Below are 56,488 nucleotides of genomic sequence, written 5' to 3' on the forward strand. Positions count from 1 at the left end.
CACCGCGGCGTTCTTGTTGGGGCGGCTGCGCCACCCAGCGCGGGGCAAGCCCGCTCACTACAAGAGTTCGGTTGTGGTTACCGGGGGGCTTAGCGGCGCACCTCTGCGGCAATCGGGCGGTTCTTCAGGTTTTTGTCGGCCTTGTAGCGCAACGCGACGTCCGGCACCGACGTGCTCTTGCCGGTCTCGACCCAGTTGCGAATACGACCGGCATCGGCGAAGTGGGTGAATTTGCCGAAGGCGTCCAGGATCACCAATGAAACCGGGCGGTTGCCCATGCTCGTCACCAGCACCAGGCAGTGGCCGGCCTGGTTGGTAAAGCCAGTCTTGGTCAGCTTGATATCCCAGTTGGCGCGGTTGATCAGGTGGTCGGTGTTGGAGAAGCCCAAGGTGTAGTTGGGTTTGCGGAACGACACGGTCTTTTCTTTGGTGGTGCTGAGCTGGCTGAGCATTGGAAACTTGCGCGCATAGGCCAGCAGCTTGCTCAGGTCACGGGCGGTGGACACGTTGTGAATCGACAGGCCGGTGGGTTCCACATAGTGGGTGCTGGTCATGCCCAGCGCTTTGGCCTTGGCGTTCATTGCCGCGATAAACGCGGGGTAGCCGCCCGGGTAGTGGTGAGCCAGGCTAGCAGCTGCGCGGTTTTCCGAGGACATCAGGGCAATCAGCAGCATTTCTTTACGCGGCATTTCGCTGCCGATTTTCACACGGGAGAACACGCCTTTCATTTCCGGCGTGTCCTTGATGTTGATGTCGATGTATTCGTCCATGTTCTGCTTGGCTTCCAGCACCACCAGGCCGGTCATCAATTTACTCACGGAGGCGATGGGTACCACCACGTCGGGGTTGCTGAAATAGATGACTTTGTTGGTCTGTAAGTCGACCAGCATGGCGCTGCCGGAGGCGATTTGCAGTTTGGAAGTATCACGCGGGGCCTGGGTGGTTTCGGCTGCGTGCGCGAAGGTGCCTGTAAATGCAAAAAATAGGCTGACAATAGAGAGACGAATTTTCACGCGGGTGAACTCGCTAAAAAGTAAGGAAATACCGTTCGGAAACGGGTTTTATGATAAATGCCGTTACATTTTAGGAGTATGGCTCAATAACTGTCGAATGTTCTTCTAAACCCGGACGAAAGTACTTAAAAGTAAAGAAAAAAGTGTTTTAGCGGCGGCAATAAAAAACCCCGCGATAAGGCGGGGTTTTTTCAGTACGGCTGGTTATCAGTCGTGCAGGGTTTCTGCTGCATACAGCGTATTTTCCAGCAAGCAGGCACGAGTCATCGGGCCAACGCCCCCTGGCACTGGAGTGATCCAGCCGGCGCGGGGCAGGGCGGTCTCGTAGACCACATCACCGACCAGCTTGCCATCTTCCTGACGATTGATGCCGACGTCGATCACGATGGCGCCTTCCTTGATCCACTCACCCTTGACCAGGCCCGGCTTACCGGCGGCGACCACCACCAGGTCGGCACGGCCGACGTGGCCGGCGAGATCCTTGGTGAAGCGGTGGGTGACGGTCACGGTGCAACCGGCCAGCAGCAGTTCCATGGCCATCGGGCGGCCGACGATGTTGGACGCGCCGACGACCACGGCATCGAGGCCGTACAGGTCGACACCGGTGCTTTCCAGCAGGGTCATGATGCCTTTGGGGGTGCAGGGGCGCAGCAGCGGGATGCGTTGTGCGAGGCGGCCGACGTTATAAGGATGGAAGCCGTCGACGTCTTTGTCCGGGCGGATGCGTTCGAGCAGCTTGGAGGCATCCAGGTGCTCAGGCAGTGGCAGTTGAAGCAGGACGCCGTCGATGGCCGGGTCGTCGTTGAGCGTGTCGATCAGGTCGGTCAGTGCCTGCTGGGTGGTCTCGGAAGGCAGGTCGTAGGCCTTGGAAATAAAGCCGACCTCTTCACAGTCTTTACGCTTGTGCGAGACATAAACCTGAGAGGCAGGATCGCTGCCGACCAGGATCACCGCGAGGCCGGGCGTGCGCAGACCTTGCTGGCTGCGCTCGGTGACGCGTTTGGCGATCTGCTGGCGCAGGCTGGCGGCGATTGATTTGCCGTCGATAAGTTGTGCAGTCATTACGCGTGATTAACCATCGAGAGGGGGAAGAAAAGTGCGCGCATTCTCGCACGCCGTGACGTGAGGGCAAAGGCGCTTGGTCTGCAAATTGCCCTAACCCCTTAAATAAAATCAGTTTTTTTCAAAAAAGATTTGACGGGTATCAACGCTCTCTATACTATTCGTCGCACTTGTCGGGCACAGCCTAGCACTGGTTAAGAAGGTCGAGCAGAATAGTTGTTCTGCAAGGCTGGAAGCACTTAGTTTGTAATCCTCCAAGAGTACAGATTAATAAGGCGCCCGTAGCTCAGCTGGATAGAGCATCCGCCTTCTAAGCGGATGGTCGCAGGTTCGAGTCCTGCCGGGTGCGCCATTAGGCAGCTTTGGCACAAGTAGCGCTATATGGTGGGCGTAGCTCAGTTGGTAGAGCACGGGATTGTGACTCCCGTTGTCGAGGGTTCGATCCCCTTCGTCCACCCCATATTCGAAAGGCGCCAGATTTAACAGTCTGGCGCCTTTTTTGGTTTCAGCGGTTCGAATATTCCGCGACTGCAGGTAGTGGGTCGCAAGGGCAGGGCGTTTCGTCGTATTTGTGTATCTCGATGATGCCGCACTGCCTGCCGCCCCGTCTGAGGGGTGGGCCGTCAGGGAGATGGATGACGACTTCCTCTATATATAGAAGGAGCGGCGCAGAGCCCTGGCGTGATGGGCTGTATTTGTCAGCGGGGCGGGGGGCATCAGTGCCTTCGTACCGATAAATTGCCGGCTGTTTTCGGGCGTATTTGCAGTAGGGTGACTTCTTGAGTTTGACCCACTAGAATGCATGCCCTTGATTGGGGTCGGAAATGGCCGGCTAACGTCTGTGCAACGAGGAATATCCATGCAAGTTTCTGTTGAAAATACTACTGCTATCGAGCGTCGCCTGAGCATCACCGTGCCGGCTGAGCGTATCGAGACTGCGGTCAACAAGCGTCTGCAGCAGACTGCCCAGAAGGCCAAGATCGCTGGTTTCCGTCCAGGCAAAGTGCCAATGAGCGAAATCAAGCGTCGTTTTGGTGCCGATGCGCGTCAGGAAGCTGTAGGTGACGTGATCCAGGCTTCTTTCTACGAAGCCGTTGTCGAGCACAAGCTGAACCCGGCTGGCTCGCCATCGATCGAGCCTAAGTCCTTGGAAGCCGGCAAGGACCTGGAATACGTTGCCGTATTCGAAGTGTTCCCGGAATTCACCGTTGCCGGTTTTGAAGATATCGCCGTTGAGCGCCTGAGCGCTGACGTAGCTGATGCCGACCTGGACAACATGCTGGAAATCCTGCGCAAGCAGAACACCCGTTTCGAAGTGGCCGACCGTGCTGCCCAGAACGAAGACCAGCTGAACATCGATTTCGTGGGCAAGGTTGACGGCGAAGCGTTCGCCGGCGGCTCCGCCAAGGGGACTCAGCTGGTGCTGGGCTCCAACCGCATGATCCCGGGTTTCGAAGACGGCCTGGTTGGCGCAAAAGCCGGCGAAGAGCGCGTGCTGAACCTGACTTTCCCTGCTGACTACCAGAACCTGGACCTGGCCGGCAAAGCCGCTGAGTTCACCGTGACCGTCAACAGCGTTTCCGAGCCTAAGCTGCCAGAGCTGAACGAAGAGTTCTTCGCTCAATTCGGCATCAAGGAAACCGGTATCGAAGGCTTCCGCACCGAAGTTCGCAAGAACATGGAGCGCGAGCTGCGTCAGGCCATCAAGTCCAAGGTCAAGAACCAGGTCATGGACGGTCTGCTGGCCGCCAACCCGATCGAAGTGCCTAAGGCTCTGCTGTCCAACGAAGTGGATCGCCTGCGCGTTCAAGCGGTTCAGCAGTTCGGTGGCAACATCAAGCCTGATCAACTGCCGGCCGAGCTGTTCGAAGAACAAGCCAAGCGCCGTGTCGTGCTGGGTCTGGTCGTGGCTGAAGTGGTCAAGCAACACGACCTCAAGCCTGACGAAGATCGCGTTCGCGAAATGATCCAGGAAATGGCTTCGGCCTACCAGGAGCCTGAGCAGGTCGTGGCTTGGTACTACAAGAACGACCAGCAACTGAACGAAGTACGTTCGGTTGTGCTGGAAGAACAAGTTGTGGATACTGTTCTGCAGAAGGCTAAGGTGACCGACAAAGCGGTCTCTTACGAAGAAGCAGTCAAGCCGGCGGAAGCAGCACAAGCCGACTGATTGTCCAACTCGTTGGAAATACAACCATAAGCCAGCCTCGCGCTGGCTTATGCGTTTTCAAGACATGACTATTTGGGAGTAACTGCAGAGCATGTTCCGTAATTCCTATATTCAGCAGAACTCTGATATCCAGGCCGCCGGCGGCCTGGTCCCGATGGTTGTCGAGCAATCTGCTCGTGGCGAGCGCGCCTACGACATCTACTCGCGCCTGCTCAAGGAGCGAGTGATCTTTCTGGTTGGTCCGGTAGAGGACTACATGGCCAACCTGATCTGTGCGCAACTGCTGTTCCTTGAAGCGGAAAACCCGGACAAGGACATCCATCTCTACATCAACTCTCCAGGCGGTTCGGTGACGGCGGGCATGTCGATCTACGACACCATGCAGTTCATCAAGCCGAACGTATCGACCACTTGCATCGGCCAGGCGTGCAGCATGGGCGCGTTCCTGCTGACTGCCGGTGCCGAGGGCAAGCGTTTCTGCCTGCCTAACTCGCGTGTGATGATTCACCAGCCACTGGGCGGCTTCCAGGGCCAGGCGTCGGATATCGAAATCCACGCCAAGGAAATCCTGTTTATTCGTGAGCGTCTCAACACGCTGATGGCCAAGCACAGCGGGCGCACCCTCGAAGAAATCGAGCGCGACACCAACCGCGACAATTTCATGAGTGCCGAAGCCGCGCGTGAATACGGGCTGATCGACGCAGTGATCGACAAGCGCCCCGCTTAATATAAGCCGCTCAAAATAGGGCTGGTCGGCATGTCCGACCACCGGCGGGCTTGAAAAAGCCCGCATAAGCCTTCATCTTGTGTTGCAAGCCTATCGGATTTGGATCGAACGAATGACTGACACCCGCAACGGCGAGGACAACGGCAAGCTGCTCTATTGCTCCTTCTGCGGCAAAAGCCAGCATGAAGTACGCAAGTTGATTGCCGGCCCCTCGGTGTTTATCTGCGACGAGTGCGTCGACCTGTGCAATGACATCATCCGCGAGGAGGTGCAGGAAGCCCAGGCCGAGAACAGCGCGCATAAATTGCCTTCGCCTAAAGAAATCAGCGGCATCCTTGACCAGTATGTAATCGGTCAAGAGCGTGCAAAGAAGGTTCTGGCCGTAGCGGTGTACAACCACTACAAGCGCTTGAACCAGCGTGACAAGAAGGGCGACGAAGTCGAACTCGGCAAGAGCAACATCTTGCTGATCGGCCCGACAGGCTCGGGTAAAACCCTGCTTGCCGAAACCCTCGCTCGCCTGTTGAACGTTCCGTTCACCATCGCCGACGCCACCACCCTCACCGAGGCTGGGTACGTGGGCGAAGACGTCGAGAACATCATTCAAAAGCTGCTGCAGAAGTGCGACTACGACGTAGAGAAAGCCCAGATGGGTATTGTCTACATCGACGAAATCGACAAGATTTCGCGAAAGTCGGACAACCCGTCCATCACCCGGGATGTTTCCGGTGAAGGCGTGCAGCAGGCCCTGTTGAAACTGATTGAAGGCACGGTGGCTTCCGTTCCGCCTCAAGGTGGTCGCAAGCACCCGCAGCAGGAATTCCTTCAGGTCGATACGCGCAACATCCTGTTCATCTGTGGTGGTGCGTTCTCCGGTCTCGAAAAGGTCATCCAGCAGCGCTCCACCCGTGGTGGCATCGGTTTCAGTGCGGAAGTGCGCAGCAAGGAAGAAGGCAAGAAGGTGGGCGAGTCCCTGCGTGAAGTCGAGCCTGACGATCTGGTCAAGTTCGGTCTGATCCCGGAATTCGTCGGCCGTCTGCCGGTCCTGGCCACGTTGGACGAGTTGGATGAGGCGGCTCTGATTCAGATCCTCACCGAGCCGAAAAACGCCCTGACCAAGCAATACGCCAAGCTGTTCGAGATGGAAGGTGTGGACCTCGAGTTCCGTACCGACGCGCTCAAATCAGTGGCCAAGCGGGCATTGGAGCGCAAGACCGGTGCACGTGGTCTGCGTTCGATCCTCGAAGGCGTGTTGCTCGACACCATGTACGAGATCCCCTCGCAGTCCGAGGTGAGTAAAGTGGTGATCGACGAAAGCGTTATCGAAGGCAAGTCCAAGCCACTGTATATCTACGAAAACAGTGAGCCGACTGCAAAGGCTGCGCCGGACGCGTAAGCGTTTTGCAGCTGCAGTACCAGCAAGGGGCCTTTCGGGGCCCCTTTGTTTTTGGTGTGCCTTTTGGGGTGGTTTTTCAGGACGGCTTTTAAATTCATAGGTATTCATGCGTTTAACTGCTGGCATTGAGCTTGTTTTTTTTGCATGCAGCCCCCATCTTGGCTCCAAGCTTATTTTTCAACTGTCATAGAGGCGAAATCATGAAGACAACCAGCGAATTGCCTCTCCTGCCGTTGCGTGATGTCGTCGTCTATCCGCACATGGTTATCCCGCTGTTCGTGGGGCGCGAGAAGTCTATCGAAGCCCTCGAGGCTGCGATGACGGGCGACAAGCAGATCCTGCTGTTGGCCCAAAAGAATCCTGCTGATGATGATCCGGGCGAAGAAGCCCTGTATCGCGTCGGCACCATTGCCACCGTGCTGCAACTGCTCAAGCTGCCTGATGGCACCGTCAAGGTGCTGGTCGAAGGCGAGCAGCGTGGCGCGGTCGAGCGTTTCATGGAGGTGGATGGTCACCTGCGTGCCGAAGTCGCGTTGATCGACGAAGTCGAAGCCCCTGAGCGCGAATCCGAAGTGTTTGTACGCAGCCTGCTCTCGCAGTTCGAGCAGTATGTGCAGTTGGGCAAGAAAGTCCCGGCTGAAGTCCTGTCGTCCCTCAACAGCATTGATGAGCCAAGCCGCCTGGTCGATACCATGGCTGCGCACATGGCGCTGAAGATCGAGCAGAAGCAGGACATTCTCGAAATCATCGACCTGGCCGCCCGCGTTGAACATGTGCTGGCATTGCTGGATGGCGAAATCGACCTGTTGCAGGTTGAGAAGCGCATCCGTGGTCGCGTGAAGAAGCAAATGGAGCGCAGCCAGCGCGAGTACTACCTGAATGAGCAGATGAAGGCCATTCAGAAGGAGCTTGGCGACAGCGAGGAAGGCCACAACGAAATCGAGGAGCTGAAAAAGCGTATCGATGCCGCCGGCCTGCCGAAAGACGCCCTGGCCAAAGCCACCGCCGAGCTGAACAAGCTCAAGCAAATGTCTCCGATGTCGGCCGAAGCCACCGTGGTTCGCTCCTACATCGACTGGCTGGTGCAGGTGCCGTGGAAGGCCCAGACCAAGGTGCGCCTGGACCTGGCTCGTGCAGAAGATATCCTCGACGCCGATCACTATGGCCTCGAAGAAGTCAAAGAACGCATTCTCGAATACCTCGCCGTGCAAAAGCGCGTGAAGAAGATTCGTGGTCCGGTGTTGTGCCTGGTCGGCCCTCCAGGTGTGGGTAAAACCTCGCTGGCCGAATCCATCGCCAACGCCACCAACCGCAAATTCGTGCGCATGGCCCTGGGTGGTGTGCGTGATGAGGCGGAAATTCGTGGTCATCGCCGGACTTATATCGGTTCGATGCCAGGAAGATTGATTCAAAAGATGACAAAGGTCGGTGTGCGCAACCCACTGTTCCTGCTCGATGAAATCGACAAGATGGGCAGCGACATGCGTGGCGATCCTGCATCGGCTTTGCTCGAAGTGCTCGACCCGGAGCAGAACCATAATTTCAATGACCATTACCTGGAGGTCGATTACGACCTGTCCGACGTGATGTTCCTGTGCACCTCCAACTCCATGAACATTCCGCCAGCCTTGCTGGACCGGATGGAGGTGATTCGTCTGCCGGGTTACACCGAAGACGAGAAGATCAACATCGCCGTCAAGTACCTCGCGCCCAAGCAGATTTCGGCCAATGGCCTGAAAAAGGGCGAGATCGAATTTGAGGTCGAGACGATCCGCGACATCGTGCGCTATTACACCCGCGAGGCCGGTGTGCGGGGGCTTGAGCGCCAGATCGCGAAGATCTGCCGCAAGGCCGTGAAGGAGCATGCGCTGGAAAAACGCTTCTGCGTCAAGGTCACTGCTGACTCCCTGGAGCACTTCCTGGGCGTGCGCAAATTCCGTTATGGCCTGGCTGAGCAGCAGGACCAGGTAGGGCAGGTGACTGGCCTGGCCTGGACCCAGGTGGGCGGCGAATTGCTGACCATTGAAGCGGCGGTGATCCCTGGCAAGGGCCAGTTGATCAAGACCGGCTCGCTGGGTGATGTGATGGTTGAATCCATCACTGCCGCGCAAACCGTGGTGCGCAGCCGCGCCAAGAGCCTGGGCATCCCCCTGGACTTCCACGAGAAGCACGACACGCACATCCACATGCCGGAAGGGGCGACTCCGAAGGATGGCCCTAGCGCCGGCGTAGGCATGTGCACGGCCCTGGTGTCGGCATTGACCGGCATTCCGGTGCGAGCGGATGTGGCCATGACCGGGGAAATTACCCTGCGTGGTCAGGTACTGGCTATCGGTGGTCTGAAAGAGAAATTGCTGGCCGCGCACCGGGGTGGAATCAAGACGGTGATCATTCCTGAAGAGAATGTCCGCGACTTGAAGGAAATTCCTGACAATATCAAGCAAGATCTTCAGATTAAACCCGTTAAATGGATTGACGAGGTCCTGCAAATTGCGCTGCAATACGCGCCGGAGCCCTTGCCGGATGTGGCTCCGGAGATTGTCGCGAAGGATGAAAAACGCGAGTCTGATTCCAAGGAAAGAATTAGCACGCATTAATGCGTTTAAGCCTGGGGGCTTCCTTGACAGATTTTTAGAGCCCTTGTTATAAAGCGGCTCTTAAGTGTCTGTAGGCCATTCAGCACTGGTTTTTGCTTTCACCAAAAAACTTAGAATCATACTCAATAGATATATAAGGGGACTTAGAGTGAACAAGTCGGAACTGATTGATGCTGTTGCCGCATCCGCTGATATCCCGAAAGCTGCTGCTGGCCGTGCGCTGGACGCAGTTATCGAATCCGTCACTGGCGCTCTGAAGGCCGGCGACTCCGTGGTGCTGGTAGGCTTTGGTACTTTCTCTGTGACTGACCGCCCAGCTCGCGTTGGCCGCAACCCACAGACTGGCAAAGCACTGCAAATCGCTGCTGCCAAGAAACCAGGTTTCAAAGCCGGTAAAGCCCTGAAAGAAGCCGTTAACTAAGCCTCGTTCAAGCCTTACCTATCCGGGTCAGACGCAGGTCTGGCCTGGCAGCGGAGCGGCACAGCCGACCCAGGTATCCATCGGGTCGCAACGCCGGGGGTGTGGGTTCAAACCCCCGTCCGCTCCGCCAGTTACGAGAAGGCGCATCCTCGGATGCGCCTTTCTTCTATCCGGACTCTACCCACGCTCCACGGTTGCCTAATTTTGAAGTTCAACCGTTTCTGGGGGACGCATGCTGCAGAATATCAGGGACAATTCACAAGGCTGGATTGCCAAGACCATTATCGGGATCATCGTCGCATTGATGGCGTTCACCGGTATCGAAGCCATTTTCCAGGCTTCGACCAACAACAAGCAGGACGTGGCCAAGGTCAACGGTGAAGAAATCACCCAGACCGAACTGAGCCAGGCCGTCGATATGCAACGTCGCCAGCTGATGCAACAGCTGGGCAAGGATTTCGATGCTTCCCTGCTGGACGAGAAATTGCTGCGCGATGCGGCCCTCAAAGGGCTGATCGACCGCAAGCTGTTGCTGCAAGGCGCTGCGAATTCCAAGTTCGGCTTCTCCGAAGCAGCCTTGGACCAAGTCATCCTGCAGACGCCGGAATTCCAGGTGGACGGCAAGTTCAATCCCGAACGCTTTGACCAGGTGATCCGTCAGCTGGGCTACAGCCGTATGCAGTTCCGTCAGATGCTGACCCAGGAAATGCTCATCGGCCAGGTTCGCGCAGGTATTGCCGGCAGCGGTTTCGTGACCGACGCCGAAGTGCTCGCATTCGCCCGCCTGGAAAAACAGACCCGCGATTTCGCCACCGTGAATGTCAAGGCCGACCCTGCGGCGGTGAAGCTCACCGACGACGAGGTCAAGGCTTACTACGACCAGCACGCCAAAGAGTTCATGACCCCGGACCAGGTGGTCATCGACTACCTGGAACTGAAGAAGTCATCCTTCTTCGACCAGGTCACCGTCAAGGACGATGAACTGCAGGCTGCCTATCAGAAAGAAACCGCCAACCTCGCTGAACAGCGTCGCGCCGCGCACATTCTGATTGAAGTCAACGACAAGACCACCGACGCGCAAGCCAAGGCCAAGCTCGAGGAAATCCAGGCGCGCCTGGCCAAGGGCGAGAAGTTCGAAGCCCTGGCCAAGGAGTTCTCCCAGGACCCGGGTTCGGCCAACAATGGCGGTGACCTCGGTTTCGCCGGCCCTGGCGTCTATGACCCGGCTTTTGAAACTGCCCTGTATGCCTTGAACAAGGACCAGGTGTCGGCCCCGGTGCGTACCACCTTCGGTTGGCACCTGATCAAGTTGTTGGGCGTTGAAGCACCGCAGGTGCCATCGTTTGCCAGCCTGAAAGACAAGCTGACCCGCGAGCTCAAGACCCAACAGGTTGAACAGCGTTTTGTCGAAGCCACCAAGCAATTGGAAGACGCGGCTTTCGAAGCCTCCGACCTGGCTCAGCCGGCGTCCGACCTGAAGCTGACCGTGCACACCTCCGCGCCATTTGGCCGTGAGGGTGGTGAAGGTATCGCGGCCAACCGTGCCGTGGTCACCGCTGCGTTCAGCCCGGAAGTGCTGGATGAGGGTGCCAACAGCACCGCCATCGAGCTGGACCCGGAAACCGTCATCGTGCTGCGTGCCAAAGAGCACCTCAAGCCGGCGCAATTGCCGCTGGAGCGTGTTGCTGCGGCGATTCGCACCCAGATGACCAAGGAGCGCGCCAGCGCGGCGGCCAAGGCTCACGCTGACGAAGTGATCGCCAGCCTGCGCGACGGCAAGACCCCGTTGGACCAACCGGTCGACGGCCAGGCCTGGAAAGTCACCGAAGCGGCGACCCGTAACGCCGAGGCTGTTGATCCAGCAGTGCTGCAAGCCCTGTTCCGTATGCCCAAGCCTGCGAGCAAGGACAAGCCGACGTTCACTACCGTGACCCTGGCTGATGGCAGCCTGGTGATCGTGCGCCTGAACGGCGTCAACGAAGCGGCAGCCCCGTCGGACGAAGAAAAGGCGCAATACCGTCGATTCCTCGCTTCGCGCATCGGCCAGCAAGACTTTGCGGCGTACCGTAAGCAGTTGGAAACCCAGGCTGACATCAAGAAGTTCTGATGACGGTTTGAATGAAAAGCCCCCGGCCTGAAAAGACCGGGGGTTTTTTTATGGTGCTTGATCTGTAGATCTGTGACGTTTTACCGACAGGAATATGCGCGCCAAGGTCTCGTTCTGTTGCACAATACCGCCCTGACTGTTTTTCTCAGGATTTTCGATGTCGACATCATTTCACGTGCGTAGCCTCGGGTTGGCGCTTGTGTTGGCGGGCGCCGCGGGCTGCTCGTCGCCCAAGACCGCTATTTATGAACATGAGAACTTCGACGATTCCGGTACGTTTTCCCGTGATTATCCGGTCAGTGCCACGGCGTCCTGCGAGGCGGCGCGGCGGGCGCTGCTGAGCCAGGGCTACATCATCACCAGCAGCGATCCCAAACTGGTAGTGGGCAACAAGAGCTTCCAGCAAACCGGCGAAACCCACATGCAGATCAGCTTCAATGTGGTGTGTGCCAATGATGGCAAGGGCAACAATCACTCGACGATGTTTGCCAACGCCTTGCAGGACCGGTATGCGCTGAAGAAGGTCAACAACTCCGCGAGCCTGGGTGTGGGTGTGCTGGGCTCGGTGTCGATGCCGATCGGCTCCACCGATGACTCGATGGTGAAGGTGGCGAGTGAGACCGTATCGGCACCGAAGTTCTATGAGCGTTACTTTGCGCTGGTGGACGTGTTCCTGCCGCAGGAAGCGAAGCCGGCCGAGAGTAGCCCTGAGAAGCCGAAAGCCGAGCTGGGGGTGCCGGAGCCCAAGGCTGCACCGGCTACCGAGAAGGTCGAGCCACCGAAGGAGGCGCCGACCACCTCATCGCCGGTCGCTGCACCGGCAGCCGTTTCGCAGCCCGCTGTTTCGCAACCAGCCGGTTCTCAGCCTGCCAGCTCGCAGCCTGCTAGCTCTCAGCCTGTCACGCCGCCTGTCGAGGCCGCTCCGATTGTGCCGCAAGCAGAGCCTGCACCGGCGCCTACTCGCCCGGACCTGCCGCCGCCGACAGAGGTGATTGCACCCCTGCCGACGCCTGGGCAGTAACTCAGACGGCTGCGGGGTTGGCCTTGTCGACGTTGATCCCGTAGCGGCTGATGGCTTCACTGACTTTTTCACGGCCGATGACGCCGTCATCGGCCAGTGCCTTCAAGGCCGCCAGCGCGATGAAGTGCCGATCCACTTCAAAGAATGCCCGCAGGGTTTCACGGGTATCCGATTGCCCGAAGCCGTCCGTTCCCAGTGCTACAAAGCGTCGGCCGGAGACGAAAGGGCGGATCTGATCGGCGAGGAGCTTCATATAGTCCGTTGCTACTACCAGCGGCCCCGTCTGCCGTTCCAGGCATTGCTCGACGTAACTCACCCGCGGCTCGCTCTGCGGATGCAGCAGGTTCCAGCGCTCCACCTCATGGCCGTTACGGCGCAATTCAGTCAGGCTGGTTGCGCTCCACACGTTGCTTCTCACGCCGAAGTCCTTTTCAAGCAGCTCAGCCGCTGCAATCACTTCGCGCAGGATTGAGCCACTGCCCATCAGTTGCACTTGGGCCTGGTCGCTGGCACTGAGTCGGTACATGCCCTTGAGAATGCCGTCTTCCACGCCTTCGGGCATGGCCGGGTGTGGGTAGTTTTCGTTGAGCAGGGTGATGTAGTAGTAAATATCCTCCTGTTGCACGTACATACGCCGCATGCCCTCGCGGATGATTACCGCCAACTCGTAGGCAAACGTCGGGTCGTAGGATACGCAGCACGGAATCACCGACGACAGGATGTGACTGTGCCCATCGTCATGCTGCAAGCCTTCGCCCATCAAGGTGGTGCGGCCGGCCGTGGCCCCCAGCAGGAAGCCACGCGCCCGCGCGTCGCCTGCCGCCCAGGCGAGGTCGCCGACGCGCTGGAAGCCGAACATCGAGTAGAAGATATAGAAGGGCACTGTCATCAGGCCATGGTTGCTGTAGGACGTGCTGGCTGCAATCCAGGAAGAAATGGCGCCGGATTCATTCAGGCCTTCCTGCATGATCTGTCCGTCCTTGCTTTCCTTGTAGTAGCTCAGTTGCCCTGCGTCCTGTGGGGTATAGAGCTGGCCTACGGCAGAATGGATGCCGATCTGACGAAACAGGCTTTCCATGCCGAAGGTACGCGACTCGTCCGGCACGATCGGCACGATTAGTTTGCTCAGGTGTGGGTCCTTGAGCAGCGTGCCCAGGATGCGTACAAAGGCCATGGTGGTGGAGATCGCACGCTCGCCCGTGTCCTTGAGCTGGGTGGCGAAGGCCGACAGTTCGGGAATCTGCAACGGCTCGACCGCGCTGTTGCGCGCCGGTACGTAGCCGCCCAATGCTTGGCGGCGTGCGGCGAAGTAGCGGGCTTCTACGCTGTCGGCGGCGGGCTTCAGGTAGGGAATATCGGCGAGTTGATCGTCAGTGACGTCCAGGCCAAAGCGATCGCGGAAAGCTCTTACCGCATCAGCGCCCATCTTCTTCAATTGATGGTTAATGTTCTGGCCTTCACCCGCTTCACCCATGCCAAAGCCCTTGACGGTTTTCGCCAGGATCACCGTGGGCTGGCCCTTGTGACGCATGGCGGCGGCGTAGGCGTTATAGACCTTTTCCGGGTCATGCCCGCCCCGTGACAGCTTCCAGATTTCGTCGTCGGACATGTCCGCAACCAACGACAGCAACTCCGGGTATTTGCCAAAGAAATGTTCGCGCACATACGCGCCGTTCTGGGATTTATAGTTCTGATAGTCGCCGTCCACACATTCCATCATGCGCTGGCGCAGCAGGCCGCTCTGGTCTTTTTCCAGCAGTGCGTCCCAACCACTGCCCCAGATCACTTTGATAACGTTCCAACCGGCGGCACGGTACAGGCTTTCGAACTCTTGGATGACCTTGGCATTGCCGCGCACAGGGCCGTCCAGGCGTTGCAGGTTGCAATTGACCACGAAGATCAGGTTGTCGAGCTTCTCGCGCCCGGCCATGGAAAGGGCGGCCAAGGATTCCGGTTGGTCCATTTCGCCATCACCGAGGAAGGCCCATACCTTGCGTCCCTGGTGTTGCTTGAGGCCACGCAGTTCCAGGTAGCGCATAAAGCGCGCCTGGTAAGCCGCGGTGATCGGGCCGAGGCCCATGGACACGGTGGGGAACTGCCAGAAGTCGGGCATCAGCCGTGGGTGCGGGTAGGACGAGATACCCTCGCCACCGGCCTCGCGGCGGAAGTTGTCGAGTTGTGCTTCGCTGATGCGGCCTTCCAGGTAAGCCCGGCCATAGATGCCTGGGGCGGAGTGGCCCTGGATATACACCAGGTCGCCATCAACTCTGTCGGTACGGCCACGGAAAAAATGGTCAAACCCTACGTCGTACAGTACGGCAGCTGACGCATAGGTCGCGATATGCCCACCGACACCTGAGTGTTTGCCCGCACGTAATACCATCGCCATCGCATTCCAGCGGATAAAAGCGTTGGTACGGCGTTCGATGTCCAGGTTGCCGGGGTAGGGCAACTGGCGGTCTACCGGGATGGTATTGACGTACGGCGTGGTGACCCGCCCGTGGAAGTCGCCATGGCGCGCTACGTCGAAATCCAGCAACTGATCGATCAGGTAGTGCGCGCGCGGGCGGCCTTCGGCGGACAATACCGATTCGATGGACTCCAGCCACTCGCGTGTCTCCAGGGGATCATCGTCGTGTCTGAGTGCGTGGTTCTGGGTCATGTGAGGCTCCAGGGTAGGCGGATTTCGTATGACGGGCTCTTTGTGGGAGTGCCGATAAGTAATTGCAATTGCAACTACATGGCGGAATCTAGCGCGGGATGGGCTACTATTGCAACCTTCTTGAAATTCCCGCGGATGGTGTTGCATGGCGTCGAAAGAGCCTGATGTATGGTTTCGTTTTGTCAGGGCCCACAGGACGGTCATCCGTGAAATCGAGCGTCGACTGGCAGAGGCGGGCCTGCCGCCATATGCCTGGTATGACGCGTTGTGGGGCTTGGAAAGTGGCCCCGACGGTACGCGCCGCATGCATGAGTTGGCCGATGTGCTGGCCATCGAGCGCTATAACCTCACGCGCCTGGTTGACCGCCTGGAAAAGGACGGCTTGGTAGTGCGTTCCCGCTCGGACGGTGACGGTCGCGCGGCGTTTGCCTCGATCACCGATGCCGGCCGGGTGCTCCGTAAAAAGATGTGGAAGATCTACGAAAGCACAGTGGAAGAGCTGTTTCTTTCACAGATTGAACCTGCTCAGCGTCAGGCGTTTGCGGACGCGCTAGAGCGCACGGCAGGGCTAGCGATGGAGGCAGGAGTGCAGGTTCGTGGTCGACGTAAACCCTGAGATCAAATAAGGGGGGAGCCAGGCGCCAGCACATTTTGTTCGCACTGCGGTTCATTGCAGTCGGTACCGATTCAACGCTTTTTCCACCTGGCGGACATCGACATGGCCTTCATCCGCCAGTGCTTTCAAGGCCGCCAGCACAATCCAGCACCGGGTCGGCGCCGCCGCTTGCACTGACCCCGCGCCCAACGCGATGAACCGCGCGTCCACGTGCGCTGCCAATTGGTCGACAATCGCCTGCGGGTAGCCGGTGACGGCAATCACCGGCGCAGTACTCCCAGCCAGGCAATCACGCAAATGGCAGCTGCGCCTGGAGGCAGTGGGATGCAGGCGATTCCAGCGAGCCGCCGCCGCTGCCTCCCGAGCCAGGCGTGTATAGCTGGGGCAGCTCCATACTTGCGCGCTGATATTCCAATCTTGTTCCAGCAGGCGCTTGGCCTGCACGACCTCCGCCAACGCCCGGCCTGCGCCGAGCAGCCGCACATCCGCAGACAGGTCGTGCTGGAGCGGGTACATGCCCTTGGATGCGGCGTCACGATTGTGCTCACTCAAGGGCGCTGCCAGTTCATGATCATGGAGGGCGAGGTAGTAAAACCCTGGCTTGCCGTCGACATACAGTGCACGCAACGCCGCCAGTACAATCGCTTGGGTTTCCGCGCCTGAGGCGGGGTCATACGGCGTACAGCGCGGGTGAGTGGCCAGCCACAGGGGTAAGGAAGGCTGAGCGCCCTTGGGCCAGGGCGAGGGCAGGTTTTCAATGTCGTTGCACAGGATGCCGCGCTGTTGAGTGATGTTCGACAGTGCACTCAACTGCGCCGACGAATGCGCGCTGTGCAGATACAACAAGGGCCTCTCAGCGGTATTGCGTGCGAACCAGGTGGGCCAGTGACCCACGCGCCGGGAGCGTGACTGACCTCGAATCACCCAGGCCTGGCGGCTGGCTTCAAGGGTATTGGCTATGTTGATCAGAGTGCCCAGCGGTGAGTTGCCGGCAAGGGTGGCAGAGCTCAAGGCGTCGATACAGAACTGAGCGGCATGTGCGGTGGCGACGGTCATGGAGAGGGACACCTGGCAAGGAAGGCCATTACCGTAATAGAAAACCGCTTTTGATTGCAATTGCAATGATTGCAATAGTTGTTCGATTCGGGCGAGCTAAATCCCCGTAATGCTGCTACGTTTAATCCTTGAGTGCAGGAACGTCATGGCGCAGACTTTTTTTCGTCATGACGGCACTTTAGGCTGGCTGTGCAGGTCATTAATCTGCAGCCACATTAAACCTAGCGAGGAGTGACCCATGGACGATTATCAGGAAGAACTGCTGGAGTACCAGGCGTTTGAATTGGACCCGCTGGATCCGGTGGATGACGCCACTGAGCTGTAACCCCGACTTCAGGCGGAATGCCGCTGACTGCGGCGAAATTCCCCTGGGGTCTGGTTGTTCCACCGCCTGAACGCCCGTTGAAACGCCTGGGCCGAGGCAAAACCGAGCAGATAGGCGATTTCGCCGAATGCCAGTTCGGTGTCGCGAATGTAGGTCATCGCCAAGTCGCGGCGAGTGTCGTTAAGAATTGCGCGAAACTGAGTGCCTTCTTCGGCCAGCTTGCGCCGCAGGGTCCAGGTGGGCAGCTTCAAGCGTGCCGCCACTTCTTCAAGGTCCGGTTCCCGGCCGCCATTGAGCATCGGCCCGAGCAAACGGGTGATGCGCTCGCGCAGGCTGCGGGTGCGGGTCAGTTGTTCCAACTCCCTTTCACACAACTGCAGCAACAGATGCCAGGTGCTGGGGCAGTGCTGTGGGTTACGCAGGGCCAGGGTTTGCTGGCCTAGGCGCAGTTGGTTGGCATCCGCGCCGAAGTGAACATCGCCTAGCGCCTGGTAGTGTTCGCTGTATTGCGGCGCTTCGAACTCGATGTCGATACGCTGAGCACGCACAGGCTGCTGGGCCAGGCCCGACAATTGGTGCAGCCAGCCGGCGATGATCGAGTCCACCACAAAACGGTTGTAAGCGTTGTAGGGGCTGATGGAATAAAACCGCAGCCAGGCGCCTTCAGCATCCTCATGAAAGCTCGACTGCCCGCGATAGTTGGAGCCGTACAAGGCTTCGAAGCGCGTCAATGTACGTGCCGCTTCGCGTACGTTGGGCGCCTGGGCGGCTGTGACACCCGCCAGCCCGGCCTGGCTCAAGCGGCTGAGCTGGCCCATGCGCAGGCCCAGGCTGGGGTCGCCGGTCAGTTGGATGGCCGCATGGCCCAGGCGCATATAACGCGGGATCGACAGGCGTGCTCCAGCCTCGGCAAGGCGTGCCGGGTCCAGGCCGTATTGCAGCAGCAAGGGTTGCGGGTCCATACCGTGGCTGTGGATGGCATCGGCCAGGGTGTGCACGAAGCCCACCGACAGATCCCCAAGGCGCACCGGCTTCACGGGTTACAGCCAGATATTCAACAGGCGTGCGCCACGGGCGTCGCTGTCGGCACTGACCTGCCCGTTGCTGTTCAGGAAGCTGTGCCCGGCGGTGCCCAGGTCCCAGAACTGCCCGCGCAGAAATACACTCATGCCTGCCGTGGCCTGGCTGATCGGCTGCTGGCTGATCAGGGTGAGCCGGCGCCAGGCTTCGCCTTCGCTGAGTTCTTCGGGCTTGAGGCTGATTTCAGGCGGCGTGGACACACTTTTGAAGCCGCGCCATGGCCGGTCCCAGGTGTCGCGACCGGTCACGAATGCCGGCACCGCAATCAGCTGTGCGCCTTGCTCATTGAGCTTGCGGTAGTTGTCCGGGTACCAGCTGTCGCTGCCGACCAGAACGCCGAGGCGCCCGGCCGGCGTGTCGACCACGCTGACAAGGTCTTCAGCGCCCGGTTGGATAAAGCCACGTTCGTCATAGATAGGATAGAGCTGGCGCTGCGGCTGGCCCAAGGGCAAACCGTCGGCGCCGAACACCAGGCTGGCGTTGTACAGCGCGCCATGGCCGATCTGCAGTTGCCCCTGGCTCACGTTCGGGTTGGGCAGGGTGATGGAGCCGGCCACCAGGGTGACGCCGAACTCTTTGGCCAGGCCGCCGAACAGCGCCTGATAGTCGCGGGCCATCGATGCGGCTTTCATGCGCAGGTAGGCATCGTCCATCCGATTGTCGCCGGTGGCGCTGAGCCAGGCACGGGCAAACAGGAATGGGTTGCTGGCCGACAGCCAGTTCATCGCGTCCTTGAGGTGGATAGCCTGGTACAGCTCGTTTTTCTCGCCGCCCAGCATTAGCCAGGTGCCGATATGCTCCGGCAGCACCACGACGGTCTTGCTGTTGATCAGGCCCTGGTCCCGGGCCTTTTGCAGGTAGGCGGCGAGTTTCAGGTGCAGGCGTTCCAGGCTCTGGTAGTCGGCGGGAAACAGCTCCGGCTGGATGCCCAGCAAATTGCCACGGTCGGCCGGAATGCCTTCGTTGACGGCCAGGGTAATGCGCAGGTCCGACAGGTAATGCGCCACGGGGCGCTCCTGGGTCCAGACCAGATACGCGGCGGCGGCGGCAACCAGGGCCAGGGTGAAGCTCAAAGCTAGAAGTTTACGCATGGGGCAACAGACAACAGACCGGGTGCAGGGTTCGCGACTAGGGTAGGGCCCATGGCGCGGCTTGCCAAGGGGCGCTGTACATTTGGATCAATAACTTGTCAGTTTCAGTCATTGAGCGCGGGTCCAGCGCCTCTTAGTCTGTGGGACATAAACCGATGGGGTGTCATACGAACGCCCCACGTCCCGTGATGAACTGTTGTGGAGCTTGACCATGACCGCTGCTGCCTACCCGCATCTGCTGGCCCCGTTGGACCTGGGTTTTACCACCTTGCGCAACCGTACCCTGATGGGCTCGATGCACACTGGCCTGGAAGAAAAGCCTGGCGGTTTCGAACGCATGGCGGCCTATTTCGCCGAGCGTGCCCGTGGCGGCGTGGGCCTGATGGTGACCGGTGGCATTGGCCCGAATGATGAGGGTGGGGTCTACGCCGGTGCGGCCAAGCTGACCACCGATGCCGAAGCACAGAAGCACAAGATCGTGACCCAGGCGGTGCACGAAGCGGGCGGCAAGATCTGCATGCAGATCCTCCACGCCGGCCGTTATGCCTACAGCCCCAAGCAGGTGGCGCCGAGCGCGATTCAAGCGCCGATCAACCCGTTCAAGCCCAAGGAACTGGACGAAGAGGGCATCGAAAAACAGATTCAGGATTTCGTCAGCTGTTCGTTGCTGGCCCAGGTCGCCGAATACGACGGCGTTGAAATCATGGGCTCCGAGGGCTACTTCATCAACCAGTTCCTCGCCGTCCATACCAACCACCGTACCGACCGTTGGGGCGGCAGCTACGAAAACCGCATGCGCCTGGCGGTGGAAATCGTGCGCCGTGTGCGTGAGGCCGTCGGGCCGAACTTCATCATTATCTTCCGCCTGTCGATGCTCGACCTGGTGGAAGGCGGCAGCACCTGGGAAGAGATCGTGCAGTTGGCCAAGGCCATCGAGCAGGCCGGTGCGACGCTGATCAACACCGGTATCGGCTGGCACGAAGCGCGTATCCCGACCATCGCCACCAAGGTGCCGCGTGGCGCGTTCAGCAAGGTCACCGCCAAGCTGCGCGGTGCGGTGCAGATCCCGCTGATCACCACTAACCGTATCAACACCCCGGAAATCGCCGAACAGATCCTCGCCGAAGGCGATGCCGACATGGTTTCGATGGCGCGGCCGTTTCTCGCCGACCCTGAGTTCGTCAACAAGGCTGCGGGCGGGCGTGCCGATGAAATCAACACATGCATCGGCTGCAACCAGGCCTGCCTGGACCACACCTTCGGCGGCAAACTGACCACCTGCCTGGTCAACCCACGAGCGTGCTACGAGACCGAACTCAACTACCTGCCGGTCAAACAGATCAAGAAAATTGCCGTGGTCGGCGCCGGCCCGGCCGGCCTGGCAGCGGCGACGGTGGCTGCCGAGCGTGGCCACCAAGTGACGCTGTTCGATTCGGCCAGCGAAATCGGCGGCCAGTTCAACATCGCCAAGCGAGTGCCGGGCAAGGAGGAGTTTTTTGAAACCCTGCGCTACTTCAAGCGCAAGCTGCAGACCACCCACGTCGAACTGTGCCTGAACACTCGCGTGGAGGTGGCGCAACTGGCGGCGGGCGGTTACGACGAGATCATCCTGGCCACCGGTATTGCACCGCGCACCCCTGCGATCCCGGGCATCGACAATGCCAAGGTGCTCAGTTACCTGGACGTGATTCTGCAGCGCAAGCCGGTGGGCAAGCGCGTGGCGGTGATCGGCGCCGGCGGCATTGGTTTTGACGTCTCGGAATTCCTCGTGCACCAAGGCGTGTCCACCAGCCTTGACCGCGAAGCCTTCTGGAAGGAGTGGGGCATCGACACGCAACTGCAGGCCCGTGGCGGCGTGGCCGGGATCAAGCCTCAGCCCCATGCGCCGGCACGTGAAGTGTTCCTGCTGCAACGCAAGACCTCCAAGGTCGGTGACGGTTTGGGCAAGACCACCGGCTGGATTCACCGCACCGGTCTGAAGAACAAGCAGGTGCAGATGCTCAACAGTGTCGAGTATTTGAAGATCGACGATGAGGGCCTGCATATCCGTATTGGTGCCGAAGGCGAGCCTCAGGTGCTGGCGGTGGACAATATTGTGATCTGCGCCGGCCAGGACCCGCTGCGTGAGTTGCAGGAAGGCCTGGTCGCGGCGGGCCAGAACGTGCACCTGATCGGCGGTGCCGACGTGGCGGCCGAGCTGGATGCCAAGCGTGCGATCAACCAGGGTTCACGCCTGGCGGCCGAGCTGTAAGGCCACAAGCGTGGCGGTGTTAGACTACCGCCCCGTTTTTCATGCAGATCCCCCGATGGGCCCCTTCGACTGGCTTCCCCGCGCTCCCCTTGAACCCTTGCACCTGGACTGGTTGAAGGGCGTCGAGTTGGCGGTACTGCGCCTGGACCGCATCGACCCGCTGATCAGCGGCAACAAGTGGTTCAAGCTCACCGGGCATCTGGCGCAGGCGCAAACCGCCAGCGGCATCATCAGCCTGGGCGGCGCTTACTCCAACCATTTGCACGCCTTGGCGGCGGCCGGGCAACGCTTGGGTTTCCCCACCGTTGGCCTGTTGCGCGGCCACCCTCAAGACACGCCCACCGCGCTCGACCTGAAAGCGTTCGGCATGCAGCTGCATTGGCTGGGCTACGGCGGCTATCGCGCGCGGCATGCGCCGGACTTCTGGTTGCCTTGGCGCGAGCAATACCCGCACCTGCATCCTGTGCCCGAAGGCGGAGGCGGAATGGCCGGTGCATTGGGCTGCGCGGTGCTGCTGGAACAGGCGCGCGCGCAATTGCACACCTTGGGTTGGGCGGACTATGACGGCTGGTGGCTGGCGGCGGGTACCGGCACGACGCTCGCGGGCCTGGTCCTGGCTGAGGCGGGGGCGCATCCGGTGTACGGCGCCATGGCCGTGCCGGATGATCACGGTGTTGCGCAGAACATCGAGGCGCTAGTGCCGGGCGGTTACGAACTGCTGGACGCCTGCCGGGGCGGCTTCGCCAAAATCGACGCGGTGTTGCGCGACTTTATCGAGGCTACTGAACAGGCCTGTGGCTTGCCGCTGGAGCCGCTCTATACCGGCAAAGCGCTGCTGGCGTTAAAGCAGCAGATCGAGGCCGGACGTTTCAGGGCCGGCACCCGGTTGATCTTCATTCATACCGGCGGCTTGCAAGGCCGCCGAGGGTTCACGGGGTAGCGCGCTTGCCCGGCATCATGCGCAGCGCGGTGTTATCGCGCACGATGTAGTGGTGGTAGATCCCCGCCAAGGCATGCAGCCCGATCAGCCAGTAACCGACGGTGCCGCTCAGTTCATGCCACTCCTTGATCTGCTTGGCCAAGTCTTTGTTTTCGCCGATCAGGGGCGGCAACTCTATTCCGTAGAACATCACGGAATGCCCTTGGGCGCTGACGATCAACCAGCCCAGGATCGGCGTGCCGATCATGAACACATAGAGTGCCACGTGCATCAGTGTCGCCAGTGCAGCCTGCCAGGGCGGCGGTGCCGGCACGATTTTCGGTGCCACGCCCAGTGCGCGTGCGAACAGCCGCAACCAGACCAGTACAAAAATGGTCAGGCCGAACATGAAGTGCATTTCCACAATCAATGCCCGACCGCCACTGCCTTTGGGGAAGACCCCACGAAACTCAATGCAGGCGTAAACCACCGCCAGCAGCACCACCATCACCCAGTGCAACGCTATCGACATGGTGCTGTAACGCGTATCGGAATTTTTCCACGGCATCGCTGGGTTCCTCACTCATCAGGGCAAACCTCCGTTCTTTGGCGACGGAGTGCTTTAACTGTATGCCGATTTTGAGTGGTTTGCCTGGCGTAAATACCGTTGTTTTGACCTCTGTCAGCCGCTTTGCGGCATTTCGCCGCGAGCCAGGCGCTGGTTGATCTGCGTGATGACTGCCGGCAGCTCCAGGAGGGTGTCGATCAGGTAGTGCGGGCGCGAGCCTTCGAACAGGTGCCCGATGCGTTTGCGTTCGCAGGCCAACGTGGCGCTGTCCAATGCGCGGAACTGCTCGTAGGTCAGGCCAAGGGCATTGCCGGAACAGGTCAGGGCCACGGTCCACATCCCGGCGCGACGACCTTCAAGAATGCCTGGCACGGTGTCGTCGACCTTCACGCACGCCGCCACATCATCGACCCCCAGCGCGATCACGTTGGCCAGGGCCTGGGCCGGCCATGGTCGGCCGTTGGGCACTTCGTCGGTGGCAACCACATGGTCCGCGATGTAGCCGTGGGTGGCGGCAAGGGCAACCACCTTGTCCATCACTTGCTTGGGGTAGCCTGAGCAGGAACCGATCTTGATGCCTTGCACGCGCAGCCGGGCGATGGTGTCGAGGGCGCCCGGGATCAGCGCTGAGTGCTCGGCGATCTTTTCGATCTGCAGCGGCATGAAACGCTGGTAGATCGCGGTGACGTCATCGTCGGTCGGGCTGCGGCCGAACGCCTTGCGGTAGCGTTCAGCTACCTGCGGCTGATCGCACAAGGTGCGGATGTGGTCCCATTTGCCCATGCCCATCGGGCCGCGGGCTTCGTCGATGGACACCTGCACACCGAACTCGGCGAAGGCTTCGACAAAGATCTGCGTGGGGGCAAAGGAGCCGAAGTCGACCACGGTGCCGGCCCAGTCGAGGATCACGGCCTGGAGGGTGTTGGGGGGTTGATAGTTCATGCCGGCGATCCCTGAGAAGAAAGGTTGATATGCATGGATTGCAGTGCCTCGGCGATGGCGGCGACGGCGGCGTGCATGTCGCTGGCGTCGACCTGGCCGATACAGCCCACGCGGAAGGTTTCCACCTGAGTCAATTTGCCGGGGTACAGGATGAACCCCTTGGCCTTGACCCGTTCGTAAAACGCCTTGAACTGGTAACGCGGGTCTTGCGGGGCGTGGAAGGTCACGATAATCGGCGCCTGGATCGCTGCCGGCAAAAAGCTGTGCAGGCCCAGTTCAGCCATGCCGTCCAGCAGCGCCTGGCAATTACTGGCGTAGCGTTGATAGCGCGCAGGCAGGCCACCTTCCTCGGCGTATTGCACCAGCGCTTCGTGCAGGGCTGCGACCACATGGGTCGGCGGAGTGAAGCGCCATTGACCGGTACTGGCCATGTAGCGGTGTTGGTCGAACAGGTCCATCGCCAAGGAATGACAATTACCCTCGGCGGAGGCCAGGGCGTGCTTTTGCGCAAAAACGAAACCCATGCCCGGCACACCCTCCAGGCATTTGCCCGAAGCGGCAATGAGGGCGTCGAACGGCACCTCGCGGGCATCGATCGGCAAGGCGCCGAACGAGCTCATGGCGTCGATGATCAAGCGCTTGCCGTGGTACTTCACCACCCGGGCGATCGCCGCCAGCGGGTTGAGAATGCCGGTACTGGTTTCGCAGTGAATCAACGCGACGTGGGTGAGGGTGGGGTCCGCCTGCAACAGGCGGTCCACGTCGGCGGCGGTGGTCGGCTCGTCCTCGGCGGTTTCAAAGGCCGTGAATGCGCGGCCGAGCACTGCGCAGATCTTCGCCAGGCGCTTGCCGTAGGCGCCGTTGATCAGCACCAGCACCTTGCCGTTGCGGGGCACCAGGGTGCCGATGGCGGCTTCCACGGCAAAGGTGCCGCTGCCTTGCAAGGGCACGCAATAATGGCTGGCGGCACCGTTGATAATCGCCAGCAACTGCTCGCAGACACCGGCAGTGAGTTGGTTGAAACGGTCATCCCATGAGCCCCAGTCCATCAGCATTGCCTGGCGGGTGCGGGCGGACGTGGTCAGGGGGCCGGGCGTGAGCAGAATCGGCGGGGTCATTGCAGCTCCTCGTGAAGCGGTGGAGTCAATCTACGGCGCCTAAATTGCAGTTTGGCTTGTTATCAATCAAATTGTTTGTTGTTATGCGAGCTATCAGTGAGGCCGATAGCTATGAACCTGTTCCAACTGCGCGCATTCGATGCCGTGGCCCGCGAGGGCAGCTTTACCCGGGCGGCGGCACGGTTGTTTATCAGCCAGCCGGCGGTGACAGGGCATATCAAGGCCCTGGAAGAGCACTACCAGATCCCGCTGCTGCGCCGCACGGCCCGGAGGGTGGAGTTGACCGAGGAGGGCACGCGCCTGGCCGCGATCACGCGGGCGATCTTCGGCCTGGTGGATGAGGCGCAGATGCTGCTGGAGGCCAACCGGCAACTGCTGACCGGGCGCCTGGAAGTGGCGGCGGATGGCCCGCACCTGGTGATGCCGATGATTGCCAGCCTGCGCGCGCGTTATCCGGGCATCACCGTCAACCTGCGGTTGGGCAATGCTCAGGAAACCCTGGCGGCGCTGCTGTCCGAGCATGCGGACGTGGCGGTGCTGACCGAGGTGGAGCCGCGCCACGGCCTGCATTTGCAGCCCTTGAGTGAGTCGCGGATCTGCGCGCTGGTGCCGGCGGGCCATGCCTGGGCCAAGCAGCCTGGCGGCATTGACCTGGAGCAGCTCAACGAGGTGATCATGGTGCTGCGTGAACCCGGTTCCATCACCCGGCGTACCTTTGATGACGCCTGCCAGGCGGGCGGTGTACAGCCCAGGGTGTTGTTGGAGCTGGACAGCCGTGAAGCGGTCACCGAAGCCGTCGCCGCGCAATTGGGTGTGGGCGTGGTGTCGTCAATGGAGGTCAGCCCCGACCCTCGGGTACAGGCGATTGCCTTGCGGAGTGATGGGCTGGTCAACCGGCACCTGCTCGGTTGCCTGGAGCGACGTCGCTCATTGCGCTTGATCCAGGCGTTTTTCGAGTTGGCCTCTTGACGGTTTTTTGGTGGATTGGAGCGTTTTTGCCCTATAAACTCTGCCCCCAAAGCGCCGGCCAGTAGACGTTTCGGCGCGATGGATAAAAGAGAGTGAGTCATGGGCGCACAGTGGAAAGTCAAACATAAAGAAGCGGCAGCCAATGCCAAGGGCAAGATCTTCGGCAAGCTGGTGAAAGAGATCACCATCGCCGCCCGTAACGGTGCCGACACCGCGACCAACGCCCACCTGCGTCTGGTGGTGGAGCAGGCCAAAAAGGCCTCGATGCCCAAGGAGACCCTGGACCGCGCCATCAAGAAAGGTGCCGGCCTGCTGGGCGAAACCGTGCAGTACCACCGTGTCACCTATGAAGGTTTTGCCCCGCATCAGGTGCCGTTGATCGTCGAATGCGTGACCGACAACATCAACCGTACCGTGGCGGAAATCCGCGTGGCATTCCGCAAGGGCCAACTGGGCGCCTCCGGCTCCGTGGCCTGGGACTTCAACCATGTCGGCCTGATCGAAGCCTCGCCGGACACCCCGGACGCGGACCCGGAAATGGCCGCTATTGAAGCCGGCGCCCAGGATTTCGAAGACGGCGAGGAAGAGGGCACCACCCTGTTCATCACCGAGACCACCGACCTGGACGCTGTGCAGAAAGCACTGCCGGAGCAGGGGTTCACCGTGCTGTCGGCCAAGTTGGGCTATCTCTCGAAGAACCCGGTCAGCGGCTTGACCGATGAGCAGATGGCCGAAGTCGAGGCCTTCCTGGAAGGCCTGGACAACCATGATGACGTGCAGGATATGTTCGTCGGTTTGGCCGGCTGATCTGCAACTCGAGAGATAAGGTCAAAATGTGGGAGGTGGCTTGCTCCCTTCCACAGGGTTTCAGTGCTGTTGTGCAGATTGCAGCAGCGCTTCAATTTCTTCAAAGCTTGGTCGGGCCATTACCTGCGGCTGACAGCAACGCTTTTGCAGCGCTACGAGTTCGCCGCTCCCGCCCGTTTCAACTCGCTCCAACAACTCCCCCAGCAACACCCCAAACGCTCTCACTTCGATACGTTGCAACGCCCTGGTTTCCAACGTGTCCGCCATAGCATGGAACGAGGCCGCGCCAAAATCGCCCAGCAGGCAATCGCCCGCTGCATTCCACAAGATATTGTGCGCGTACAAGTCGCCATGGGTGATGCCCTGCCGATGCAGGTGCGCCGCCACCGACGCCACGCCCCGCAGCATGCGCAACGCCACCTCAAGGCTGAAGCGGGTATCGGCTTCGTAGATATCCCGGGTGCAAGAGTCCCAGCTGGGCAGGGCGGCCAGGTTGCGGTAACTCGCATCGATCAGGTCCATGACCAGCGCGGCCTGGTCGTCGGGGTGGCCGACGACGCGGCCCTGTACCTTGATCAGGTTCGGGTGCAGGCCCGCGGCGATACAGGCTTGCATTTCGTGCAAGGGCGAGCCGTCGCTGGTGATGGTGCCTTTGTACAGCTTGACCGCGACAGGTTTGGCCAAAGGCTTCCACAGGGCTTTGCGGATGATCCCGGACGCGCCCTCGCCGAGTACCTCGGCCAGTTCCAGCTCAGGCCAGGGAATACTCGCCGTCGTGTGCTCATCGGCCGTTACCGCCGCCATTTCCACCGGGTTACCGGCATAGGCCAGCCAGGTCAGGCTCGGTAGGTTCAGCAGCCATTCGGGCAAATGGGTGAAACGGTTGGAGGCGATGCGGATCAGCTCGAGGTTGTGGCAGTGGGCCAGGCTTTGCGGCAAGTGCTCCAGTTGATTGCCGGCCAGCATCAGCTTTTGCAGCAGTGGCCGCTCGCCCAGTTCGTGGGGCAATTGGCGGATGCAATTGTCGGTGAGGATCAGCCAGCGCAGCCGCGGTGGCAGGGCGGCGGCGGGCACATGGCTGATCTGGTTGGCCTTGAAGCCGATCATGCTCAGCTGGGCGCATTGGCCCAGGCATTCCGGCAACTCGGTAAAGGCGTTGTTCGAGCAGAACAGGATGCGCAAGTGGGTCAGGCGGTGAAGATCGTCGGGCAGACTGCTCAGGGCATTGCCGGTGAGGTTGAGGATCTCCAGGGAATCGGCCAGTTCAAAGATTTCCGGCGGGAATTCGGTCAGCCCACAGGACAGGTCCAGGCGTCGGGTGCCGGCCAATTGGCCGGCCTTGAGTTGGGCGAGGGTATTCATGAACGGCGCGATCACTCGGCAAGGTAGGTGTAAATGCCGCTCATGATACCGGGTCGGATGCCCATTGCGGGCAGACCGTTTGTAATTGACTCAGGCGGCTCGCCGTGCGGGCCAGATCGATGGCCTGGCCTTCCATGGCGAGCGGCAGGGGCTGGTGGCCGATCAGGGTCAGGCGCTTATCGCGGTCGTAAAGCACGTCCACCAGGTTGATAAAACGCTGTTGCACGGCGATGGGGCATTCTGCCAGTTGGGGCAGGCCGTCGATGATCCAATGGTCGTAGTCCTGGCACAGCAGCAGGTAATCCATCACCGCCGTGAGTTGCTCGCACAGGTCGTTGAAGGTGAAAGCGATGGTGCGTGCCTGCCGATGGCGGTAAGTCAATTGCCGGGTGCCGACGCTCAAACGGTGCGGTGGCGAGTCGGTGGCGGGCAGCCCAAGGTCTTCGCGCTGCTGCGCAGTGCCCGGCCACACATATTGCCCTTCGGTAAACCGTTGTTCGGCATGGGCCTGGGGCAGACTGCGGAAGTCCTGCGGCGAACTGACCTCCAACACGTCCATGCGTGCGGCGATGAGGTCGATCACCGGCTTGAAGCGTTCGTGGTAAAGGGGGTTGGGCAATAACCCTTCGGGGGGGTAATTGGACGTCACCAACACCCAGATGCCCCGCTGGAACAGCGCCTTGAACAAGCGGCTGATCAGCATCGCATCGCCGATGTCGTGGACATGGAACTCGTCGAAACACAGCACGCGACAACCTGCCAGCAGTTCATCCAGGGTGACGGCCAGGGCATCGGTGTGTTCGCGGTGCTGGAACATGCCCCGGTGCAGGCGGGCGAAAAAATCGTGGAAGTGCACGCGCTGCTTCTCGTCGATCGGCAGCGCCTGGAAAAAACCATCGAGCAGCCAGCTTTTACCCCGCCCCACCGGGCCATGCAGGTACAGGCTGCGTGTGCGCTGACCGCCGAGCAGCTGCCGGGTTTCTCGGGCCAGGGCGGCAATTGCCTGGGTCTGGCCGGTACTGAGGGTGTAGCCCTGTTGCGCGGCTTTTTGTGCAAAGAAAGCGGCGATGGGCGAGGTGTCCGAGGCGTCGGTTTTTTTACCCAGCAGGCGTTGGATCAGGGAAAGCACGGCCAATACGAGTCGCTCTGTGTGTCGGGGGTCGCTTACTTTAGGGGCCTGGGTGCGATTTGACCAATAGAGAAGCAGGCAAGTCGTTATCTCAAAAAGGCATGACGTATGGGCTGTTCCGCGCAAACTGGCGGATTCTTGCTAAATGACTAACCTCATACAAAGTTTGTACCCCTGTATAAGGAATTGGGGCTGTGAAGGGACACACAGTATTGGCCGTCATGGGCGCCATGCTTGGCAGTACGGTCTACGGCGCGCAACTGCAAGTGGTGGTGCGCATCGACGTACAGCGCGGCTGCCAATTGGTGGGCACCACCCGCAGTGCCGGTATCGAACAGCTGGGTGTGCTGGACTTCGGCAGTGGCCCGCGCCTGGACGACCCGGCCGGTCCCTTGAGCGCGGCCCTGATCAGCCAGCGTCAACCGCGCCTTGAATGTAACCCCGATACGCCCTACCAAGTGCGCGTGGACGGTGGCCTGCATGGTGGCGTCGGTGAAGTGCGTTACCTCGCCACGGCTGCGCCTTCGGCCCGGCCCATTCCCTATCGCCTGTACGCTGACGCCGCGCGTCGCATCCCCTTGCCTGTGAATGAACCGTTGAGCGGGCGCGTGCCTGACTCCGGCAGCGTCGACCTGCCCCTGTATGGCCGTATCGAACCGTTGAGGGATATTCCCGCCGTCGGCCGCTATTCCGACCTGCTCAAGGTCACCGTCACATGGTAAGCCGGGGTTGGGCCCTGGTAGCCGTGGGCGGCTTGTTGCTGCTGGCGGGTGACGCTGAGGCGGCGGTCAGTGGGCAGATTCAGGCGCGCCTGGTGATTACGGCCAGTTGCGAGGTGAGCAAAGGTGGGGTGACCACGCCGCTCAATGCTACCGGCGGCACCGCCATGCTCGACTTCGGCAGCCAGGGCCCGACCTGGACCAACCCTCTGGGCGCGGTCGTTACCGATGTGACCAAGGCGCCGTTGTCGGTGTCCTGCAATCCGTCGGTGGTGAGCAGTTTTAAAGTGACCATCGACGGTGGCACCAATGGTGACGGCACTGTCCGGCGCCTGAGCAATGGTCGTCAGAGCATTCCGTATCAGTTGTCGGCCGATCCGCTGGGGAGAATCTCCTACAGCATCGGTCAGCAACACCATTTCGTCATGACCAAGGGCACACACATCCCGATCCTGTTATTCGGCTTGGTGGTGGCGAATACCAAGGCCTTACCGGCCGGCATCTACACAGACACCCTGACGGTGACTCTGGATTGGTAAACCATGAGGATGAATATCATGCATGCACTTGTCTCCAAAGCAGTTTTCCCCTTGATGGCGCTGGCGTGGGTGTCGGCTGCGCAGGCGGCCACGGTGGCTGGCACGGTGACCTCCACCCTGGTGTTGACCAGCAGTTGCCTGGTCAACGGTGCGGCGGCGACCGGCGGGATGAGTTTCGGTGCGTTGAACTTCGGTACCGCCAATAGCCTGTTCACCCAAGCCACCGGCCAGGTGCTGGGCGGCGGCGGCGGAGCGTTGTCGATCTTGTGTTCGGCCGGTACTTCACCCTCGTTGACGGTGTCTGCAGGGGCCAACGATGGCAAGTCCGCCGGTGGAGGACGTGCGCTGTACGACGGCGTGGCCAATTACGTGCCCTACGACCTTTACACCGACAGCGGCCACTCGAACCTGTTGGCCATCGGAGGGGTGATCAACCTGGCGCCGAGCACCGGGGTTGCCCAGGCCGTGAATATCTACGGCAAGGCTACCGGCAAGGCGGGGCTGCCGGCCGGCACGTACACAGACACCGTTGCCGTGACCCTGACCTTCTAAGCGCATGAATCGCGTTGGGTGGGCGGCGTTGCTGGTGTGCGTGGGCTGGGGCATGCCGGTGTCGCTGTTGGCGGTGACCAGCCAGTCGTTCCAGGTCAGTGCGACGATCACCCCGGGGTGCCTGGTGGTCGGCGGCGGCACGAATTACGGCAGCCTGGCGTTTGGCACGTACTCAGCGCTGGCGACCAGCACGGCGTCCGTCGCGCTCACCGGGGGGGTGACCTTGCAATGCACGCCAGGGGTCGCGCTGAACATGAGTGTCGATGGCGGTTTGTATAACGCCAGCGGCCGGCGGATGCAGCTCAATAGCGGCACTGCCCAAGTGGCTTACCAGTTGTTTCGCGACGCGGCCTTCAGCCAGAGCCTGGGGATCAGCCAGAGCGTCAGCGTGACCTACAGCAACGCCAACAACATCACCTTGCCGATTTATGGGCGAGTGCAGTTACCGGGCAACCAGCCTGGGGGGACGTACAGCGATACGCTGCAGGTGCAGCTGTCGTGGTAAAGCGATCGGCACAAGGAGTGGGATTTATGGATGCAGCTTCCCGGCGAGGATGGATCGCGGGTGTTATCAGCATGATGGTACTGGGCGTGGCGAATGTGCGGGCTGCCAGCTCCGTGTTGATCTGGCCGATTGACCCGGTGCTGGAGGCCGATCAACAGGCCAGCGCCCTGTGGCTGGAGAACCGCGGCACCGAGACCGCCAACCTGCAAATCCGTGTATTTGCCTGGACCCAACAGGGTTTCGACGAGCAGTACCACAACCAGCGCGACGTGATCGGCAGCCCGCCGGTGGCGAAGATCGAGCCGGGGCAGAAGCAACTGGTGCGCCTGACCCGTACCAAAGACGTGCCGCCGGGCCAGGAGCTGGCCTATCGCATCATCATCGATGAAATCCCATCGGCCACACCCATCGCCACGCCGGCCGATGGCAAGACCGCTGCAGCGATCCGCTTCCAGATGCGTTATTCGGTGCCACTGTTCGCCTATGGGCCGGGCTTGTGGAGCAAGGACGACGGCACCCGTGATCGCGACCCGAAGGGTGCGGGCAAACCGGACTTGAGCTGGAAGAAGGTCACGGTGGGCGCACGCAACTACGTCGAAATGCGCAACCAGGGCGCCGTGCATGCGCGTTTGACCGATGCCGCGTTCAAACAGGGCGGCCAGCCTCGACCGCTGGTGGAGGGCTTGTTGGGCTATGTGTTGCCGGGCGCGACCATGCGCTGGCCGGTGCCGGACGGGTTACCCGTTGATCAGCCGCTACAGGTCCGCATCAATGGTGCAACGCAGCTGGAGAGCCTGGCGCCGGGGCGGTAGGGCAATGCGCTAGGGCATGGAGCAGCCCCGGATGTTAACGGATGGAGATGTCCATTGACGGACACAAAGTAGTGGTGAGCCAAGGTCAGGCTCCAGGGTTATGGCGAAGGGTGTGGGTGGGTGGCTTGTCCGGCCTGGCGCTTGCGCCGCTGGGCATGGCTGCACCGTTGCCGCCGCCGCCCAGCAGCATGGAGGCTGTTGCTGATGCGCAGTTGTTCCTGGAACTGGTGGTCAACCAGCAGGACACCGGCCGTGTGGTCGCGGTCAATCAGCGCGCCGGGCAATTGTTCCTGCCGGCCTCGGTATTGCAAGAGGTGGGCATGAAACTGCCTGCCGACGTCGGTAGCGAAATCGCGCTGGATAACCTGCCGGGCCTGCACAGCGACTACGACAGCCAGGGCCAGCGGCTGGTGCTCACCGTGCCGCCCCCCTGGTTGCCTGAACAGTTTATCGGCAATCGCGACAACTCCCCACGCACTCCCGCGTTGACCAGCTTTGGCGCGATGCTCAACTACGACGCCTATCTGAACGACACCGATGACGCGGCTACTTACCTGGGCGTCTTCAACGAAGTGCGGCTGTTCGATACCTGGGGAACCTTGTCCAACACCGGGCAGTACCGCGCCACCATTGGTCGTGAGACTGTCGGCAGTAGCCTGGATAACGGTTATCGACGGTATGACACCACCTGGCGGTTTTCCGATGATGAACGCCTGCTGACCTACGAAGCGGGGGATGTGATCAGCGCCGCGTTGCCCTGGAGCACTTCGGTGCGCCTGGGCGGGGTGCAGGTGTCGCGGGACTTTGCGGTACGCCCGGACCTGGTGACCTACCCATTGCCGCAATTCTCGGGCGAGGCGGCGGTGCCGTCGTCGGTGGATTTGTTTATCAATGGTTATAAAACCAGCAGTGCGGATTTGCAGCCAGGCCCCTACACCTTGACCAACGTGCCGTTTATCAACGGCGCTGGGGAAGCGGTGGTGGTCACCACCGACGCCTTGGGCCGACAAGTGTCGACCACGGTACCCTTCTATGTCACCAGTACGCTGTTGCAACAGGGCTTGTCGGACTTTTCGGTAGCGGCGGGTAATCTGCGTCGCGACTACACCGTGCGTGATTTTGGTTATGGCCCTGGGCTGGTCAGCGCTACGTTTCGCCACGGGCTGTCCGATGCCTTCACGTTGGAAAGCCACGCGGAAGCCTCTAACGACCTGACCCTGGGCGGCGTGGGTGGCAACCTGCGAATGGGCACCTTCGGTGTGCTCAACACGGCGATCAGCCAAAGCCAGTATGACGGCAGGACCGGCCAGCAATTGAGCCTGGGCTACCAATACAGCAACCCGCTCTACAGCCTGTCGTACCAACGGGTAGAGCGCCGCGATCAATACGCCGACCTGAGCCTGATCGACACGCCTTACGCCAGCCTCAGCAAACGCAGCCAGCAGGCGACCTTGAGTCTGAACCTCAACGATTTCGGCAGCCTGGGCGTCGGTTATTTTGATGTGCAGGCGGCGGATGATTCACGCACGCGCCTGGTGAACCTGACCTGGAGCAAACCGCTGTGGCGCAACAGCAGTTTTTACCTGTCGGCCAACCATGAGGTGGGCGACAGCAGTTGGGCGGTGCAGGCGCAACTGGTGATTCCGTTCGACGTTTACGGCAGCCTCAGCGTCGGCAGTGAGCGCAGCAAGACCGGGCAAAGCCTGCAACGGGTCAATTACAGCCGCGCCGTGCCGGCCGAAGGCGGGGTGGGCGTCAACCTGGGTTACGCCAGCGGTGATGGGCCGGCTTATCGCCAGGCCGACCTGACCTGGCGTTTGCAGTCGGTGCAGTTGCAGGCGGGCGTGTATGGCAGCCGCGACAGCGAAACCCGTTGGGCGGATGCCAGCGGCTCACTGGTGTGGATGGACCATCAGGTGTTCGTCGCCAACCGCGTCAACGATGCATTTGTGGTGGTGAGTACCGATGGCTTCAGCGGTGTACCGGTGCGCTATGAAAACCAGGTGGTGGGCCAGACCGATCGCAACGGCCACCTGCTGGTGCCGTGGACCAGTGCGTACTACCGCGCCAAATACGAGATTGACCCGCTGAACCTGCCGGCCAGTGTGCAAGTCCCCAACGTTGAGCAACGCGTGGCCGTGCGCCGGGGCAGCGGTTATCTGCTCGAGTTCCCGATGCGTCGGGTGCTTTCGGCGAGTATCACGCTGGTCGATGCCCAGCATGCGGAACTGCCCCTGGGCAGCCAGGTACGTCACGAGCAAAGCGGCGCGCTGGCGGTGGTGGGCTGGGATGGCCTGGTGTACCTGGAAAACCTGGCGGCCCATAACACCTTGCAAGTTACCCTCGGCAATGGCCAGACGTGCCAGGCCAGGTTTGAACTGGATACCACTCGGGAACAGGTGCCGCTGATCGGGCCGCTGGTGTGCCAATGACATAAGGAGTGTGCGTGTGCGGGTCAAGGAATGGCTGTGGGGGGTGGCGAGCTTGGCCGTATCGATACCGGTGCAAGCCGCCTGTTCGGCGGTGGCCACCGTGCCGGCCAGCTTCGGCACGGCAGTCAGCTCGATGACGGTACGTACCACGTCCCAGCCCAGTTCGACCACCAACGGTGGCATCAACTGCACACCGGCGTTGCTGTCGGTACTGACGTCCGGTGATCACTTCTACGCGACCATTACCGGTTCGGCGCAAGGCGGCATGCTCGGGCCGACGGGTGATGTCATCAGCTACACGGTGTACGGCAACAACACCGCCTCGTTCCCGATAACGCGGGGCAGCGCATTTGATTTCGGCGGCAGTGGCGGCATTGCCGCGAACTTGGGGCTGGTGTTCGGCCCCGGCACCAAAACCTTGCCACTCTACTTTGCCACCACCGTTGGCAGTAACGTGGCGGCAGGCGTGTACAGCGAGACACTGAGTATTTTATGGAGCTGGAATTATTGCGCGGGCATTGGCATCGGCGGTATCTGCGCAGGGCGCGATATCGGCAGTGGCACCAGCACGCTGAACGTCAGCATAACCGTTGCCAATGACTGTCAGATCACCACGCCGGCGATCGCGTTCGGCAGTGCGCCAGTGGTCAGCGCCTTCACCACCGTCAACGGCCAGGCCAGTGTCGCCTGCACCAAGGGCAGCGCCTACACCGTCGGCCTGGGCGACGGGCAGAACCCGGTGAGTGTGGGCGGACGACGGCAGATGATTTCCGGCAGTAATCTCTTGGCCTACGACATCTTCCAGGGCGCCGGCGCCACCCGTTGGGGCAGCGTGGGCGCGTCGCGGCGCGCCAGTGCCTCGGCGGAAATCAACCCCGGCAACGGCCTGGGCACCGGCAGCCAGGTGTTCAACTACAACGCCCGGATCTACACCGACCAAGCCACGCCACCGGGTGGCACCTACCTCGACAACGTGGTGCTGGATGTAGGGTTCTAGAACTTCAGCAGCGGCGTGCCCGGCTGGTCCGCCGGCCTGACCATGGCGTAGTTGTACCCGCCGCCGGACCAATACTGCGCCTCTAAACCGTCGGCACTGCGGCTGCCACGGGGCAGGAACCCGTTGTTCGGGCCGGGTGGTCGGATGTAGAAGCTGAGGCGGTGACCTTGTGCGTCCTCGTACAGCACCATGGCGGCCGCGCCTTGATCGGTCGTGAGCAGGCGCCCGCTGACCGGTTTGAAGCCCGATGGGCTGAGGTCGGGCAGGCGATGGGCGCGGTTGAAGTAACGGTCCAGCCACGCCTGCATGGCGTCGCCGTCCTGGGTCTGGTAGTCGGCCGGCATGATGCCGTCCTGGGCGAACAAGCGGAATGCTTGCATCGCATCGGCCATCGGCAACGTCGGCGCTTGCGTGGCTTCGCGGGCATGCCAGCCGCCCAGCCCGCCGAGGCTGACGGCGATCAGCAGGACTGCGGCGCTGGCGACGTGGCGGCGCGTCTGATGCTTGAGGCGTCGGCGAACCAGCGTCGGGTCCAGCTCGGGGTTGGCCGGCTGTTGCAAGGCGCCGCTCAAGGAAGCGCGCAGCAACTGTGCGTCGCGTTGCCATGCGTGCACTTGAGCCGCGGCGTCGGGGTGGGCGGCCAGCCAGGTTTCGAGCACACGGCGGTCGCTCTCCGACAATTGGTGGTCAACATAGGCATGCAAATCGCGTTCGCTGGGGGGCAGGCTGATCATTTGAGTATCCGCAGGGAAGGGCTGGCGATGTCGCCGTCACTGAGTTGGCGCAAGGCTTGGCGTGCCCGGGACAGACGCGACATCACCGTGCCGAGCGGTACGTCGAGGATGTCGGCGACTTCCTTGTAGCTCAAGCCCTCGACACTGACCCAGAGCAGCAGGGCGCGTTGTTCGGTGTTGAGCTGGTCGAAGGCTTGCAGGGTCGACTGGGCCATGACCGTGCGCTCTGCCGAAGGGTGCGCGTCGTCACGGCCGGTGAAGAATTCGAGCATGCGCGCATACCGACGGCTGCGCCGGTGAGCGTCGAGGAACTGCCGGTAGAGAATCGAGAACAGCCAGGCACGCAGGTCACCTTCGCTGCGTTTATCGGCCCAGCGGGTGATTGCCCGTTCCAGGGTCGACTGCACCAGATCGTCGGCGCTGCTGGTGTTACGCGTCAGGGACACGGCAAAACGCCGCAACCTGGGGATGAGTTCACGTAACTGTTCGTCGAGTTCATGCATGGCAGTGGAAGTCTGGTCGGTTGTACTGAGGAAGACGCAGGCCCTTGTAGGTTATTCCATCAGCCGAGAAAAGAAATTCACTCTGTGTTGAGTCAGACGTTTCTGCATAGCTTGAGAGGCTGTAATCGCGGCGATTGCCGTCTCTCCACCCTTGTAACTGCCAGCACGTGGTTGGCGGTGAAACGATGAGGGTGTGTCCATGACGTTGTCACCAACCGATAAAGCGTATTTTTCACCAGAAGCATTCGCTCATTTACCCGCCGCGCAGCAGTACATGCTTGAAGAGTGGGGCCGGGGGCCGTTGGTTCCGCTCGACGATAGCTGTGTGCACCACGCCATCGAAGCTCAAGCGGCACGGGCTCCTCAGGCCATAGCTGCGGTCGGTTTGGGCCAGCCCATCAGTTATGAACAACTCAACCGCCAGGCTAACCGCCTGGCGGTGCGATTGATCGAGCAGGGGGTCAAGCGCGGCGATACGGTGGCGCTGTTCGTCGAACGGTCGATCCCTATGTTGGTGGGGTTGCTGGCGGTGATGAAGATCGGCGCGGCGTATGTCCCCCAGGACGCCAGGATCGTGCCGCCCGTGCAACTGGCCATGGTCCTCGACACATTGACCAGCCCGGTCATATTGACCCTGTCGAACCTGAGGGGACGTATCCCTGAAACACCGACGCAGCGCTGCTTGTGTCTCGATGACTTTCTCGCCGAAGAACCCTGGGTTGCCCAGGACAATCATCGTCTATTTGCCGTTACCTACCCGGACGATCTGTGTTTTGTGCTGTTCACGTCCGGCACTACCGGGCGCCCCAACGGTGTGCGCGTCACCCATCGCAATCTATGCAATATCCTGCTCACGGAACCGGGGCGGATGGGGATGGCGCCTGGCCGCACCGTGGGGCAGATCCTCAATATCGGTTTTGACATGGCCGCCTGGGAAATGCTTGGCTGCCTGGCCCACGGTGCAACCCTGCTGATCCGTGGCAAGGACATTGCGCAAACGGCAGCACAGTGTGATGTGTTGATCGCGACACCTTCGATCCTGGCCACGCTCGATCCGCAACGTTGCCCCACGATCAAGCAGGTCGCCGTGGCCGGCGAACCTTGCCCCCAGGCCCTGGCTGACCGCTGGGCCAGCCACTGCGATTTCTATAACGGCTGCGGGCCGACTGAAACCACCATCGTCAATACCTTGCACCGGCATGTCCCCGGCACATTGCTGACCATCGGCACACCGACGCCCAACAACACGGTGTATGTCCTCGATGCACAAGGGCGTGCCTGTGAACCAGGGCAAACCGGTGAAATGTGGGCCGGTGGCAAAGGTGTGACAGCCGGCTACCTGGACGATGCTCAACTGACTGCGCAGCGTTACCGGCCGGATCCGTTCCTGGGGGGCGATGCGAGGATGTTTCGCACGCGGGACTTGGGGCGCTGGACGCGTGACGGGCAACTTGAGCACCTGGGGCGTGTGGACGATCAAGTCAAGGTGCGCGGTTTTCGTGTGGAGCTGGATGCGGTGTCGGCTGCACTGGAAGCCGGGGAGGGATGCGTACGCGCCGTCACGCTGAAACTGGACGAGCGCAACCTGATCGCCTTCGTTTCACCGGCCAGCGCCGATATTGAATCTTGCCGGCATCAGAGCGAACAACGCTTGGCCTACTACTGCGTGCCGTCGGCGATCTATGCGCTGGAACAATTGCCCTTGACGGCCAGAGGCAAGGTCGACAAAGCGCTGTTGCTGCAATGGGCGCAACAAAGGCAGGACGTGAAGGAGGCCGGTCATGTTTGATGCACTGGCCCGAGCCCAGATTCCTCCCCAGCCGAGGTTCTGGCGGCGCCTGCGCGCGTGGTCGGTGTTTTCCTATTACAACCGTCTCTTTGCACTGGTCATCGCCTGCAATGCAGGGGTGCTGTGGCTGGGCTCGGGGGTGCAGGCCATGGGGACGCAGGCAGTGTCGACGATGGTGTTGATCAACCTTTCGCTGGCGACCTTGGTGCGCCAGCAATACCTGATCAATGGGCTGTTCTGGCTGGTCACCCGCGTGCCGCTGGAATGGCCGCTGGGCATTCGGCGCCGGGTGGCAAAGGTGTATCACTTCGGCGGGCTGCACAGTGGCGGGGCAGTGGCGGCGACAGCCTGGTTCTGCGCCATGTTCGGTATGCAGGTAGCTCTGTACTTGCGCGAGCCTGGTGATGCTTCGTCAAGCGCAATGTGGCTGGGTGCGGTGTTGATGGCATTGCTGTTGTTGATGCTGATCATGGCGCTGCCTTGGATGCGTGGGCATTTTCACAACGCTTTCGAGCGTGTTCACCGGTTTGCCGGATGGGGGGTGCTGCTGCTGTTTTGGGGGCTGACACTGACGGCATCCGTCGAAGATGGGGGGAACCCACTGTCCAGCGGTGCATTTTGGGTGCTGGTGTTACTGACCTTGAGTATCGCCCTGCCGTGGCTGCGCTTGCGCCGGGTGCCGATCGAAACGCTGCGGCCTTCCCGGCATGCGGTAATTGCACAATTGACCCACACCACGCCGTTTGCCGGCTCATCCACGGCGATCAGCCTGAACCCACTGCTGGAATGGCATTCCTTCGCCAATATCCCTGCGCCGGATCAGGCGGGGTTTCGCCTGATCATTTCACGGGCTGGGGACTGGACGGGGCGGTTCATTGAGCAACCGCCTGCCCAGGTCTGGGTCAAGGGCATTACCACCGCCGGGGTCGCGAATGTGGAGACGCTATTCAAGTCGGTGCTCTACGTCGCCACCGGCAGTGGCATCGGTCCGGTCATGCCGCACCTGCTGGCAGGCAACGTGCCGATACGGTTGATCTGGTCGACCCGCAGCCCGCGCAAAACTTACGGTGACGCATTGGTGGATGAAATTCTCCGGGCACAACCCCAGGCGCTGATCTGGGATACCGATGAGCGCGGTAAACCTGACCTTGTGCAACTGGCCTATGGCGCTGTCCAGGCTTATGGCATCGAGGCGGTCATCTGCATCGCCAACCAGAACCTGACGCAGCGTGTGGTGCAGGCGTTGGAAGCCCAAGGGATACCCGCTTATGGCGCGATCTGGGATTCCTGAGAGCGTGGGGTTGTTGAAGATTATCAATTAGTGGAGGTGCTTATGAATGTATTGGTCGAACGTCATGGCCGGGTGATTCTGGTCAGGCTCAATCGCCCTGAAGTCAAAAATGCGCTGAGTTCGGCGCTGATGACCGAACTGGTTTCTTGTCTGGAAACCCTTGACCGAGATCCTGAGGTGGGCTGTTTTGTGATCACCGGCGGCACGGACTATTTTGCCGCGGGGGCCGACATCAAGGAGATGAGTGGCAAGTCCTATCTGGAGATGCTCAACGAAGACTATTTCGTCGGCTGGGAAGCGTTCACCCGGCTGCGTACGCCCACCATCGCCGCAGTCGCCGGATACGCTTTTGGTGGCGGGTGTGAACTGGCGTTGATGTGCGACATGATTTTTGCCGCCGACACCGCCACGTTTGCCCAGCCTGAAATCAAGCTCGGCGTGATGCCTGGCATGGGCGCCACCCAGCGTTTGACAGGGTTGATCGGCAAGGCCAAGACCATGGACTTGATATTGACTGGCCGGCCGATGACGGCCCAGGAGGCCGAGCAGGCCGGGTTGGTGTCGCGTGTTTATCCGTCGGCGGCTTTGTTGGAGCAGGCGCTGGCGGTGGCTGCACAGATCGCCGGATTTTCTCGCACGGCTACCCGGGCGGCGCGAGAGGCTGTGGAGCAATCCCTTGAGGTGGGATTGCACGAGGGCGTGCGTCTGGAGCGCCGATTGTTCCACGGCCTGTTCGCCACGCCGGACCAGCAGGAGGGCATGCAGGCGTTCTTGGGCAAGCGCGCGGCTTCCTTTAACCAGAGGTAGAAGGGCGGCGCATCTACTTTGAAAATAACTACAGTAAAAGGGGAATAAACCTACATGGGATTCGTCTCATAGCTCATTTCCCCCTACGGCCACGTGCCCTGGAGCTTTTCATGGTAGATCATTCATCACCGCCACGGCCGCCCCTCAGTACAGCCAGTCTGGTCGTCAGGCTGGCGTGTATTGGTGGTGTGGTGGCGGTTATGGCTGGGGCGTTTGCCTACGTCAATGGCACCCTCGACCCCCAGCGCCTGCGCCCCAAGACCTTGGTCAATGCCTTGGAAACCAATAACGGCCAGCACCCAGGCTTCCGGCGCAATCATGCCAAGGGCGTGTGCGTAGCCGGTTATTTCGAAAGCAGCCCTGAGGTGCGTGCCTACTCCAGCGCCGAGGTATTCAGCGCGGCGAAAACCCCGGTGATTGGCCGGTTTGCCCTGCCCAGCGGTAACCCTTATGCGCCGGACAGCAGCGTGCCGATCCGCAGTCTGGCCTTGCAGTTCAGCCAGGCCAACGGCCAGCAATGGCGCACGGGCATGAACAGCATGCCGGTGTTCCCGGTGGGCACGCCCGAGGCGTTTTACCAGTTGCTCAAGGCCGGCGCGCCGGACCCGGCCACCGGCAAGCCGAATCCTGCGAGCATGCCCGCGTTTTTCGCCGCACACCCGGAGACGGCGCCGTTCCTGGCGTGGGTCAAGACCGCCAAGCCGTCGGCCAGCTATGCCACGCAAACCTATAACGGCATCAATGCGTTTTACCTGGTAGGCACTGATGGCAAACGCCAGGCCGTACGCTGGGGCGTGGTGCCGCAGAGCCAGGACGCAAGCGGTGACAGCGCGCCGCCGGGCAGCGATTTCCTGGAAACAGACTTGGTGCAGCGGTTGGCGGCCGGGCCGCTGCGTTGGCAATTGAACATGACCCTGGCCAACCCCGGCGACCCGGTGGACGACGCCAGCAAGCCCTGGACCGGTGAGCACAAGGTGCTCAACGCCGGCACCCTGGTGCTGCAAAGCAGCCAGCCCCAGGCGGACGGTGATTGCCGCGATATCAACTTCGACCCGCTGATTCTGCCCAGCGGCATCGAAGCCTCCAACGACCCATTGCTGGCTGCCCGTTCGGCCGCTTACGCCAGTTCCTACCTGCGCCGCGCGGGTGAAGTCAGCCCACTGCACAGCGCCCCACAGGAGTCGAAGCCATGAATGCTCAACCCAGGTTTTTCGCACCACTGGCGCGTCTGCTGCATTGGTTGATGGCGCTGATGATCATCGCCATGTTGTTTATCGGCGCGGGCATGGTGGCATCCGTGTCGGAACGTCACGAGTGGCTGATTCACCTGCACAAGCCGCTGGGTATCGCGATTCTGGCGCTGGTGATCGTGCGCTTGGTGGTGCGTTTCTCTACCCGGCAACCGCCGCTGCCCGCCGATTTGCCACTGTGGCAAGTGTTGGCGGCCAAGGCGTCCCACCTGGTGCTGTACGCATTGATGCTGGTGTTGCCCTTGTTGGGCTGGGCAATGATTTCGGCGGCCGGCGATCCGGTGATGCTCAGCAGTTCGGTACAACTGCCGGCACTGGTAGGGGCGAACGCGCCATTGTTTGCGCTGTTGCGCAAGGCCCATGGTTATCTCGCTTACCTGTTGTTCCTGACGGTGCTGTTGCACCTGGCCGCGGCGTTGTTCCACGGCCTGATCCGGCGCGATGGTGTATTGCAAAGCATGACCGGCACCAAGGGCTGATGCCGGGGGCGGGGAGGTTAGCGCAGCGCCGTGACGATATCGGCCACGGTGCTCAAGACGTCCTTGCCCAATTGCTTGGAGCGCTCGCCTGACCAGCCGGTTTTCGGGTTGGGCGCGTCGTCGTTGTCCTTGAAGGGCATCTCCAGGGTCAGCGACAGGCAGTCGTACTTCTCGCCGACGGCATTGCAGGCCAGCGTCATGTTGGCCTCGCCCGGCAGGTCGCGGGTGTAGCCGTGGGTGGTCTGGAAGTCGCGGGTCAACCCACTCAAGTGGCTGCGGAAGTGTTTTTCCAGTTTCTCGATACGCGGAGTGTAGCCGGGATTGCCTTCGCAGCCGGCGGTGAACACGTAGGGGATTTCCTCGTCGCCGTGGATATCGAGGAACAGGTCGACGCCATACTTTTCCATCTGCTGCTGGGCGAACAGCACTTCGGGGCTGGTTTCCTGATTGGCGCTCTGCCAGGCTCGGTTGAGGTCCTGGCCCATGGCATTGGTACGCAGATGCCCATGGATGGCGCCATCGGGGTTCATGTTCGGTATCAGGTACAGGTCGGCGACGGACAGCAGTTTTTTCAGCTCGGTATCGCCGTCCTGTTGCAGGCGTTCGATGATGCCTTCCATAAACCATTCGGCCATGTGCTCGCCGGGGTGTTGCTGCGCGATGATCCAGACTTTGCGTCGGCCTTCGCCACCCTTGCCACGGCGCAGCAATTGGATATCGCGGCCCTCGACACTTTTGCCGGTAGCGAGCAACTCAGTGCCGGCGCGATTCAGGGCCTGGTCGATCAGCCAGTCATGGCGTTCACGGCTGTAGGGTTCGAAGTAGGCGAACCACACTTGTTTCTCGCGAGTCTGGAGGCTGATGTGCAGGATTTCGCCATCAAAGCGCGTGGGCACGCGAAACCAGTTGATATGGTCGTACGAAGCCACGGCGTTATAGCCGCTCCAGGCATGTTTATAAGAGGAGCGGCCCGCATTGCTCAGGCGGAAGGTGTGGGTGTGCCCCACATGCATGCCTTCAGCCTTGAAGTGGAACCATTGGAAGTGCGGGCTGCGGGTATCGGGTTTGATCGCCAGCAGCAACTGATAAGCGTCGCTGGCATCCAGGACCTGGATATTGCCGCTGTCGAAGTCGGTGCTGATCTTGATTGAGGTCAAGGCCACGGTCATAGTCTGGCTGCCTGATTATGAGTTGTTGTGGCGGATATCTTACACAGGCGCGAGGAAAAATCTGGATGCAAAATTGTTGCAGGGGGAGGGGGCGTCATCCTTGACGCTCTGGCAGCTTAGAATCTATGAGATTGATTCTCAAGCGCTATTTCTCAAAGATACGGGCTAGAGCGTTCATGCGACTTTCTTTGGTTGATGCTCTTTTGCTACCATGCGCGCCATCGAGCAACACACAGTCTTCATTAGCCTGAAGCCATGCCAGGGAAACTGGCAAAAAAAAGACCCGGCCAAAGAGCCGGGTCAAAAACCGTGATTAGCCTGATGAGGAGATATTCCAAGAGTCCGACCTAAGGTCCCTTGGTCTATCGACTGATCTCGCGATCAGCTGAGTCCAATAATAATCATTATCATTTGCAAGTCAAATGTTTTTATCCGTCGGATAGAAATATTTTTCCCGCGTGCCCGTCATGCCTGTGACTGCGGCACCGATGCCTGCAGCGACCGTTCCACCATCGCTTTGGCCATATCAATCAAATACACCACTGAAAATGCCAGGTCCCGTTGGTTGCCCTGATGGTTGCTCGCCGATTCGTAGGCCGTGGCTGCCGCGCTGCGCAACAGGTCTGAAGCGTGGACCAGGGCTTCCTCCTGGCTGATGCCGGGGTGGATGGCGAACAAGGCCTCTTCCGGCATCGATGCAGACATATCTTCTTTCAAGTAGAAGTCCAACGCGCGCTGGGCCGCGCCGCTGCTGCGCATGCCGTGCAGTTCGTCGTATTCAGGTGTTTGAGCGAGTAAAGACGGGCTGGTCATCATAAGGGGCGCTACTCTGAGTGGGTGTCGAAAACCTTATGTTCGATGATAGTACGTATCGTATTTATGTCGTTTTATGGATTACTACAAACTGTTTATTGCCCTGGAAAATACGCAACGTATTGTCAGGCGCCATGGATAAATGGATAGCGCTGGTCAGAACCCACATGAAAGACCGCAAGGTCACGCAGGACCAATTGGCCGAGCGCCTGGGCATGTCCCAGGGGGGCGTTGGCCATTGGCTGAATAAACGCCGCGTGCCCAGCCTGGCGGACATGAACCGGGTACTGAAGGAACTCGGCCTGGGGTACCTGGAAGTCGCGCTTGAGGTTCGTGAACGAATCAATGAGGGGGCTGAGGCCCACGAGCAACACTACAACCCGTATTTTCGCTACCCGGTCAGCGACTGGAAAGGGCTCTGTGAAATGCGCGAAGAGCGCGGCACCTACGCAACTGCGCGCTTTGAACCGACCGATTACCACGCCCAGGGCGAGGCATTCTGGCTACCCGTGATGGGGGACGCCATGACGGCGCCCAGCGGTCTGAGCATCGGCGCCGGCATGCTGATCCTGGTGGACCCGGCCATCGACGCCGCACCTGGCAAGCTGGTGCTTGCCCAATGGGCCGACAGCGCCCAGGCGACCTTTCGCCAGTTGCAGGAAGAGAGCGGCCAGCTCTACCTGGTACCGCTCAATCCCACTTACCCCAAGCAGGTATTCAGCGACGATTGCCGAATCCTCGGCGTCGTGGTGCAAGCCACCGCGAAGTTTTAGTCCGCCGTTTCCAGCTCCACCAAGGCACTGCCTTCGGCAACCATTTCACCTTCCTGGCAAAACAGCGCCTTGACCACCCCGGCCTGGGGGGCACGGATGCTGTGTTCCATCTTCATCGCCTCCAGCACCACCAACTGCGCCCCGGCTTCCACACTTTGCCCGACGTCCACCAGCACCCGCACGATACTGCCGTTCATGGGCGCCGTGAGGCCGCCTTGATGCGACTGGTTGGCCTCGACCGCCGCAATCGGGTCAAACAGGCCGACCGCATGCATCTCACCGTCCCAGCGCAGATACAGCAGCGCCCCCTGGCGCACCGCCAGATGGCTGCGACGCACGCCGTGCTGTTCGGTCAGCAACTGCTCATCGCGCCACTGCGATGTGCTGTCCGCCAGCGTCACCAGCCGGTCTTGCCCGCCGCAGCTCAAATGCAGGGAGACCTCGGCCGGCAGCCCGGCGCGGAACCCGCGTGTGTCCGCCCAGGGGCCATCGGCGGTCGGCAGGCTCTGCATGAAGGCCGAGCCTGCCATCTGCCAGAACTCATCGCTCAATGCGCCGGGCGACGGCAACAGCTCATCCTGATAGCGCGGAATAAACCCGGTATCCAACTCTGCCGCCGCAAACGCCGGATGCCCGATGATCCGCCGCAGAAAACCCAGGTTGGTCTTGAGCCCGCCGACGGCGAATTCATCGAGCATGCTCAATAACCGCAACCTTGCCTGTTCGCGGTCTTCGCCCCAGGCAATCAGCTTGCCCAGCATCGGGTCGTAGAATGGCGAGACACTGTCCCCTTGGGCAACGCCGCTGTCCACGCGGCGGCCTGGGCCCGGCGCCGACTCGCGATACAGCGCCAGATGCCCGGTGGCCGGCAGGAAATCATTGGCCGGGTCTTCGGCATACAGGCGCACTTCAATCGCATGGCCGATCAACGGCACCTGCTCCTGGGTGATCGGCAGCGGTTCGCCCTGGGCGACACGGATCTGCCAGGCCACCAGGTCAAGGCCGGTAATCGCCTCGGTGACCGGGTGTTCCACCTGCAGCCGTGTGTTCATCTCCATGAAGAAAAACTCGCCGCGCGCGTCCAGCAAGAACTCCACGGTGCCCGCGCCCACATAACCGATGGCCTGGGCCGCACGCACGGCGGCTTCACCCATGGCTTTGCGTTGTTCCACGCTCAAGCCGGGGGCGGGCGCTTCCTCCACGACTTTTTGATGACGACGCTGAATCGAGCAGTCGCGCTCATTGAGGTACAGGCAGTGGCCCTGCTGATCGGCAAACACCTGGATTTCCACATGGCGTGGCTTGAGCAGGTACTTCTCCACCAGCATCTGCCCATTGCCGAAGGACGATAGCGCTTCGCGCTGGGCGGAAGCCAAGGCTTCAGCCAGTTGGCTGACGTCCTCGACCACCTTCATGCCCTTGCCGCCGCCACCGGCCGTGGCCTTGAGCAGCACCGGGTAGCCGATGCGTTCGCAGGCGCTGCGGAAGGTCTCCAGGTCCTGGGCCTCGCCGTGATAACCCGGCACCAGCGGCACGCCCGCGCTTTCCATCAGTGCCTTGGCAGCCGACTTGCTGCCCATGGCGTCGATGGCCGAGGCGGGCGGGCCGAGGAAGATCAAACCAGCCGCTTCAATCGCACGCGCAAAGCCGGCGTTTTCCGAGAGGAAGCCGTAGCCCGGATGAATCGCCTGGGCGCCGCTGGCCTGGGCGGCGGCGATCAGTTTGTCGATTTGCAGGTAGCTGTCGGTCGCTTTGCTGCCACCCAGGTCAACGCAAATGTCTGCCTCGCGACTGTGGCGCGCATCGCGATCGGTGGCGCTGTGTACGGCCACGGTGGTCAGGCCCATGGCTTTGGCCGTGCGCATCACGCGACAGGCAATTTCGCCACGGTTGGCGACCAGTACGGTGGTCAGCTTGCTCATGAACGTGGCTCCTGCGCTTGCCAGCTGGGCGGGCGTTTCTGCAGGAAGGCGCGCAAGCCTTCCTGGCCTTCGGCGCTGACACGAATCCGCGCAATGGCATTTTCGCAATAGCGGCGCAGGGCCGGGGTGAGAGCGCCGTTGCCGACTTCGCGCAGCAAATCCTTGCTGGCGCGCATCGCGGCCGGGCTGTTTTGCAGCAGGTTGGCGACCCACTGTTCGACCTGCAGGTCCAGCTCACCGGCGGGGTAGCTTTCCGCCAACAGGCCGATTTCCCGTGCGCGCTGGCCGCCAAAGCGCTCGGCCGTCAAGGCATAGCGGCGCGCCGCGCGTTCGCCGATGGCTTGCACCACAAACGGGCTGATCACGGCCGGGGCCAGGCCGATGCGCACTTCCGACAAGCAGAACTGCGCATCATCGGCGCCAATCGCCATATCGCAGCAACTGATCAGGCCCAGGGCGCCGCCATAAGCCGCCCCTTGCACCACCGCGAGGGTCGGGATCTTCAGCTTGGCCAGGTTGTACATCAACTCGGCCAGCTCGCGAGCGTCGTCCAGGTTGGTGTGGTAGTCCAGCTCGGCCGATTGTTGCATCCAGGCCAGGTCGGCACCGGCGCTGAAGTGTTTGCCGCGCCCGCGCAGCACCAGAAAGCGCAGGGACGGGTCGGCCTGTACCCGGTCGAGGGCGATGATCAATTCACGGATCATCTCGGCATTGAACGCGTTGTTCTTGGTCTCACGACTGAGCCACAGGGTGGCGAAACCACGCGTGTCGGTGACCAGTTCGAGGGTGTTGAAATCGCTCATGGGGTACAGCTCCATTTACATGCGGAACACGCCGAAGCGGCTCGGCTCGATGGGGGCGTTCAGCGCGGCGGACAAGGCCAGGGCCAGCACGTCGCGGGTCTGCAACGGGTCGATGACACCGTCGTCCCACAGGCGTGCGCTGGAGTAGTAGGGGTGGCCCTGAGTCTCGTACTGGTCGAGGATCGGCTGCTTGATCGCCGCCTCTTCCTCGGCACTGAACCCTGTGCCCGCACGTTCGGCTTGTTCGCGCTTGACCTGCACCAGCACGCCGGCCGCCTGTTCGGCACCCATCACGCCAATGCGTGCGTTCGGCCACATCCACAGGAAGCGTGGGTCGTAGGCTCGGCCGCACATACCGTAGTTACCCGCACCAAAACTGCCGCCGATGATGACCGTGAACTTCGGCACCTTGGCACAGGCCACTGCCGTGACCAGCTTGGCGCCGTGTTTGGCGATACCGCCGGCCTCATACTTCTGGCCGACCATGAACCCGGTGATGTTCTGCAGGAATACCAGTGGAATCCCGCGCTGGCAGGCCAGTTCGATAAAGTGCGCGCCTTTTTGCGCGGCTTCGGCGAACAAGATGCCGTTATTGGCCAGGATCGCAACCGGGTAGCCCTGCAGGTGCGCAAAACCGCACACCAGTGTGGTGCCGAACAGTGCCTTGAATTCATCGAACACCGAGCCGTCGACCAGCCGTGCGATGACCTCGCGGACATCGAACGGTTGCTTGGCATCGGCCGGGATCACGCCGTAGAGTTCTTCGCCGCTGTACAGCGGCGCCTCGGGCGGCCGTTGCCGCAACTCACCCTGCTTGCGCCAGTTGAGGTTGGCTACACTGCGGCGCGCCAGGGCCAGGGCGTGTTCATCGCTGTCGGCATAGTGGTCGGCCACGCCGGAGATTTTGCAGTGCACGTCCGCGCCGCCAAGGTCTTCGGCGCTGACCACTTCGCCGGTAGCGGCTTTCACCAGCGGCGGGCCGGCGAGGAAGATGGTGGCTTGCTGACGCACCATGATTGCTTCGTCCGCCATGGCGGGCACATAGGCACCGCCTGCGGTGCATGAGCCCATGACCACGGCGATCTGCGGGATGCCCTGGGCGCTCATGTTCGCCTGGTTGAAGAAGATCCGCCCAAAGTGCTCGCGGTCAGGGAACACTTCATCCTGACGCGGCAAGTTGGCGCCACCGGAGTCCACCAGGTAGATGCACGGCAGGCGGTTCTGCTCGGCGATGGTCTGGGCGCGCAGGTGTTTTTTGACGGTGAGCGGGTAGTAGGAGCCGCCTTTCACCGTGGCGTCGTTGGCGACGATCATGCATTCGACGCCTTCCACGCGGCCGATCCCGGCAATCACCCCGGCGGCCGGCACGTCTTCACCGTAGACCTGGTGAGCGGCCAACTGGCTGAGTTCCAGAAACGGCGAGCCGGGATCCAGCAGGCGGTTGATGCGCTCACGCGGCAGCAGTTTGCCGCGTGAGGTGTGCCGCTCCTGGGCCTTGGCGCCGCCGCCTTGCTGTACTTGAGCAAGCAAGGCGTGGAGGGCGTCGACTTGTTCGCGCATCGCCCTGCTGTTGGCGGCGAACTCCGCCGAGCGCGGGTTGAGCTGGGTGTGCAAGGTGGCCATGGCGTGCTCCCTCAGCGGGTTTCGTTGAAGAGTTCGCGACCGATCAGCATCCGGCGAATTTCGCTGGTGCCGGCGCCGATTTCATACAGCTTGGCGTCACGCAACAGGCGTCCGGCAGGGAACTCATTGATGTAGCCATTGCCGCCGAGAATCTGGATGGCATCGAGGGCCATCTGCGTGGCGCGTTCGGAACTGAACAGGATCACCCCGGCAGCGTCCTTGCGCGTGGTTTCGCCGCGCTCGCAGGCCTGGGCGACCGCGTACAGGTAAGCGCGGCAGGCGTTGAGTTGGGTGTACATGTCGGCGACCTTGCCCTGGATCAGCTGGAACTCACCGATGCTCTGGCCGAACTGCTTGCGGTCGTGGATATACGGCACGATCAGGTCCATGCAGGCTTGCATGATGCCAATCGGGCCGCCCGCCAGGACCACGCGTTCGTAGTCCAGGCCGCTCATCAGCACTTTGACACCGCCATTGAGCGTACCGAGGATATTTTCTTCGGGCACCTCGACGTCATCGAAGAACAGCTCGCAGGTGTTGGAGCCGCGCATGCCCAGCTTGTCGAACTTGTTGCTGCGGCTGAAACCTTTCCAGTCGCGCTCGACAATAAATGCGGTGATGCCATGGGCGCCTTTTTCCAGGTCGGTCTTGGCGTAGATCACATAGGTGTGGGCGTCCGGGCCGTTGGTGATCCAGGTCTTGCTGCCGTTAAGCACGTAGTGATCGCCGCGTCTGTCGGCGCGCAGCTTCATCGAGACCACATCGGAGCCGGCATTCGGCTCACTCATGGCCAGGGCGCCGATATGTTCGCCGCTGATCAGCTGGGGCAGGTACTTGAGTTTCTGCGCGTGGCTGCCGTTGCGGTTGATCTGGTTGACGCAGAGATTGGAGTGGGCGCCGTAGGACAAGCCGACCGAAGCCGAAGCGCGGCTGATCTCTTCAATTGCCACCACGTGGGCCAGGTAACCCAGGCCGGCGCCGCCATATTCTTCCGCGACGGTGATGCCCAGCAGGCCCATATCACCGAACTTGCGCCACATATCGGCGGGGAACAGGTTGTCGCTGTCGATCTGTGCCGCGCGGGGTGCCAGTTCCTTGGCCACGAAGGACTGCACTTGATCGCGCAGCATGTCGATGGTTTCGCCGAGGGCGAAGTTAAGGGACGGGTAACTCATGGACAGGCACCTTAATGTGAGCTTTGTTGTTGTGTGGGTTGAGCGGCAGGGAAGGTCGCTAACCTTTACGTTAACGTAAGCTTGCCTTGCGACGCTGTCAATCGTAGTTTACGTTTACGTCAACCTACAAAAAAGACAACAGGGGTCGTTATGGATCAACCGCATCAGAGCTACAGCCGTGGCTCCCAGGACAAGACCTTGCTGGCCATGACCATTGGCCAGGCATTCGATCGCACCGTCGCGCAGTATCCGGATGGCGAGGCACTGGTGGTGCGTCACCAGCAATGTCGCTACACCTGGCGGCAACTCTGCGAGGCGGTGGACCTGCACGCCCGTGCGTTCCTGGCCCTGGGCATGCAAACCGGCGATCGCCTGGGTATCTGGGCGCCCAACTGTGCCCAGTGGTGTATCAGCCAGATCGCCAGCGCCAAGATCGGCGTGATCCTCGTCAACATCAACCCGGCGTATCGCAGCAGCGAGCTGGAGTACGTGCTCAAGCAGTCCGGCTGCCAGTGGCTGGTGTGCGCCGGGTCATTCAAGACTTCCGATTACCATGCCATGCTGCTGGAGTTGAAGCCCGACCTGCGCGGCATCATCAGTCTCGACCCGGCCCCGCCTGCGGGTTTCCTGCCCTGGTCGCAGCTGGCGGCGCTCGGTGCAGGCGTGCCGCCCGAGCAATTGCATACCCGCCAAGCCAGCCTGCACTTCGACCAAGCCGTCAACCTCCAGTACACCTCCGGCACTACCGGCTTCCCCAAGGGCGCCACCCTGAGCCACCACAACATCCTCAATAACGGTTACATGGTCGGCGAAAGCCTGGGCCTGACGGCGCAGGATCGCCTGGTGATCCCGGTGCCGCTGTATCACTGCTTTGGCATGGTCATGGGCAACCTGGGCTGTATCACCCACGGCACCACCATGATTTATCCGAATGACGGCTTTGATCCGCTGCTGACCCTCACCGCCGTCGCCGAAGAGCGCGCGACCGGCCTGTACGGTGTGCCGACCATGTTTATCGCGATGCTGGATCACCCACGCCGACGCGAGTTCGACCTGTCGACCTTGCGCACCGGCATCATGGCCGGCGCCACGTGCCCTATTGAGGTGATGCGCCGAGTGATCAGCGAGCTGCACATGAGCGAGGTGCAGATTGCCTACGGCATGACCGAAACCAGCCCGGTGTCGCTGCAGACGGGGCCGGATGACGACCTCGAGCGCCGTGTCACCACCGTTGGCCGCACCCAGCCGCAGTTGGAAAACAAGATCATCGACACTGCCGGTAACACTGTGGCGCGGGGCGAGATCGGCGAGTTGTGCACCCGTGGCTACAGCGTGATGCTCGGCTACTGGAACCACCCGCAAGCCACCCGCGAGGCCATCGACGATGCCGGCTGGATGCACACCGGGGACCTGGCGACCATGGATGAGCAGGGCTACGTGAGCATTGCCGGACGCAACAAAGACATGATCATCCGAGGTGGCGAGAACGTGTACCCGCGTGAGCTGGAGGAGTTTTTCTTCACCCATCCGGCGGTGGCGGATGTGCAGGTCATCGGCATCCCGGACGCACGCTACGGTGAAGAGATCGTCGCCTGGATCAAGTTCCATCCCGGCCACGCCGCCAATGAGCTGGAACTGCAAACCTGGTGCAAGGGCCGCATCGCCCACTTCAAGACGCCCCGGTATTTCAAGTTCGTGGATGAGTTTCCGATGACGGTGACGGGCAAGGTGCAGAAATTCCGCATGCGCGAGATTTCCATCGAAGAGCTGGGAGAAGGGCGGGGGTAAAACCCGGAAAGCACAAAGGGGACCCGGAGGTCCCCTTTAATTTGTCGTTGCGTGCTCTTTTTTTATTATTGAGGGGCGGCCTATTGTTGTTTTTGGCAGCCGTTACCCTTTACCGCTGTTTTTGGCGACCCCCATGCGGGGTCAAGAGCAAACGTATTTTTTTGAGCGCTGATCTGCTTCTTCGCGTGCGATCCAACCAGTGGGTAGCTACCTGATGGTAGTTTTATTGTTCTCTATCCGGTTGCGGGTTTCGGCATGCCGTACCCTGCGAAGCACATCTTCTCCAAAAAAATCTGTTAGCTGCGTCTCTGCCGTGTTGTTTTTGTTATGTCAGAGTCGTTTCGTCTTATTTTTATTAGGTTTGGCGCTTTTTATTCTTGTTATGCCATAGAGATAGCAGAAGCCGTGCCAACTTTTTAAAACCCTTTAAAATCAATGGTTTGATTTTTTAGTAGGCAACGGCCTACGGCAAATAAGACAAAATATGTTCCCGTGTTACTCGTTAAGTAGCGAGGCGGTAACACATTGTCACGACCACGCTACTCAAACGGCGTTACGCGCCTTGGCTACACGCGAGCCCGTGGGGCGGCCCAGCACCGCGCTGATCTTTTGGCCTGCACGTATCAAGGCGTCCAGGTCGATACCGGTCTCGATACCCAAGCCGTTGAGCAGGTACAGCACATCTTCGCTGGCGACGTTACCGCTGGCGCCCTTGGCATAAGGACAGCCGCCGAGGCCCGCGATAGAGCTGTCGAACACACTGATCCCTTCCAGCAGGCTGGCGTAGATATTGGCGATCGCCTGGCCATAGGTGTCGTGAAAGTGCCCCGCCAGCTTGTCCCGCGGCACTTGGGCGCCCACCACTTCGAACAATCGCCGCGTGGCGCCTGCGGTGCCGGTGCCGATGGTGTCGCCCAGGGACACTTCATAACAGCCCATGGCGTACAACTCCCGCGCGACAGCCGCCACTTGTTCTGGTGCAACTTCACCCTCATAGGGGCAGCCCAGCACACAGGACACATAGCCGCGTACGCTGACGCCATGCTGCCGGGCGGCGGCCATGATCGGCGCGAAGCGCTCCAGGCTTTCGCTGATGGAGCAGTTGATATTGCGTTGTGAAAACGCCTGCGACGCCGCCGCAAAGACCGCGACTTCCTTCACCCCCGCAGCCAGCGCATCTTCAAAACCGCGCAGGTTCGGCGCCAGGGCACCGTAGGTCACCCCAGGTTTGCGCTGGATCTGTGCAAACACCTCGGCCGACCCGGCCATCTGCGGCACCCATTTGGGTGAAACGAAACTGCCGACTTCGATATAGCTCAAGCCCGCCGCGCTGAGCGCGTTCACCAATTGGACCTTGTCGGCCACGCTGATGGGCTGGGCTTCGTTCTGCAGACCGTCGCGTGGGCCGACTTCGACCAGGCGGACATACGAGGGGAGGGACATGGCAGTTACCTTCTGATCAATGGCCGGCTTGGCTCATGGTGTGCGCCAGGGCCTGGGTGCAGCGCTCTTCGGCGGTGTCCAGTTCCAGCTTCATTTGTTCGATATCCAGCAACTGTTGCTCAAGCTGCGCACGCCGTTCGGCGATCTTGGCCAGCATGCTGTTGAGTTGCACGTGGTTGCCGCTGGTGGGGTCGTAGAGTTCGATCAACTCGCGGCACTCGGCCAGGGAGAAGCCGATGCGCTTGCCGCGCAGGATCAGCTTGAGGCTGACCTTGTCCCGCGCCGAGTAGATGCGCTCCTGGCCCCGGCGTTCCGGGGCCAGCAGGCCTTGTTCTTCGTAGAAGCGAATGGCGCGGGTGGTGATGTCGAGTTCGCGGGCGAGGTCGGAGATGCTGTAGGTCGTACTCATGGTGGCGCTCAAGGGATGGCTTGGGCGCTAGGCTAGTGTCAGCTTTACGTAAACGTCAAGGTCAAGCCGGTTTGCTGTCGAACTTCTTTTCCTGCGCCATGACTTGTTGGCACAACTCGATCATTTGCTCACGCATCCAGCGGTTGGCCGGGTCCTGGTCGGTGCTCTCATGCCAGTACAAGTGGGTTTCCACGGGCGGCACGTCGTTGACCGGCAGGTTGAACCAGTGCAGTTCGTGGCGGCGGGCGAAGCGTTCGGGCACGGTCATCACCATGTCGGTCTGCTGCAACACCTGCGAGGCCATCAGGTAATGCTGCGAGCGCAGGGCGATCTTGCGCTGGATGCCCATCTTGCCCAGCGCCAGGTCGACATGGCCCAGGCCGTTGCGGCGGCTGGAGATGTGAATATGGGTCAGTGCCAGGTAGTCATCCAGGGTGAACTTGTCTTTGCCCGCCAGTGGATGGCCTTTGCGCATTGCGCACACGTAGCGGTCTTCCATCAACTTGACGTGGCGCACCTGTGGGTCGGTGTTCAGCGGCGCATCCACGGCAAAGTCCAGGCGCCCGGCCGCCAGCTCTTTGGTGGTCTCGCGGCGTTTGGACAGGAAACTCTCGATCGCTACCGTGGGCGCCAGGCGGCGAAGACGCTGGAACAGCAGGGGCAGGATCACCGCTTCGGTGAGGTCGGTCATGCTGATGCGGTAGGTCTTGGCCGCCTGCTGGGGGTTGAAAATCCGGCTTTCCTGTACCGACACCCGCAGCAACGACAAGGCATTGCGCACCGGGCCGATGATGTTCTGCGCCATGGGCGTGGGCACCATGCCCTGGGCGGTACGCACGAACAGCGGGTCGTTGAAGGTTTCGCGCAGACGCGCCAGTGCGTTGGATACCGCCGGCTGGGTGATGCCGACAATCTGCCCGGCGCGGGTCAGGTTGGCTTCGGTATAGATCGCATCAAAAACGATAAACAGGTTGAGGTCGACCTTGCTCAGATTCATTGCGTTGCGCTCTTATTGTTAGATGGCGATTTGTCAGGTGCTCATGCGTTGATCATATATCGGTGATGAATGTTAATACACGCCGAGAATAGGCTAGGTAAATTATCAGCGCTGTTCTAGCATCAATTCCATGCCCTAAACAACCTCTCAAAGAAGGGAGCTGCCCATGGATTTTGCCTATTCGCCCAAGGTTCAGGAACTGCGTGAGCGCGTCACCGCCTTTATGGATGCGTATGTCTACCCGGCCGAGCCGGTGTTTGAACGCCAGGTCAGCGAAGGGGATCGCTGGCAGCCCACTGCCATCATGGAGGAGTTGAAGGCCAAGGCCAAAGCCGAGGGCTTGTGGAACCTGTTCCTGCCGGAATCCGAACTGGGCGCCGGCCTGACCAACCTTGAATATGCGCCGCTGGCCGAAATCATGGGACGCTCCTTGCTCGGCCCGGAGCCCTTCAATTGTTCGGCTCCCGACACCGGCAACATGGAAGTGCTGGTGCGTTATGCCAATGAAGAACAGAAGCAGCGCTGGCTCGAACCGTTGCTGCGCGGCGAAATCCGCTCTGCCTTCGCCATGACCGAACCGGACGTGGCGTCCTCAGACGCCACCAACATGGCTGCCCGCGCCGAGCGCCAGGGCGACGAATGGGTGATCAACGGTAAAAAATGGTGGACCTCCGGCGCATGCGACCCGCGCTGCAAGATCCTGATCTTCATGGGCCTGAGCAACCCGGACGCGCCGCGTCACCAGCAGCACTCGA

At 60.9% G+C, this 56,488-nt stretch carries 49 protein-coding genes and 2 tRNA genes (1 of these 51 cut by a window edge); 29 read left to right on the forward strand and 22 right to left on the reverse strand.

From position 1 onward, the window contains the following. Positions 1 to 89: 89 nt before the first annotated feature. Together pbpG and folD are read right to left on the reverse strand one after the other, a co-directional pair. Positions 90 to 1,013 carry a D-alanyl-D-alanine endopeptidase gene (gene pbpG, locus ACQRBT_RS19115; RefSeq protein ID WP_412047268.1) on the reverse strand — a complete coding sequence of 308 codons (924 nt, stop codon included), beginning with the start codon at positions 1,011 to 1,013 and terminating at the stop codon, positions 90 to 92. Positions 1,014 to 1,220: 207 nt separating this feature from the next. Further along, complete coding sequence (gene folD, locus ACQRBT_RS19120) at positions 1,221 to 2,075, reverse strand: bifunctional methylenetetrahydrofolate dehydrogenase/methenyltetrahydrofolate cyclohydrolase FolD (RefSeq protein ID WP_060756763.1); 855 nt, start codon at positions 2,073 to 2,075, stop codon at positions 1,221 to 1,223. 275 nt (positions 2,076 to 2,350) lie between these two features. On the opposite strand from folD, the gene ACQRBT_RS19125 reads away from it, so the two are divergent. The 9 genes from ACQRBT_RS19125 (at position 2,351) to ACQRBT_RS19165 (ending at position 12,514) form a co-directional block, all read left to right on the forward strand. Then, positions 2,351 to 2,427: transfer RNA gene (locus ACQRBT_RS19125), tRNA-Arg, on the forward strand. Positions 2,428 to 2,459: 32 nt separating this feature from the next. Next, a tRNA-His gene (locus ACQRBT_RS19130) sits at positions 2,460 to 2,535 on the forward strand. A 399-nt stretch (positions 2,536 to 2,934) separates the two neighbouring features. Beyond that, positions 2,935 to 4,245 carry a trigger factor gene (gene tig, locus ACQRBT_RS19135; protein ID WP_198761831.1) on the forward strand — a complete coding sequence of 437 codons (1,311 nt, stop codon included), beginning with the start codon at positions 2,935 to 2,937 and terminating at the stop codon, positions 4,243 to 4,245. A gap of 91 nt (positions 4,246 to 4,336) precedes the next feature. After that, positions 4,337 to 4,972, forward strand: a complete 636-nt coding sequence (gene clpP / locus ACQRBT_RS19140; protein ID WP_016974096.1) for an ATP-dependent Clp endopeptidase proteolytic subunit ClpP — start codon at positions 4,337 to 4,339, stop codon at positions 4,970 to 4,972. Between the two features lie 112 nt (positions 4,973 to 5,084). Next, positions 5,085 to 6,368: an ATP-dependent Clp protease ATP-binding subunit ClpX gene (gene clpX, locus ACQRBT_RS19145; RefSeq protein WP_412047267.1), complete on the forward strand. Its 1,284-nt coding sequence runs from the start codon at positions 5,085 to 5,087 to the stop codon at positions 6,366 to 6,368. Between the two features lie 200 nt (positions 6,369 to 6,568). Continuing rightward, positions 6,569 to 8,965 carry an endopeptidase La gene (gene lon, locus ACQRBT_RS19150; protein WP_060756761.1) on the forward strand — a complete coding sequence of 799 codons (2,397 nt, stop codon included), beginning with the start codon at positions 6,569 to 6,571 and terminating at the stop codon, positions 8,963 to 8,965. A gap of 148 nt (positions 8,966 to 9,113) precedes the next feature. After that, positions 9,114 to 9,386 (forward strand): HU family DNA-binding protein, encoded by a 273-nt coding sequence (locus tag ACQRBT_RS19155; protein WP_060756760.1) that lies wholly within the window; start codon positions 9,114 to 9,116, stop codon positions 9,384 to 9,386. Between the two features lie 232 nt (positions 9,387 to 9,618). Next, on the forward strand, positions 9,619 to 11,493 hold the full coding sequence (locus tag ACQRBT_RS19160) for a SurA N-terminal domain-containing protein (RefSeq protein ID WP_060756759.1): 1,875 nt from the start codon (positions 9,619 to 9,621) through the stop codon (positions 11,491 to 11,493). 157 nt (positions 11,494 to 11,650) lie between these two features. Further along, positions 11,651 to 12,514: a DUF2242 domain-containing protein gene (locus ACQRBT_RS19165; protein ID WP_412047266.1), complete on the forward strand. Its 864-nt coding sequence runs from the start codon at positions 11,651 to 11,653 to the stop codon at positions 12,512 to 12,514. Between the two features lies 1 nt (position 12,515). On the opposite strand, the gene aceE is transcribed toward ACQRBT_RS19165, so the two are convergent. Then, a complete protein-coding gene (aceE, locus tag ACQRBT_RS19170; RefSeq protein ID WP_412047265.1) occupies positions 12,516 to 15,176 on the reverse strand; it encodes a pyruvate dehydrogenase (acetyl-transferring), homodimeric type in 2,661 nt (886 codons plus the stop codon). Positions 15,177 to 15,321: 145 nt separating this feature from the next. Between aceE and ACQRBT_RS19175 the strand changes: the two genes are divergently transcribed. After that, the gene (locus ACQRBT_RS19175; protein WP_104994199.1) at positions 15,322 to 15,792 is read left to right on the forward strand and encodes a MarR family winged helix-turn-helix transcriptional regulator; all 471 of its coding nucleotides are present in this window, start codon (positions 15,322 to 15,324) and stop codon (positions 15,790 to 15,792) included. 51 nt (positions 15,793 to 15,843) lie between these two features. Here the strand turns inward: ACQRBT_RS19175 and ACQRBT_RS19180 are convergent, their stop codons facing one another. The 3 genes from ACQRBT_RS19180 to ACQRBT_RS19190 all read right to left on the reverse strand — a co-directional run bounded on the left by ACQRBT_RS19180 (position 15,844) and on the right by ACQRBT_RS19190 (position 19,344). Then, complete coding sequence (locus ACQRBT_RS19180) at positions 15,844 to 16,848, reverse strand: transketolase-like TK C-terminal-containing protein (RefSeq protein WP_104994198.1); 1,005 nt, start codon at positions 16,846 to 16,848, stop codon at positions 15,844 to 15,846. 333 nt (positions 16,849 to 17,181) lie between these two features. Further along, positions 17,182 to 18,210, reverse strand: coding sequence for an AraC family transcriptional regulator (locus tag ACQRBT_RS19185; RefSeq protein ID WP_104994197.1), 1,029 nt, complete (start codon positions 18,208 to 18,210; stop codon positions 17,182 to 17,184). A gap of 3 nt (positions 18,211 to 18,213) precedes the next feature. Further along, complete coding sequence (locus ACQRBT_RS19190) at positions 18,214 to 19,344, reverse strand: carbon-nitrogen hydrolase family protein (RefSeq protein WP_412047264.1); 1,131 nt, start codon at positions 19,342 to 19,344, stop codon at positions 18,214 to 18,216. Positions 19,345 to 19,555: 211 nt separating this feature from the next. Between ACQRBT_RS19190 and ACQRBT_RS19195 the strand changes: the two genes are divergently transcribed. Continuing rightward, the gene (locus ACQRBT_RS19195; protein ID WP_412047263.1) at positions 19,556 to 21,595 is read left to right on the forward strand and encodes an FAD-dependent oxidoreductase; all 2,040 of its coding nucleotides are present in this window, start codon (positions 19,556 to 19,558) and stop codon (positions 21,593 to 21,595) included. Positions 21,596 to 21,650: 55 nt separating this feature from the next. Then, the gene (locus ACQRBT_RS19200; protein ID WP_412047262.1) at positions 21,651 to 22,535 is read left to right on the forward strand and encodes a 1-aminocyclopropane-1-carboxylate deaminase/D-cysteine desulfhydrase; all 885 of its coding nucleotides are present in this window, start codon (positions 21,651 to 21,653) and stop codon (positions 22,533 to 22,535) included. Here the strand turns inward: ACQRBT_RS19200 and ACQRBT_RS19205 are convergent. The 3 genes from ACQRBT_RS19205 to ACQRBT_RS19215 form a co-directional block, all read right to left on the reverse strand. Then, positions 22,525 to 23,082 (reverse strand): cytochrome b, encoded by a 558-nt coding sequence (locus tag ACQRBT_RS19205; RefSeq protein ID WP_161549196.1) that lies wholly within the window; start codon positions 23,080 to 23,082, stop codon positions 22,525 to 22,527. The genes ACQRBT_RS19200 and ACQRBT_RS19205 overlap by 11 nt on opposite strands. A 114-nt stretch (positions 23,083 to 23,196) precedes the next feature. Then, on the reverse strand, positions 23,197 to 24,024 hold the full coding sequence (gene phnX / locus ACQRBT_RS19210; RefSeq protein WP_412047261.1) for a phosphonoacetaldehyde hydrolase: 828 nt from the start codon (positions 24,022 to 24,024) through the stop codon (positions 23,197 to 23,199). Next, positions 24,021 to 25,142, reverse strand: a complete 1,122-nt coding sequence (locus ACQRBT_RS19215; RefSeq protein ID WP_244385519.1) for a 2-aminoethylphosphonate--pyruvate transaminase — start codon at positions 25,140 to 25,142, stop codon at positions 24,021 to 24,023. Before ACQRBT_RS19215 ends, phnX begins: the two co-directional genes overlap by 4 nt. 111 nt (positions 25,143 to 25,253) lie before the next feature. On the opposite strand from ACQRBT_RS19215, the gene ACQRBT_RS19220 reads away from it, so the two are divergent. Together ACQRBT_RS19220 and ACQRBT_RS19225 are read left to right on the forward strand one after the other, a co-directional pair. Beyond that, positions 25,254 to 26,111, forward strand: a complete 858-nt coding sequence (locus tag ACQRBT_RS19220) for a LysR substrate-binding domain-containing protein (RefSeq protein WP_412047260.1) — start codon at positions 25,254 to 25,256, stop codon at positions 26,109 to 26,111. Between the two features lie 99 nt (positions 26,112 to 26,210). Then, entirely contained in the window at positions 26,211 to 26,918 is a 708-nt protein-coding gene (locus tag ACQRBT_RS19225) for a YebC/PmpR family DNA-binding transcriptional regulator (RefSeq protein WP_005789254.1), read from the forward strand. A 60-nt stretch (positions 26,919 to 26,978) separates the two neighbouring features. On the opposite strand, the gene ACQRBT_RS19230 is transcribed toward ACQRBT_RS19225, so the two are convergent. Then, on the reverse strand, positions 26,979 to 28,280 hold the full coding sequence (locus ACQRBT_RS19230) for a protein kinase (protein WP_411985638.1): 1,302 nt from the start codon (positions 28,278 to 28,280) through the stop codon (positions 26,979 to 26,981). A gap of 40 nt (positions 28,281 to 28,320) precedes the next feature. Then, on the reverse strand, positions 28,321 to 29,415 hold the full coding sequence (gene zapE, locus ACQRBT_RS19235; protein WP_090370114.1) for a cell division protein ZapE: 1,095 nt from the start codon (positions 29,413 to 29,415) through the stop codon (positions 28,321 to 28,323). Between the two features lie 215 nt (positions 29,416 to 29,630). Here zapE and ACQRBT_RS19240 point away from each other — a divergent pair, with 215 nt between their 5' ends. Genes ACQRBT_RS19240 through ACQRBT_RS19270 form a run of 7 tightly spaced genes read left to right on the forward strand, consistent with a single transcriptional unit; the run spans position 29,631 to position 35,965 of the window. Next, the gene (locus ACQRBT_RS19240) at positions 29,631 to 30,131 is read left to right on the forward strand and encodes a Csu type fimbrial protein (protein WP_425226343.1); all 501 of its coding nucleotides are present in this window, start codon (positions 29,631 to 29,633) and stop codon (positions 30,129 to 30,131) included. Continuing rightward, the gene (locus ACQRBT_RS19245; RefSeq protein ID WP_090370119.1) at positions 30,125 to 30,667 is read left to right on the forward strand and encodes a spore coat protein U domain-containing protein; all 543 of its coding nucleotides are present in this window, start codon (positions 30,125 to 30,127) and stop codon (positions 30,665 to 30,667) included. The genes ACQRBT_RS19240 and ACQRBT_RS19245 overlap by 7 nt, the downstream gene beginning before the upstream one ends. 18 nt (positions 30,668 to 30,685) lie before the next feature. Continuing rightward, on the forward strand, positions 30,686 to 31,219 hold the full coding sequence (locus ACQRBT_RS19250; RefSeq protein WP_060756929.1) for a Csu type fimbrial protein: 534 nt from the start codon (positions 30,686 to 30,688) through the stop codon (positions 31,217 to 31,219). Between the two features lie 4 nt (positions 31,220 to 31,223). Next, the gene (locus ACQRBT_RS19255) at positions 31,224 to 31,724 is read left to right on the forward strand and encodes a Csu type fimbrial protein (protein WP_060756743.1); all 501 of its coding nucleotides are present in this window, start codon (positions 31,224 to 31,226) and stop codon (positions 31,722 to 31,724) included. A 26-nt stretch (positions 31,725 to 31,750) separates the two neighbouring features. Next, positions 31,751 to 32,536, forward strand: coding sequence for a fimbrial biogenesis chaperone (locus ACQRBT_RS19260; RefSeq protein ID WP_060756742.1), 786 nt, complete (start codon positions 31,751 to 31,753; stop codon positions 32,534 to 32,536). A 41-nt stretch (positions 32,537 to 32,577) separates the two neighbouring features. After that, on the forward strand, positions 32,578 to 34,968 hold the full coding sequence (locus tag ACQRBT_RS19265; protein ID WP_412047259.1) for a fimbria/pilus outer membrane usher protein: 2,391 nt from the start codon (positions 32,578 to 32,580) through the stop codon (positions 34,966 to 34,968). 16 nt (positions 34,969 to 34,984) lie between these two features. After that, a complete protein-coding gene (locus ACQRBT_RS19270) occupies positions 34,985 to 35,965 on the forward strand; it encodes a Csu type fimbrial protein (RefSeq protein ID WP_201026491.1) in 981 nt (326 codons plus the stop codon). Here the strand turns inward: ACQRBT_RS19270 and ACQRBT_RS19275 are convergent. Both ACQRBT_RS19275 and ACQRBT_RS19280 read right to left on the reverse strand, forming a co-directional pair. Next, a complete protein-coding gene (locus tag ACQRBT_RS19275; protein WP_060756739.1) occupies positions 35,962 to 36,699 on the reverse strand; it encodes an anti-sigma factor family protein in 738 nt (245 codons plus the stop codon). The two genes, ACQRBT_RS19270 and ACQRBT_RS19275, sit on opposite strands and share 4 nt — an antisense overlap. Further along, positions 36,696 to 37,202 carry a sigma-70 family RNA polymerase sigma factor gene (locus tag ACQRBT_RS19280; protein WP_060756738.1) on the reverse strand — a complete coding sequence of 169 codons (507 nt, stop codon included), beginning with the start codon at positions 37,200 to 37,202 and terminating at the stop codon, positions 36,696 to 36,698. The genes ACQRBT_RS19275 and ACQRBT_RS19280 overlap by 4 nt, the downstream gene beginning before the upstream one ends. A gap of 199 nt (positions 37,203 to 37,401) precedes the next feature. On the opposite strand from ACQRBT_RS19280, the gene ACQRBT_RS19285 reads away from it, so the two are divergent. The 5 genes from ACQRBT_RS19285 to ACQRBT_RS19305 all read left to right on the forward strand — a co-directional run bounded on the left by ACQRBT_RS19285 (position 37,402) and on the right by ACQRBT_RS19305 (position 42,818). After that, positions 37,402 to 38,991 carry an amino acid adenylation domain-containing protein gene (locus ACQRBT_RS19285; RefSeq protein ID WP_060756737.1) on the forward strand — a complete coding sequence of 530 codons (1,590 nt, stop codon included), beginning with the start codon at positions 37,402 to 37,404 and terminating at the stop codon, positions 38,989 to 38,991. Next, entirely contained in the window at positions 38,984 to 40,282 is a 1,299-nt protein-coding gene (locus ACQRBT_RS19290) for a hypothetical protein (protein WP_412047258.1), read from the forward strand. The genes ACQRBT_RS19285 and ACQRBT_RS19290 overlap by 8 nt, the downstream gene beginning before the upstream one ends. A gap of 42 nt (positions 40,283 to 40,324) precedes the next feature. Continuing rightward, positions 40,325 to 41,089 (forward strand): enoyl-CoA hydratase-related protein, encoded by a 765-nt coding sequence (locus tag ACQRBT_RS19295; RefSeq protein ID WP_090370131.1) that lies wholly within the window; start codon positions 40,325 to 40,327, stop codon positions 41,087 to 41,089. A gap of 110 nt (positions 41,090 to 41,199) precedes the next feature. Continuing rightward, a complete protein-coding gene (locus ACQRBT_RS19300; RefSeq protein WP_244385526.1) occupies positions 41,200 to 42,282 on the forward strand; it encodes a catalase family peroxidase in 1,083 nt (360 codons plus the stop codon). Continuing rightward, positions 42,279 to 42,818: a cytochrome b gene (locus tag ACQRBT_RS19305; protein WP_060756733.1), complete on the forward strand. Its 540-nt coding sequence runs from the start codon at positions 42,279 to 42,281 to the stop codon at positions 42,816 to 42,818. Before ACQRBT_RS19300 ends, ACQRBT_RS19305 begins: the two co-directional genes overlap by 4 nt. Before the next feature lie 17 nt (positions 42,819 to 42,835). Here ACQRBT_RS19305 and ACQRBT_RS19310 read toward each other — a convergent pair whose 3' ends face one another. Both ACQRBT_RS19310 and ACQRBT_RS19315 read right to left on the reverse strand, forming a co-directional pair. After that, positions 42,836 to 43,987, reverse strand: coding sequence for a M14 family metallopeptidase (locus tag ACQRBT_RS19310; RefSeq protein ID WP_104994181.1), 1,152 nt, complete (start codon positions 43,985 to 43,987; stop codon positions 42,836 to 42,838). A 465-nt stretch (positions 43,988 to 44,452) separates the two neighbouring features. Beyond that, the gene (locus tag ACQRBT_RS19315; RefSeq protein WP_104994179.1) at positions 44,453 to 44,803 is read right to left on the reverse strand and encodes a DUF6124 family protein; all 351 of its coding nucleotides are present in this window, start codon (positions 44,801 to 44,803) and stop codon (positions 44,453 to 44,455) included. 131 nt (positions 44,804 to 44,934) lie between these two features. Here ACQRBT_RS19315 and ACQRBT_RS19320 point away from each other — a divergent pair, with 131 nt between their 5' ends. Next, a complete protein-coding gene (locus tag ACQRBT_RS19320) occupies positions 44,935 to 45,573 on the forward strand; it encodes a LexA family protein (RefSeq protein ID WP_412047257.1) in 639 nt (212 codons plus the stop codon). Here the strand turns inward: ACQRBT_RS19320 and ACQRBT_RS19325 are convergent. Genes ACQRBT_RS19325 through ACQRBT_RS19340 form a run of 4 tightly spaced genes read right to left on the reverse strand, consistent with a single transcriptional unit; the run spans position 45,570 to position 51,096 of the window. Continuing rightward, entirely contained in the window at positions 45,570 to 47,495 is a 1,926-nt protein-coding gene (locus ACQRBT_RS19325) for an acetyl/propionyl/methylcrotonyl-CoA carboxylase subunit alpha (protein WP_412047256.1), read from the reverse strand. The two genes, ACQRBT_RS19320 and ACQRBT_RS19325, sit on opposite strands and share 4 nt — an antisense overlap. Continuing rightward, entirely contained in the window at positions 47,492 to 48,298 is an 807-nt protein-coding gene (locus ACQRBT_RS19330) for a gamma-carboxygeranoyl-CoA hydratase (RefSeq protein ID WP_412047255.1), read from the reverse strand. The genes ACQRBT_RS19325 and ACQRBT_RS19330 overlap by 4 nt, the downstream gene beginning before the upstream one ends. Before the next feature lie 15 nt (positions 48,299 to 48,313). Further along, entirely contained in the window at positions 48,314 to 49,921 is a 1,608-nt protein-coding gene (locus ACQRBT_RS19335; protein WP_060756727.1) for a carboxyl transferase domain-containing protein, read from the reverse strand. 11 nt (positions 49,922 to 49,932) lie between these two features. Beyond that, positions 49,933 to 51,096, reverse strand: coding sequence for an isovaleryl-CoA dehydrogenase (locus ACQRBT_RS19340; protein WP_412047254.1), 1,164 nt, complete (start codon positions 51,094 to 51,096; stop codon positions 49,933 to 49,935). 150 nt (positions 51,097 to 51,246) lie between these two features. On the opposite strand from ACQRBT_RS19340, the gene ACQRBT_RS19345 reads away from it, so the two are divergent. Then, entirely contained in the window at positions 51,247 to 52,884 is a 1,638-nt protein-coding gene (locus tag ACQRBT_RS19345; RefSeq protein WP_104994174.1) for an AMP-binding protein, read from the forward strand. Positions 52,885 to 53,427: 543 nt separating this feature from the next. On the opposite strand, the gene ACQRBT_RS19350 is transcribed toward ACQRBT_RS19345, so the two are convergent. From ACQRBT_RS19350 to ACQRBT_RS19360, 3 genes are all read right to left on the reverse strand, one after another. Then, complete coding sequence (locus tag ACQRBT_RS19350) at positions 53,428 to 54,327, reverse strand: hydroxymethylglutaryl-CoA lyase (protein ID WP_161549181.1); 900 nt, start codon at positions 54,325 to 54,327, stop codon at positions 53,428 to 53,430. Positions 54,328 to 54,343: 16 nt separating this feature from the next. Further along, positions 54,344 to 54,736 carry a MerR family transcriptional regulator gene (locus tag ACQRBT_RS19355; RefSeq protein ID WP_060756723.1) on the reverse strand — a complete coding sequence of 131 codons (393 nt, stop codon included), beginning with the start codon at positions 54,734 to 54,736 and terminating at the stop codon, positions 54,344 to 54,346. A 61-nt stretch (positions 54,737 to 54,797) separates the two neighbouring features. Beyond that, positions 54,798 to 55,733: a LysR family transcriptional regulator gene (locus ACQRBT_RS19360; protein WP_090370153.1), complete on the reverse strand. Its 936-nt coding sequence runs from the start codon at positions 55,731 to 55,733 to the stop codon at positions 54,798 to 54,800. Positions 55,734 to 55,899: 166 nt separating this feature from the next. Between ACQRBT_RS19360 and ACQRBT_RS19365 the strand changes: the two genes are divergently transcribed. Beyond that, positions 55,900 to 56,488: the start of an acyl-CoA dehydrogenase gene (locus ACQRBT_RS19365; RefSeq protein ID WP_090370155.1), read on the forward strand. 641 nt of this gene lie beyond the right edge of the window; only the first 589 of its 1,230 coding nucleotides appear in the window; the start codon lies at positions 55,900 to 55,902; its stop codon lies off the right edge, out of view.

Origin of the sequence: Pseudomonas sp. R19M (genome assembly GCF_050312585.1) — a bacterium.
Taxonomy (GTDB): Bacteria; Pseudomonadota; Gammaproteobacteria; order Pseudomonadales; family Pseudomonadaceae; genus Aquipseudomonas; species Aquipseudomonas palleroniana.

Coding starts and splice junctions, on each gene's coding strand:
- folD (WP_060756763.1), bottom strand. CDS start 2,075: ATGACTGCACAACTTATCGACGGCAAATCAATCGCCGCCAGCCTGCGC.
- tig (WP_198761831.1), top strand. CDS start 2,935: ATGCAAGTTTCTGTTGAAAATACTACTGCTATCGAGCGTCGCCTGAGC.
- clpP (WP_016974096.1), top strand. CDS start 4,337: ATGTTCCGTAATTCCTATATTCAGCAGAACTCTGATATCCAGGCCGCC.
- clpX (WP_412047267.1), top strand. CDS start 5,085: ATGACTGACACCCGCAACGGCGAGGACAACGGCAAGCTGCTCTATTGC.
- lon (WP_060756761.1), top strand. CDS start 6,569: ATGAAGACAACCAGCGAATTGCCTCTCCTGCCGTTGCGTGATGTCGTC.
- ACQRBT_RS19160 (WP_060756759.1), top strand. CDS start 9,619: ATGCTGCAGAATATCAGGGACAATTCACAAGGCTGGATTGCCAAGACC.
- ACQRBT_RS19165 (WP_412047266.1), top strand. CDS start 11,651: ATGTCGACATCATTTCACGTGCGTAGCCTCGGGTTGGCGCTTGTGTTG.
- aceE (WP_412047265.1), bottom strand. CDS start 15,176: ATGACCCAGAACCACGCACTCAGACACGACGATGATCCCCTGGAGACA.
- ACQRBT_RS19175 (WP_104994199.1), top strand. CDS start 15,322: ATGGCGTCGAAAGAGCCTGATGTATGGTTTCGTTTTGTCAGGGCCCAC.
- ACQRBT_RS19180 (WP_104994198.1), bottom strand. CDS start 16,848: ATGACCGTCGCCACCGCACATGCCGCTCAGTTCTGTATCGACGCCTTG.
- ACQRBT_RS19190 (WP_412047264.1), bottom strand. CDS start 19,344: ATGCGTAAACTTCTAGCTTTGAGCTTCACCCTGGCCCTGGTTGCCGCC.
- ACQRBT_RS19195 (WP_412047263.1), top strand. CDS start 19,556: ATGACCGCTGCTGCCTACCCGCATCTGCTGGCCCCGTTGGACCTGGGT.
- ACQRBT_RS19200 (WP_412047262.1), top strand. CDS start 21,651: ATGGGCCCCTTCGACTGGCTTCCCCGCGCTCCCCTTGAACCCTTGCAC.
- ACQRBT_RS19205 (WP_161549196.1), bottom strand. CDS start 23,082: ATGCCGTGGAAAAATTCCGATACGCGTTACAGCACCATGTCGATAGCG.
- phnX (WP_412047261.1), bottom strand. CDS start 24,024: ATGAACTATCAACCCCCCAACACCCTCCAGGCCGTGATCCTCGACTGG.
- ACQRBT_RS19215 (WP_244385519.1), bottom strand. CDS start 25,142: ATGACCCCGCCGATTCTGCTCACGCCCGGCCCCCTGACCACGTCCGCC.
- ACQRBT_RS19220 (WP_412047260.1), top strand. CDS start 25,254: ATGAACCTGTTCCAACTGCGCGCATTCGATGCCGTGGCCCGCGAGGGC.
- ACQRBT_RS19225 (WP_005789254.1), top strand. CDS start 26,211: ATGGGCGCACAGTGGAAAGTCAAACATAAAGAAGCGGCAGCCAATGCC.
- ACQRBT_RS19230 (WP_411985638.1), bottom strand. CDS start 28,280: ATGAATACCCTCGCCCAACTCAAGGCCGGCCAATTGGCCGGCACCCGA.
- ACQRBT_RS19240 (WP_425226343.1), top strand. CDS start 29,631: ATGGGCGCCATGCTTGGCAGTACGGTCTACGGCGCGCAACTGCAAGTG.
- ACQRBT_RS19245 (WP_090370119.1), top strand. CDS start 30,125: ATGGTAAGCCGGGGTTGGGCCCTGGTAGCCGTGGGCGGCTTGTTGCTG.
- ACQRBT_RS19250 (WP_060756929.1), top strand. CDS start 30,686: ATGCATGCACTTGTCTCCAAAGCAGTTTTCCCCTTGATGGCGCTGGCG.
- ACQRBT_RS19255 (WP_060756743.1), top strand. CDS start 31,224: ATGAATCGCGTTGGGTGGGCGGCGTTGCTGGTGTGCGTGGGCTGGGGC.
- ACQRBT_RS19260 (WP_060756742.1), top strand. CDS start 31,751: ATGGATGCAGCTTCCCGGCGAGGATGGATCGCGGGTGTTATCAGCATG.
- ACQRBT_RS19265 (WP_412047259.1), top strand. CDS start 32,578: ATGGAGATGTCCATTGACGGACACAAAGTAGTGGTGAGCCAAGGTCAG.
- ACQRBT_RS19275 (WP_060756739.1), bottom strand. CDS start 36,699: ATGATCAGCCTGCCCCCCAGCGAACGCGATTTGCATGCCTATGTTGAC.
- ACQRBT_RS19280 (WP_060756738.1), bottom strand. CDS start 37,202: ATGCATGAACTCGACGAACAGTTACGTGAACTCATCCCCAGGTTGCGG.
- ACQRBT_RS19285 (WP_060756737.1), top strand. CDS start 37,402: ATGACGTTGTCACCAACCGATAAAGCGTATTTTTCACCAGAAGCATTC.
- ACQRBT_RS19290 (WP_412047258.1), top strand. CDS start 38,984: ATGTTTGATGCACTGGCCCGAGCCCAGATTCCTCCCCAGCCGAGGTTC.
- ACQRBT_RS19295 (WP_090370131.1), top strand. CDS start 40,325: ATGAATGTATTGGTCGAACGTCATGGCCGGGTGATTCTGGTCAGGCTC.
- ACQRBT_RS19300 (WP_244385526.1), top strand. CDS start 41,200: ATGGTAGATCATTCATCACCGCCACGGCCGCCCCTCAGTACAGCCAGT.
- ACQRBT_RS19305 (WP_060756733.1), top strand. CDS start 42,279: ATGAATGCTCAACCCAGGTTTTTCGCACCACTGGCGCGTCTGCTGCAT.
- ACQRBT_RS19310 (WP_104994181.1), bottom strand. CDS start 43,987: ATGACCGTGGCCTTGACCTCAATCAAGATCAGCACCGACTTCGACAGC.
- ACQRBT_RS19315 (WP_104994179.1), bottom strand. CDS start 44,803: ATGATGACCAGCCCGTCTTTACTCGCTCAAACACCTGAATACGACGAA.
- ACQRBT_RS19320 (WP_412047257.1), top strand. CDS start 44,935: ATGGATAAATGGATAGCGCTGGTCAGAACCCACATGAAAGACCGCAAG.
- ACQRBT_RS19325 (WP_412047256.1), bottom strand. CDS start 47,495: ATGAGCAAGCTGACCACCGTACTGGTCGCCAACCGTGGCGAAATTGCC.
- ACQRBT_RS19330 (WP_412047255.1), bottom strand. CDS start 48,298: ATGAGCGATTTCAACACCCTCGAACTGGTCACCGACACGCGTGGTTTC.
- ACQRBT_RS19335 (WP_060756727.1), bottom strand. CDS start 49,921: ATGGCCACCTTGCACACCCAGCTCAACCCGCGCTCGGCGGAGTTCGCC.
- ACQRBT_RS19340 (WP_412047254.1), bottom strand. CDS start 51,096: ATGAGTTACCCGTCCCTTAACTTCGCCCTCGGCGAAACCATCGACATG.
- ACQRBT_RS19345 (WP_104994174.1), top strand. CDS start 51,247: ATGGATCAACCGCATCAGAGCTACAGCCGTGGCTCCCAGGACAAGACC.
- ACQRBT_RS19350 (WP_161549181.1), bottom strand. CDS start 54,327: ATGTCCCTCCCCTCGTATGTCCGCCTGGTCGAAGTCGGCCCACGCGAC.
- ACQRBT_RS19355 (WP_060756723.1), bottom strand. CDS start 54,736: ATGAGTACGACCTACAGCATCTCCGACCTCGCCCGCGAACTCGACATC.
- ACQRBT_RS19360 (WP_090370153.1), bottom strand. CDS start 55,733: ATGAATCTGAGCAAGGTCGACCTCAACCTGTTTATCGTTTTTGATGCG.